Below are 41,842 nucleotides of genomic sequence, written 5' to 3' on the forward strand. Positions count from 1 at the left end.
GACCAGTGTGCGTGCGGTGCCCGCGAAACTGATGATCGACAACCGCGTGGTCATCAACAACCACCTCGCGCGTACCCGCGGCGGCAAGGTCTCCTTCACACACATCCTCGGGTTCGCGATCGTCCAGGCGATCAAGTCGTTCCCCGGCATGAACCGGCACTTCGCCGAGGTCGACGGCAAGCCGAACGTCGTCCAGCCCGCCCACACCAACCTCGGACTCGCGATCGACCTGCCCGGCAAGGACGGGTCTCGCACCCTCGTCGTCGCGGCGATCAAGCGCACCGAGACCATGAACTTCGCGCAGTTCCACGCGGCCTATGAGGACATCGTCCGACGGGCACGCGAGGGCAAGCTCACCGGCGACGACTTCGCGGGCGTGACCATCTCGCTCACCAACCCCGGAACCATCGGGACCGTCCACTCGGTACCGCGCCTGATGAAGGGGCAGGGCACCATCGTCGGCGCCGGTGCGATGGAGTACCCGGCGGAGTTCCAGGGCGCCTCCGACGAGCAGATCGCCGCGCTCGCCGTCGGCAAGCTGATGACGCTCACCTCGACCTACGATCACCGCATCATCCAGGGCGCCGAGTCCGGCGACTTCCTGCGGACCATTCACCAGCTCTTGCTGTCGGATGAGTTCTTCGATGAGATCTTCACCACCCTGCACATCCCGTACGAGCCGATCCGCTGGCGCCGCGACATCCCCGAAGGTGCCGTCGACAAGAATGCGCGCGTTCTGGAACTGATTGCGGCATATCGCAATCGAGGTCATCTGATGGCGGACATCGATCCGCTGATGATCGATTCCGACGCCCGCTCGGCACACCCCGATCTCGACGTGCTCACCTACGACCTGACGCTGTGGGATCTCGATCGCAGCTTCAACGTCGGTGGTTTCCACGGCGAGAACAAGATGAAGTTGCGCGACGTCCTGTCGATCCTGCGGGATTCCTACTGCCGGCATGTGGGTGTCGAGTACACCCACATCCTCGAGCCGGAGCAGCAGCAGTGGTTGCAGGAACGCGTCGAGATCAAGCACGTCAAGCCTCCGGTGGCCGAACAGAAGTACATTCTGTCCAAACTCAATGCCGCCGAGGCCTTCGAGACGTTCTTGCAGACCAAATACGTCGGCCAGAAGCGCTTCTCGCTCGAGGGCGCCGAGGCCGTCATCCCGATGATGGACGGCGTCATCGACCAGAGCGCCGAGTACGGACTCGACGAGGTCGTCATCGGGATGCCGCACCGCGGCCGCCTCAACGTGCTGGCGAACATCGTCGGCAAGCCGTACTCCAAGATCTTCACCGAGTTCGAGGGCAATCTGAACCCGTCGCAGGCGCACGGATCCGGCGACGTCAAGTACCACCTCGGCGCCGAGGGCAAGTACTACCAGATGTTCGGGGACAACGAGATCAACGTCTCCCTGACCGCGAACCCCTCGCATCTCGAGGCGGTCGACCCGGTACTCGAAGGGCTCGTGCGCGCCAAACAGGACCTGCGCGACCTCGGTGACGGAGCCTTCACGGTGCTGCCCCTGATGCTGCACGGCGACGCCGCATTCGCAGGTCAGGGCGTGGTTGCCGAAACCCTCAACCTCGCCATGCTGCGCGGTTACCGGACCGGCGGCACCGTGCACATCGTCGTCAACAACCAGGTCGGCTTCACCACCGCACCCGAGGCGTCTCGCTCGTCCGAGTACTGCACCGATGTGGCCAAGATGATCGGCGCCCCGATCTTCCACGTCAACGGCGACGACCCCGAGGCCTGCGTCTGGGCCGCCAAGCTGGCCGTCGACTACCGCCAGAAGTTCAACAAGGACGTCGTCATCGACCTCGTCTGCTACCGCCGTCGCGGACACAACGAAGGCGACGACCCGTCGATGACGCAGCCGGCGATGTACGACGTGATCGACACCAAGCGCAGCGTCCGCAAGAGCTACACCGAGGCCCTGATCGGTCGTGGTGACATCTCGACCAAGGAGGCCGAGGACGCTCTCCGCGACTACCAGGGTCAGCTCGAACGGGTCTTCAACGAGGTCCGCGAGCTGGAAAAGTACCAGGCCGCCCCGAGCCCCTCGGTCGAGTCGGATCAGGTTCTCCCGGTCAAACTCGAGACCAAGATCTCGAAGGAGACGATGGAGCGGATCGGCGACGCATTCGTCAACGTCCCCGATGGCTTCACCGTCCACCAGCGGGTCAAGCCGGTGCTCAAGAAGCGTTACGAGATGTCCCGGAACGGCAACGTGGACTGGGCATTCGGCGAGCTCCTGGCCTTCGGGTCACTCGTCGAAGAGGGGCGCACCGTGCGCTTGTCCGGCCAGGACTCGCGCCGCGGCACGTTCACCCAGCGTCATTCGGTGCTCATCGACCGCGAGAACGGCGACGAGTACACCCCCCTGAGGACCGTCGCAGAGACCAACCCGGACAACCCCGGCCGGTTCCTCGCGTACGACTCGGCGCTGAGCGAGTACGCCGTCGTCGGCTTCGAATACGGTTACTCCGTCGGCGACCCCGACGCCCTCGTGCTGTGGGAAGCCCAGTTCGGTGACTTCGTCAATGGCGCGCAGTCGATCATCGACGAGTTCATCTCGTCGGGTGAGGCCAAGTGGGGTCAGACCTCCGACGTGGTGCTGCTGCTCCCCCACGGCCATGAAGGTCAGGGTCCCGACCACACCTCAGGTCGCATCGAGCGATTCCTGCTGCTGTGCGCGGAGGGTTCGATGACCGTCGCACTGCCGTCGACACCGGCGAGCTATTTCCACCTGCTTCGTCGTCACGTCCTCGATGGGATCAGCCGTCCGCTCGTGGTCTTCACACCGAAGTCCATGCTGCGCAACAAGGCTGCGGTGTCCCCGGTGTCCGAATTCACCGAAGGTAAGTTCAAGTCGGTCATCGACGACCCCGCATTCGATTCCGGCGGCGACCGCGAGAAGGTGCGTCGCGTCCTGCTCGTGTCCGGCAAGTTGTACTACGAGCTGGCTGCGCGCAAGGAGAAGGACAAACGCGACGACGTCGCGATCGTCCGGGTCGAGCAGCTCTACCCGGTGCCGCACAAGCGCCTTCGCAATGCGCTCGTGCAGTACACGAACATGGAAGAGATCTTCTGGGTTCAGGAAGAGCCGGCGAACCAGGGGGCGTGGCCGTTCTTCGGCCTGAACCTTCCGGAAATGCTGCCGGAGTTCTTCCAGGGCCTGCGTCGGGTGTCGCGTCGTGCGATGTCCGCACCGTCGTCCGGCTCCTCGAAGGTCCACGCCGTCGAGCAGCAGGAGATCATCGACACCGCGTTCGGCTGATCTCAGACCCCGATCATGGGTCCTTTTGGCGAAGAAAACCCCAGGTGGGGTGCGCCAAAAGGGCCCATCATCGGAGGGTGGGGTCCGCTGCCAGCGTTGCGAGCACCGGCAGCGATCGGGCGATCAGTTCGACGATCTCGTCGCGGCTGACGCCCCCCTCGTCCTGTAGCCAGCGCACGGTCACCTGTTCGCTGAACGTCACCCATCCGTGCACTGCGAGTTCGATCAGTGGTGTCCGGTTCAGATCCAGGAGTTCGGCGAGGCCGAGCACCCGCTCCGCCATCACCGTGCGCGTGTCGTCGGCGACCTTGCGCATCGCGGGGTCCGACGCCCCCGCACCCTGCAGGATCGCAAGGTAGGCCGAGCGATTCGCCGATACGTAGTCGATGTACGCCGCGAGTGAACCCCTGGCGATGGCGATGGGGTCACCCAGGGTGAGATCGGGTTCGGTGCGTGCCAGCATCCGCCGGCTCTGCTCTGTCGTCAGTGCCACCAGGAAGTCCTGTTTGGACTCGAAATAGTGGAAGAGCAGCGCGCGCGACACCCCGGCCGCCTCGGCCACTTCTTCGACCGACACCTCATCGAGCGCGCGGTCGTCGAGCATCCGCAGACCATGGCTGATCAGCTGGTCTCGCCTGGCCTCGGGGCTCATCCTGGTTCGTCGTGCGGTCGTCACAAGACCTGATCATACTGACTAGCTGTCAATAAGCGACCGAGAACCACGCGGCGCACTATTGACAGCTCGTCAATAGGCGGTATGTTCTTACCCATGAACGTTGTAAAGATCGCCATCATCGGCGCGGGCTTCTCCGGACTGGGCGCAGCCATCAAGCTGCAGCAAAACGGCTTCGACGACTTCGTGATCCTCGATCGCGGGAGCGACTTCGGCGGCACCTGGCGCGACAACACCTACCCCGGCGCAGCCTGCGATGTCCCCTCGCACCTGTACTCGTACTCGTTCGCCCTGAACCCGTCGTGGAGCCGGTCGTTCTCGCAGCAGCCGGAGATCCACCGGTACATCAACCACGTCGCGGACAAGTACGACCTGGGGTCGAAGACGAAGTGGAACACCGAGGTCACCAACACCGCCTGGGACGAGGAATCCGGGCAGTGGATCATCGACACGTCGAACGGTCAGTTCCGTGCAGACTTCATGGTCGCCGGCGTCGGCCCACTCTGTGAACCGAAGCTGCCGGACGTGAAGGGCATCGAGGGCTTCACCGGCGAGATCTTCCACTCCGCCCGCTGGAACTCCGACTACGACCTGAAAGGCAAGCGGGTCGCCGTGATCGGCACCGGCGCCTCGGCCGTCCAGATCATTCCCGAGCTCGCCAAGACAGTGGGACAGCTCGACGTCTACCAACGGACCGCACCGTGGATCCTGCCGCGTGCGGACCGGCCGTACTCGTCCGGTGAGAACTGGGCATTCAAGAACATCCCCGGATACCAGCGAGCCACCCGGGCGACCATCTACGCGGCCCATGAGCTCGTCTCCTTCGGTCTCACCCATGCCCCGAACATGCTCGCCGCAGGCAAGATCGCCGGCAGGCGCAACATCGCCCGCGGCATCTCCGACAAGAAGCTACGCGCCGCGGTCACCCCGAACTGGAAGGTCGGCTGCAAGCGAATCCTGCTGTCCAACACGTACTATCCTGCGCTGAACCAGGACAACGTCGAATTGGTCACCGACCCCATCAAGGAGGTCACCGCCACCGGGATCGTCACCGCCGACGGTGTCGCCCGCGAAGTCGACGCGATCGTGGTCGCCACCGGATTCCACGTGACCGACTCCCCCGTGTTCGAGCACATCATCGGCAAGGACGGTCGCAGCCTCGCCGAGGTCTGGGCGAGCACCGGGATGCAGGCCTACAAAGGCACCACCGTCAACGGTTTCCCCAACATGTTCCTGATGGTCGGACCGTCGACCGGTCTCGGCCACACCTCGATGGTCTACATGATCGAGTCGCAGCTGAACTATCTCGTCGACTACTTCAGACTGCAGCGGCAGTACGACATCGCGCGGGTCGAGGTCCGCCCAGACGTCCAGCGCGACTACAACGTCGGCATCCAGGACAACCTCAAGTCGAGTGTGTGGGAGACCGGCGGTTGCGCCAGTTGGTACAAGGACGCATTCGGCAACATCACCACCCTGTGGCCCGGATTCACCTTCAACTACCGCCGCATCACCCGTAAGTTCGACCTTGCCGCCTACGACACAGCCAGTGCGCGGTCTCTGAACCCCACGGCCGGCACGATCCCTGCAGCGAAAGAAACGGTGACCTCATGAAGAACTTCACGGGCAAGGTAGCAGTGGTGACCGGAGCCGGATCGGGCATGGGTCGCGACCTCGCGCTCCAACTCGCCGGTAAGGGCGCTCTCGTCGCGATCAGCGACGTGAACCCCGCGGGCCTGGAGGAAACCGAGCGTCTCCTCAAAGCCCAGGGGGCGCAGGTTCATGCACAGCTGCTCAATGTCGCCGAACGCGAAGCGGTCCTCGAGTACGCAGACACCGTCGCCGAACATTTCGGCAAGGTCAACCTGGTGATCAACAACGCGGGCATCGCACACCACGGCGAAGTCGAGATCACCGAGTTCAAGCAGTACGAGCGTGTGATGGACATCGACTACTGGGGCGTCGTCAACGGCACCAAGGCGTTCCTGCCGTATCTCATCGCCTCGGGCGACGGCCATGTCGTGAACACCTCATCGTTGTTCGGCATCCTGGCCATGCCCGGCCAAAGTGCTTACAACGCAGCCAAGTTCGCGGTGCGCGGTTTCACCGAGTCGCTGTACCAGGAGATGAAGATCGCCGGTCATCCCGTCCAGGTGACGTGTGTGCACCCCGGTGGCATCAAGACCGCGATCGCCCGCAACGCGACCGTCTCCGATGGACATGATCAGCGGACCACCGCAGAACTCTTCGACAAGAAGCTGGCCCGGACGACGTCGGCACGCGCCGCGGAGATCATCATCTCGGCCATCGAGAAGAACCGCCCCCGAGTACTGGTCGGCGCGGACGCGAAGGTCATCGATCTGCTGGTCCGCGCAGGCGGTTCCATGTACGAGGTCGTCATCTCCAAGTTCGCCGGGCGCCTCGCCCCGAAGCCGGAAACCGTCATCCAGCATCCGTCGGAACTCCTGTGAGAGCACCCCGCCCGGCACTGTCCATCCCGGTCAGCGAGGTGCTCTTCAAGCCGTTGTTCAGGCTCTCACTGAACGCCCGGTTGTCCCCGGCGATCCAGCGAAAGCTGCTCGACGCGAGTGCCTTCGCAATTCCTGCGCTCCCCGATCAGGTGATCCGTCAGCTCACCCTCGCGGGGAGGGCGACCGAGAGGATCACGGTCGGTCCCACCCACCACGGCCGCGCGATCCTGTACCTGCATGGTGGCGCTTACACCGTCGGTTCGGCGAGATCTCATCGCGGGCTGACCACCACCCTGGCGCGGGCCGCCCAAGCCGAGGTCTACGTTCTCGACTACCGACTGGCACCGGAACATCCCTGCCCGGCGGCGGTCAACGATGCCGTGGCAGCCTTCCGCGACCTGATGAGCCGCGGATACGCCCCGGAATCCATCGCGATCGCGGGAGACTCGGCCGGTGGCGGGCTCTCGGTCGCCACCGCCCGGGTGCTGATCGACGAGCACGGGATCACACCGGCTGCCCTGGGACTGATCTCCCCCTGGGTCGACCCCGCCGTCAGGCAATCCGACGACGACACCGGCAATGGGGCCACCGACATCGTGGTCAACGGCGCGTGGTCGAGCCAGGCCGCAGACATGTACCTGGGCGATGGCGATCCTGACGATCCGCGGTATGCACCGGGCCGCGGAGACCTCACAGGACTCCCACCGACCCTGGTCCAGATCGGCAGGCCCGAAATCCTCTTCGATCAGGTCACCGAGTTCGCGGGTAAGCTGCGGGCCGCCGGTGTCGAGTCGAAGCTCAGCGACCTGGGCCGTCTGTGGCACGTCGGACATGTGGCCGCGCCACTGATGCCGGCGGCTGATGCGGCCGTCGAGGAGCTCGGCGAGTTCTTGAGTGCTCACCTCCGTACGTCAGAGGCTGTGCTCACCTAGCCAGCGCTGCGCGACCGTCGAGATGTCTGCTCCACCGTCGACCTCACGAGACATCGTGGTGAGGTCGGCGGTGGTCAGTTCTCCGGCCACCTTGTTCATCGCCTGGAACAACACCCGGCTCAGGGATGCGGTCCGGAAGACCGGCACCAGGTCTTCGGCGCGCAGCACGTCGCCCGTATCCGCCAGGCCTTGCAGACCCGAATCGTCTGCGACCACCGGAAGGGGTGGGAACAGGCCGGCGGCCCGGCCCGCCGCGACCTCGGCAACGGCCGCCTGCGCATCCAACTGGTTCGGCGGCGCGAAACCGCACCCCGCCGCACTCAATGCAGCCGCGATGTCCGGGTCCGGTTCGTCGATCGTCACCAGCGGCAGGCCTGCGGGCAGGCGTGCACACTCGGTGAGTTCATCGACGCCGGCGGAGGTGGCGAGCGATTCGGCGACGAACACCAGCGGCTTGTTGGCCACACTGGTGACATCACCCGCCGAAACACCCTGCGGCAATGCCTGATTGAGCTGGGCGTAGACGTCTTCCGACGACAGCGCGGTGGTACCCGGATCGAGTTGCCCGAGCAGTTCACCAGACCAGGCAGGCATCAGATCAAGTGACCTGTCGTCGAGTTCGTCCAGCAGCTCCGCATCGGTTCCCACCGGATGTTCCGCTGACACCACAGCCCCTGCACCTCGCAGCGCACCGGCGTAGATGACAGCGGCGACCCGGCTCGGGGTGTCCGCAGTCGAACCGGTCACCAACGCCTGCGGGGTCGGTCCCGGGTCGGCGCACCCCGCCACCAGCAAGGCACCTACCAGCGTCAACGCGGGCAGGATGCCGCGCCTGCCTCGCAATGCCGCAATCACCCCTGGCCGGCCACCCGTGCGACTGCGGCGGCGACTGCCGGCGCGACCCGGGGGTCGAGCGGGCTCGGCACGATCATGTCCGCTGCGAGGTCGTCTCCGAGAACGTCGACGATCGCGTCTGCGGCCGCCAGTTTCATCTCCTCGGTGATCCGGCGGGCACCGGCATCGAGCGCACCCCGGAACACTCCCGGGAATGCCAGCACATTGTTGATCTGGTTCGGGAAGTCGCTGCGCCCGGTCGCGACGATCGCCGCGTACTTGGCGGCGACATCCGGATGAACTTCAGGATCCGGATTGGACAGGGCAAAGATGATGGCGCCCGAGTTCATCGTCGCCAATGCCTCTTCCGGGACCTTCCCCGCGCTGACGCCGACGAACACGTCAGCGCCGACGAGCGCGTCCGACAACGATCCCGTGCGGCCGTCGGGATTGGTACGGCCCGCGACCTCCTCCTTCACGCCATTGAGGTTGTCGCGGCCGGCGTGGACGATGCCTTTGCTGTCGATGACGGTCACGTCAGAGATGCCGTCGGCCAGCAGGATGTTCGTGCAGGCCACGCCCGCGGCGCCGCAACCTGAGACCACGACCTTGAGCTCGCTGCGCGGCCGATCCTGAAGTTTGGTGGCCGCCTTGAGCGCTGCCAGCACCACGATCGCGGTACCGTGCTGATCGTCGTGCATCACCGGGCAGTCGAGCGCTTCGATGACCCGCTTCTCGATCTCGAAACACCGCGGCGCCGAGATGTCCTCGAGGTTCACCGCCCCGAAGGAATGTCGAAGCCGGACAAGAGTTTCGACGATCTCATCAGGATCGTTGGTGCTCAGCACGAGTGGGATCGAGTCGAGACCGGCGAAGTTCTTGAACAGCGCCGACTTGCCCTCCATCACCGGAAGCGAAGCGCTCGGTCCGATGTCGCCGAGCCCGAGCACCGCGCTGCCATCGCTGACGACCACGACCAACCGGCTCGTCCAGGTGTAGCGGCGCGCCAGTTCGGGCTGTTCGGCGATGGCGCGCGAGACCTCTGCCACTCCCGGCGTGTAGGCGATCGAGAGAGCGCGTTTGGTGTCGAGAGGGGCAGTGATGCCCACCGACAACTTCCCACCCTCATGTCCGGCGAAGATCTCCTCACGGGTGATCGCCCTGGCATCTGCTTCGGGTACGGGCGTTTGAACGCCGCTCACGTCAGTCACGGCGATTACGCTACTTCAACTCGAAAAGCTCTCAGGGCATTACCTGCCGATCGTGAGGAAACCGCGACCCCGGGTTGTGTTCGCCTGTTCGATCGATGCTCAACCTGCAGCGATGAACCCCTTGATCGAGTCGGCGATCAGCTGCACGGCGATCGCTGCGAGCAGCAGGCCGGCGATCTTGGCCATCAGGGTGATACCACCGATACCGAGGATCTTGATCAGGACCGTCGAGAAGCGCAGTACGAGCACCAAGATGATGTGGATGCTCACGATCGCGGCACCGATCGCCAGGTAAGCGCTGGTGGCCCCGTCCGCCTGGCCCACGTTGACGATCACGGCAGCGATCGCACCCGGTCCCGCGAGGAGCGGCGTCCCGAGTGGCACGAGTGCGACGTTGACGTCGTCGGAAACGGACTGCGGATTACCCGCGTTTCCGAGCCCGGTGAGCAACTGAAGGGCCACCAGCAGGAGCAGCAGACCTCCGGCACCCTGCAGGGCCGGGATCCCGATGTGCAGGTAGTTGAGGATGGCGTTGCCTGCGATCGCGAAGACGGTGATGACCAGAAAGCTCACCGCAGGCGCCTGCCAGGCGGCCCGGTTGCGTACAGCGGGCGGCCGGTGGCCGACCAGCGACAGGAACAGTGGCACCTGACCGGGCGGATCCATGATGACCGCCAGCGTGATCAACATGGTGAGATAGAGCGTGGTGTCGAACCCCATGGGGTTCAGTCTTTCATCCTCCGCGACTGCTGATCGGCATCTGGACTGCCCGTCGGCGGTGGGGCCGACGATCCGGGCGTAGCATCCCCAGTGGATCGAGCACCCGGCCGACCGTTCTCGCACAAGGAGGCTGCCATGCCCTCGCGGCCACATCTTCGCAGCAGCTCGGCGAGCCCGAAACCGACTGCCCGAGTGCCGGTTCCGGCATCGCGAGCCGTTGTCGACTGCGCCGTCTACGTCGAGGGCAGACGACTGCCCGGTTTGCGTACTTTTTCTCACGCGCTCTCGGAGGTCCGGTCGTCGGGCACCGGATATGTCTGGGTCGGCCTGCTCTCGCCGGACAACCGTCAGATGGAAGGCGTCGCAGAGGCTTTCGGCCTCCACGAACTCGTTGTCGAAGATGCGGTGCAGGCCCATCAGCGCCCCAAGCTCGAACAGTACGACGACATTCTGTTCCTGGTGCTCAAGACTGTGAAATATCTTGAGCACGAGACGCTTCAGGTGGCCAACGAGGTCGTCGAGACGGGCGAGATCATGGTGATGTGCGGTCCTGATTTCGTGATCACGGTCCGCCATGGCGACCACACCGGGCTCGCAGGCGTCCGAAAGCATCTCGAGGCCCGCCCCGAGCAACTCGCCCTCGGACCCAGTTCGGTGATGCACGCCGTCGCCGACCATGTTGTCGACACCTACGTGGAGGTCACCTCCAGCATCGAACACGACGTCGACGCCGTCGAGGAGAACATATTTTCGCCGGGGCGGCGCATCGAGATCGAACCGGTGTATCTGCTCAAACGCGAGGTGATGGAGCTTCGGCGCGCGGTGGATCCGCTCGACCTCGCGCTGCGCAGGATGACCTCGTCGGACAACAAATTGGTCCCGAAAGAGGTGCGCCGGTACTTCCGCGACGTGCAAGACCACCACAGCAGTGTCAACGAACGTATCGCCACCTACGACGAGGTGCTGACCTCACTCATCGACGCCGCGCTGGCCAAGGTCGGTATCCAGCAGAACACCGACATGCGCAAGATCTCGGCGTGGGTGGCGATCGCGTCCGTTCCCACGATGGTTGCCGGGATCTACGGGATGAACTTCGAGAACATCCCGGAACTGCAGTGGAAGTATGGCTACTACGCAGTGCTGCTGATCCTCGTCACGGTCTGCGTCCTGCTGTGGCGGACCTTTCGGAAGAATCACTGGCTCTAACCGATGCTCGCACCTGCCCGAACCGGATCGCGAACGTCGATACCCGCCTCGATCCACGCAGCGCGCAGCGCGTCCACGCCCTTCAGCCGTACCCACGCCGCCTCGTTGGCGGTCACCGGGACAGCCCGGAAGAACGTGACGTCCTCACGGTCGCCGGACAGCACACACGGCGGGATCGGGTCGACCTCCACTACGACGGCGCTGCACCTCGACCCCTCCCACAGCGGTTCTCCGAGGTCGATCAGCGCGTCTGCGGTCAGCACGAGCCCCTCGACGGCAGGCGCCGCCGCGAGCATGGCGACCGACCGATGCAGACCGGGCAACGGCGCCGACGCATACATTCGGATGACGATCTCTCCCCTGGGCCCGGCGTTCGGATCGACAACGATCTGATCGGGCTCGCCCATGGGGTGTCGGCTACAGCCGAGTGAGACGTACTCGACCTCCTCCTGATCAGGACTCGTGGGGTCGAAGCCGCCGGTAAATCGCAGCACGTCAATGGATTCCAGACCCAGGAAGGTCACCGACGCCCGCTGGGGTTCGATGCCTTCGAAAGCTCTCATCAGGTGCGCCGTCACCTGGTCGATCACCGACGATTCTGACTCACTCATCCTCACCCCAGTAAAACACCACCATCTCACCGAGACGGGCCCTGGGCCGCACTCGCACGCTAGGGTCGTGGTGATGGTGCGTGTGCTCTCGGTATCGGACGAAGTCGTCGACAGCCTCAATCACGGGGCGGCCGACGAGCTCGCCCCTGATCTCATCATCGGCGCAGGCGATCTCCCCTTCGACTACCTCGAAAAACTGATGGCGCGGTTCGGGGTGCCCTGCGTCTTCGTGCCGGGCAACCACGACCGCGACCTCACCGGGTACAAGCGCACCCGCAGCGGGTGGACACAGGCAGGACTGCCGGTGAAGTATCCGGGCCCAGAGGGAGCGGTGAACGCCGACGGCCGCATCGTCACCGTGGCCGGTGTGCGGGTGGCCGGGCTCGGTGGGTGTATCAGATACAACGACGGGCCGAATCAGTATCGCGAGGCGGCTCAGCGGCAGCGGGCGAACCGGCTCGCGCTTCGCCGCTTCCGACATCGGGTGATGCCCGGACAGGGAGCGGTGGACATCCTGCTCACCCACAGTCCGGCTCGCGGCATCGGCGATGCCGAGGACGGGCCCCACCGCGGCTTCAAGTGCTTCCTGCCACTGATCTATCGTCTGCGCCCACAGGTGTTGCTACACGGGCACATTCATCCGCATGGCCAGACTCCGATGGATCACACGATCCTGCTGAAGAAACGAATCCCCGGACAGACCCTGCGACGCAGCACAATGTCGATCAACACCGTCGGTTACTGCCTGTTCGACATCGAGCCGGGTGGGTCCGGGGTCGAGGTGCACCGGAGACGCCATGGCGCGTGATACGGGATTTCCCGGCGCGGACGCCGAGAACGATTTCAGCAGGCAGCGCCGACGTGCTGAACTGGCCCGGCTCTCCGCCTGGCTGACCCGGCAGCCCGCCGACGTCAACACCGTGTTGCCCTTCGACGAAGTGGTTGCGGCCCTGGGAAAGACCGGCGAAACCTTCCTCGGTCTCGTGGTCGTGGACGTGTCCTCGATCGTCGGCAGCGTCGACCGCACCCGGGACTTCGATCGCTACTTCCGGCCGACATCGGCCCGGATCAGGGAACGCTGGCAGCGGCTGGCCACCGCGCAACGGCGCGGCGAATCGGTACCGCCCGTACAGCTGTACCGGATCGGGACGATGCACTTCGTGATCGACGGTCACCACCGGGTGTCCATTGCCATCGCCCGTCGGTTCGGCAAGATCGACGCCTACGTCACCGAGATCCACACCCGGATCTCGCCGGAAGGGATCAACGCGCGTTCCGACCTGATCATGAAGGATCACCGGCGCCTGTTCGCCTCCCGGGTTCCACTGGAAGGCAAACAGCGAGAGGCGATCTGGTTCGACGATCCTTTCGACTACGCCGAACTCGCCGAGAACGTCGAAGCCTGGGGTTTCCGGCTCGGCCAGGAGACCGGCACGTTCATGGGTCGGGCGGAGGTGGCGCGCCGCTGGTTCGGGGAGGAGTTCCTGCCGGTCGTGCGCATGGCGCGGCGAGCGGACATCCTGCCGGAGATCACCAGCGATGCAGAGCTGTACATCTGGCTGGCGTGCGAACGCTACCGGATGGTGCGCAGGCACATCTGGGACGAGGACATCATCGACGAACTCCGGATCCGCTCACGGCGCCGCGGCAAACTTCCCTGAATCGACCACCTCGACCCGGCCGTACCGTCCGTCGACCGGGGCCTCACCGGTCAACGGACGGCAATGGGGTTGCTCAGAGACTCAGGTTGGCACCACTCTGCTGATCGAAAACCGAGACCTTCGAGGTGTCATAGAACAATTCGGCATTCTGGCCCTTGGACACCGTGGACTCCGGCGACAGCCGGGCGATCAATTGTCCGCTGCCCATCGGCTGACCCGCGTCCGCGGCGATGTCGGCGAGCGCCTGTGCGGACGCATCGCCACCTTCTACCGAGAAGTACGCGTAGTTGTCCGACCCCATCGACTCGAGAACGCTGACCTTCGCCGTGAAGGTCGCTCCCCTCGACTTCGTCAAGGTCTCGACGAGACTCGCATCTTCGAAATGCTCGGGGCGGATACCGATCAGCACTTCGCCGTTGCTCCGCACCGATTTGGCGTTGTCGATCACCCGGCCCATGTCGGGTGGCGTGACCTCGCCGAGCGCGGTCTCTATCCCGTTCTGGGTCAAGCGTCCCGGCAGAAAGTTCATCGCAGGCGATCCGATGAAACCGGCGACGAACAGATTCGACGGCTTGTTGTACAGCTCAGCCGGTGAACCGATCTGCTGCACGAGTCCCGACCGCAGCACCACGACCCGGTCGCCGAGCGTCATGGCCTCGGTCTGATCGTGTGTGACGTAGACGGTGGTGGTCCCGAGTCGCTGTTGGAGTTGGGCGATCTCGGTGCGGGTCTGCACGCGTAGTTTCGCGTCAAGGTTCGACAGCGGCTCGTCCATCAGGAACGCCTTCGGCGAACGGACGATCGCACGACCCATGGCGACACGCTGCCGCTGGCCACCCGACAGGTTCGCCGGCTTGCGATCGAGGTATTGCCCCAGATCGAGGATCCTGGCGGCCTCGTCGACCTTGGACGTGATCTCCTGCTTCGACATCTTCGCAAGGGTCAGCGGGAACGCGATGTTGTCGCGCACCGTCATGTGGGGATACAGCGCATACGACTGGAACACCATCGCGATGTCACGGTCCTTCGGCGCCTTCTCGTTCACCCGCTCCCCTGCGATACGCAGTTCGCCCGAAGAGATGTCCTCCAGGCCCGCGATCATGTTGAGAGTCGTGGACTTTCCGCATCCGGAGGGACCGACCAGGATGATGAACTCACCGTCGGCGATGGTGATGTCCACGTCGCTGACGGCCAGCGAACCGTCAGGGTACTTCTTGGTCACCTGGTCCAGAACGATCTCGGCCATTGGTTATCCCTTCACAGCGCCGGAGGTCAGACCGGCAACGATTCGACGTTGGAACAGCAGGACAAAGATGATGATCGGGATCGTGATGACCACGGCTGCCGCCGCGATCGAACCCGTTGGTTCCTCGAATTGGCTACTGCCGGTGAAGTTCGCGATCGCCACCGGCGCGGTGATCGATCTCTCGGTCGACGTCAGCGAGATCGCCAGCAGCAGATCGTTCCACGCGAAGATGAAGACGAGGATCGCCGCGGTGACGATACCCGGGGCAGCCAGGGGTGCGATGACCTTGCGGAAGGCCTGCGCCGGCGTGGCCCCGTCCATCTTCGCGGCCTTCTCCAGCTCCCAGGGGATCTCCCGGAAGAACGCCGACAGCGTGTAGATCGCGAGCGGCAGGGCGAACGTGATGTACGGCAGGATCAAACCCGCCCACGTGTCGAACAGGCCCAGCCGTCGTTCGATGTTGAACAGTGGGGTCACCAGCGAGATCTGCGGGAACATCGCAATCAGCAGTGCGGCGCCCACCAGGGCTTTCTTGCCCGGGAAGTCAAGGCGAGCAATGGCATAGGCCGCCATCGTGCCGAGAGCGACCGCGATCACGGTGGTGATCAACCCGATACCGATCGAGTTGCGCAGAGCGGAGGTGAACGCACTGGTCTCGAAGATGCTGGAGTAGTTGTCCAGAGTCCATTCCTTCGGAATGAAGCTACCGTCCTTCACACTGCCGGGCGGCTTGAACGACAAGCTGACAATCCACACCACCGGGATCAATGCGTAGAGCAGGACCAGCAGGTTGACGACCGACCAGCTGATGCGTTTTCCCATCAAGGTATTCATCGGTACGGTTACCGCCCCTCGTTGTCAGAGCCGGGTGCCGAGGCCCCGAACAACTTGATGAAGATGAACGCGATGATCGCGACACACACGAAGATGAGCACGCTGATCGCGGATCCAACGCCCAGGTTGAAAGCCTTGAACAGGTTGTCGTAGCCCAGCATCGACACTGAGTAGGTGTTGTTGCTGCCTCGGGTCAGGATGTAGATGTTGTCGAACACCCGGAAGGCGTCGAGGGTGCGGAACAGCAGCGCCACCAGGATCGCGGGCTTCATGAGCGGCAGTATGATCCGCCACAGGCGAGTCCAGGCACCCGCGCCATCCATCTGCGCAGCCTTGAGAAGGTCATCGGGCACCAGCGCCAGGCCGGCGAGGAGCAGCAGCGCCATGAACGGCGTCGTCTTCCAGACCTCCGCCAGGATGATGATCGCCAGCGACGGCCACTGCTCGGTGAGCGGCGCGCTACCGTCCGGGAGCAGGTTCGCGAGGTAACCGGTGCCGGGAGTCCAGGCGTAGTACCAGGAGAACGCTGCGACCACCGTGACGATGCCGTACGGGATCAGGACCACCGTGCGGATCGCGCCCTTGGCGAACAGGGTTCGGTGCATCACCAGGGCGATGGCCATACCCAGCACCAGCTCGATGATCACCGACACCACCGTGATGAACAGCGTCACGCTCAATGCCGTCCACCAGTAGCTGTCGGTCAGAACGGTGCCGTAGTTGCTGAACCAGATGAACTCGTTCTCGCCGGGGGCAGACAGGCTCGCCTTCTGCAAGCTCAGCCAGAACGCGTACACGATCGGGTAGCCGGTGACGAGGATCATCATGATCACCGCCGGGGTGATCAACCACAACCCCAACCGACGCTCAGCCCGTTTGCCCTCGCTGAGCTGTGCCTTCTTCTTGCTCGGCGCAGCTTCCTTGTCCAGCGTTGCGGTCATGGGATCAGTCCCTCCCCTTCGATGGCCTTGGTGACCTGCTCCGCGAGAATGTCGACCATCTGCTCCGGATCCCACGATCCGACCGGACTGAGCTTCGCGGTGATCAGGGTCGAGATTGCCTGATAGTCAGGAGAAGCCGGTCGCAATGCCGCCGAACCTGTCTCGAGCTGCGCCTTGATCGCGTCACCCATCGGGTATGCGTCCTGGAACTCGGGGTCGTCGTAGATCGACGCGATCGTCGGGGGCGTGCCACCACTGATCGAGTAGAGCTTCTGCGATTGCTCGTTGGTCAAGCACGCCGCGGCCTTGAAGGCGAGATCCTTCTGTTGCGAGGTATCGGCAACCGCGATGTTCACGCCGCCGAGCGTGACCTTCGACTGTTCGTCCGGGAGCACACCCGGATAGCGGGAGAAGTCGAACGCGGTCTGTACCGCGGCGTTGACCGGCGCCAACTCGGCGTCGGCGGGTGGGTTGTCGGGATCGGCGAACAGCGGACCGAACTCTGCCTTGACATCCGAGAGGAACGCGACGTCGCCGGCTGCGGCATTCGATCGCATGGACGGGAACACGAACGGCCAGTTGACCTCGAACGTTGCCTGCCCACTTTCCATCCCGAGCCGAGCCGAGGACTCATCGCTGTTGGTGATCGAGGGATCGGCACCCGGGGCGGTCGCGACGGCCTTGAGCGTCTGCAGCGCCTTCAGCGTGGCGGCACGATGCTCGGGGGTGTCGTTCAGTGTCTGCTTGTTCGGGTCGTCCGGGTCGAGTACCTGGCCGCCGGCGCTCGCGAGAACGGAGTTGAACCACACCATGAGGCCCTCGTATTGCTTGCCTTGCACCATGATGTAGCTCGGTCCACCGGCCTTGCGGATCTCCTCGTTCTCCGCCAGCATCTGGTCCCACGTCGCCGGCGGGGTCGGCCGGTTCAGGTACTGCTCGATGACATCCTTGCGGTACCAGAGCAGCTGGGTGTTGGTCCAGGTCGGAATCGCGTAGAGACGTTTTTCGTTGTCATCGTTGGTTTTCCAGAGAGCCGTCTCGTAAGGTCCCCCGAGGGTCGTCGCCTTGATCTCCGCGGCCATCTCGTCGGGCACCGGTTCGATCCAGCCGGCGTCGGCGAACTCTGCCGTCCACACGACGTCCATGCCCATCAGATCGAGGCCCTTGTCGTTGCCCGCCAGTCGACGCGCCAACTGCAGGCGCTGATCGTCCGCAGCCTTCGGCAACGCAAACGTCTTGATCTCGTACTCGCCGTTGGACTCCGCGGTACAGGTGTTGCCGGCTTCCTCGATGAACGACGCGCCGTCCGCGGGCGCATAGACGTTGATCGTCCCAGTCGTGTAACCGGAGCTGCACGCACTGAGCACCGGAAGTGTCACAGCAACTGCCGCACAAGACAATCCGAGCTTTTTCAAACCGCCGTACTTCTTGGGTCCTGCTGATCGACCGTCATTCCCGGCCGAATCATCTTTGCACCGCACGCAGCCTCCTCGATGAGTCCGAAAGGTGCGCCGATCGCTACGGACGCACCCCTCCATGCCTGCAAGTTAACTTATAGGCGTCTGAGAGTGACGCGCAACACAATCGGCATGATCGTGCCAACCTGACATCAAATCGTTCCCCCCGGTCACGGACCGGTCTCATCGGAACGAGGCCCGTACGCTGCATCTTCGCCGGCCCGGGACCGGGCAGCGCACACCCCCGCCGGCGGTATTAGGGAGTGAGACGGCTGAGCATGTCCCGGGCGCGTTCGGCGCTCTTGGGGTCGCAGAGAACGTCGTAACGACCGGCGACCAGCTGCATGGTCGAGGAGAAATCACGCTGACCGCGCGTCGCGGCATACGGGATGGAGGTCGACACGACGCCGAACACGATGCCGCCGACCAGACCAAACAGCAACGGCACCAAAGGATTCGTGTCGACGACGATTCCGACGAGCAGCCCGAAGAAGAGGCCGAGCCAAGCACCGGACACGATGCCACCGCCGATCACCTTCCCCCAGGTCAGACGGCCCAGGACGCGTTCGACCTGCATCAGGTCGACTCCCACGATGGTCACGTCCTGGACGGGGAAGTTCTCGTCGGACAAGAAATCCACCGCGCGTTGCGCTTCGGCGTAGGTCGTGTACGAGCCGATCGGCCACCCCTTGGGTGGGGTCGGCAGTCCGGGGCGTGGCGTCGGGCGTATCGGGTTGCTCATGGTCTTCGCTCCTCCTGATGATGCCGGGTCGGCCTGAATCCGCCATCTGCAATTGTCTGCGACGATCAGGCCCTACATGGAGATCATCTCAGAATCGCGATCGGGGCTGCCATCGTCGCGAGGCCCATCACCACCGGCCACCCGCGATCACAGCGTGTGCCGCGGGACTGCAGCGGTCACGGTGCATCCAGGCGAGAGAGGCCACCGCGCAGAGTGATACACGCCTGTGTCTGTCAAATACAGTTCGGTCCAGTGCGTTTCACACAGAGCAACTCAGGGGTGCATCCTCCCCCGACACCCGGAATTCACCCGGGGTGGCACCGCTGACAGGCGGCGGCAGTTGAGAACCGTCACCGCAAAAGACGCGCTCGGACGCGCCCCACTACCCTTACCCCCATGGCAGCGGTGAGCAAGGCATTCGTGGCCAGGCTTGCCGGTCTGGCCGTCATCGGACCCGACGGCGAATCGATCGGGCGGGTGAGAGACGTGGTGGTCTCCATCCGGTTCGGCACAGGCCAGCCGAGAGTCCTCGGGCTGGCTGTCGAACTGACGACCCGTCGACGGATCTTCGTCCCGATGTTGCGGGTGACCGCCATCGAGCCGAACTCGGTCACCCTGAGCACCGGAACCGTGAGTCTGCGACGACTGATCCTGCGTCCGGGAGAGGCCCTCGTTCTCGGACAGATCGTGGAGTCGCGCGTGCGTGTCGACGACCCGGACCTCGAACACCTCGCCGACGAGGACCTGGCCGTGGTCGACGTCGCCATCGAACGGCGACGCACCCGCGACTGGGTGATCTCACGCGTCGCCGTCCGGGGAGCACGTACCCGTCTCGGTCGACGCGGGGAAACCCATGTGGTCGAGTGGAACCACGTCCTCGGGCTGACGCAGAGCGCCCTGGCCCTGCCCGGTCAGGGGGTGGCCCAGATCTTGTCGCAGTTCGACGGCATGCGGGCTGCCGACGTGGCACACGCGCTGCGTGAACTGCCATCGAAGCGGCGCCAGGAGATCGCCTCGGCGCTCGACGACGAACGGCTCGCCGACGTCGTTCAGGAGCTCCCGACCGACGATCAGACCGACCTACTCGGCCATATGGCCGTCGAGCGGGCCGCCGACGTCCTCGAGGCGATGGACCCGGACGATGCGGCCGACCTTCTCGGTGAGCTACCCGGCGCGGAGGCAGAGGCACTACTGCAGCTGATGGATCCTCAGGAGTCCGAGCCGGTCCGCCGGCTGATGCTGCACTCCCCGGACACCGCCGGTGGTCTGATGACCACCGAACCACTGGTCGTCACGCCGTCGACCACGATCGCCGAGGCCCTCGCGCGCGCCCGGAACCCCGACCTGACGCCGGCGTCCGCATCGCTGACGTTCGTCGTGCGGCCGCCGACCGCCACCCCGACCGGCAAGTACCTCGGTTGCGTCCACATCCAGGCGCTCCTGCGGGAACCACCCGCCAACCTCGTCGGCGGGATCATCGACGATCGGCTTCCCAACCTCGGGCCGAACGACTCCCTGGAGAAGGTCACCCGTTACTTCGCCACCTACAACCTCGTCTGCGGACCCGTCATCGACGATGACGGACACCTGATCGGCGCGGTGACGGTCGACGACCTTCTCGATCACCTGCTGCCCGAGGATTGGCGCGAGACCGAAGGCGACGACGATCTTGCCGAAGGGTTGCGCTGATGAGCCCCAGCGACCGCGACAACCGGTCGACCCCCAGGACAGAGCGGCAGAATGCCCGTTCCGTCCGGCGGCTCGACACACCCGGCCAGAACCGGCGCTGGAAACTGAATCTCGACTCCGACGTCGTCGGGGTCTACAGCGAGCGCGTCGCACGGTTCCTCGGCACGGGCCGGTATCTCGCCATCCAGACGATCATCGTCATCATCTGGATCTTCCTCAATCTCGTGGTCATCAGCCTCCGATGGGATCCATACCCGTTCATCCTGCTGAACCTCGCCTTTTCGACGCAGGCCGCCTATGCGGCGCCGCTGATCCTGCTGGCCCAGAATCGCCAGGAGAACCGCGACAAGGTCTCGCTCGAAGAGGACCGGATGCGCGCCGAACAGACGAAGGCCGATACCGAGTTCCTGGCCCGCGAACTCGCGGCCGTGCGGCTCGCGGTCGGTGACACCGTGACCCGCGACTATCTACGACGCGAGCTGGACGACCTCCTCACAGAACTCTCCGATCGGCTGCTGGGCGACCAAGCGAAGCGAGAAGAGCAGGCGAAACGAGAAGAGCAGGCCAAACGAGAAGAGCAGGCCAGGCGAGACGACCACGAGCGCGAGGAGCGCACGCGGTCCGGCGGCGTGCTCGACGACTGATCGTCCGCATTTTTTCGGCGCACGAACCGGTCGGCCGGCCGCAGCCCACTGCGACAAACATCGGTTTGCCCGCGCACGCAATCAGCAAATATGTATCGTGGGTCACATTCGCCGTGGGACATGGCGGGCCGGGGAGATCAACACAGGAGTTGCGGGACGTGCGGTGGGGTCGAGTGCAATTGCTGACCGGGTGTGCGGTCATCGGTATCGGCCTGATGGCCGCCGCGGGATCGAGCGCTCACAGTGGGCCCGCACCCACTCTCACCGTCGCGGGCACCGAACGCCCGGCGACACCCGCCGCCGAGATCCTCCCGGTCGCGGCCCGCCCGCAACTCGACTTCCTCCCGCCCGCGGCTGCGCCCGCTGATGACCTCCCGCAGGTCGTCGATCCCCTGTCGATACCGCGGATCCGGGCAGATGCACTGCCGTCGGGCCCGCTGGGAATTCCGGGAATCGTGTTGCAGGCGTACAAATTGGCTGAACAGCGCGTCGCTGCGGAGTCACCTCAGTGCAAACTCCCCTGGTTCTTGCTCGCGGGGATCGGCCGGATCGAATCCGGACACGCCGGCGGCGGCAACGTCGACAGTTCCGGTACCACCCTCACCCCGATCGCAGGCCCGCTGCTCAACGGCCAGCTGTCCGGCAACGCGGTGATCACCGACACCGACGGCGGCCGGATCGACGGAGACCCGGGCCACGATCGAGCAATGGGACCGATGCAGTTCATACCCTCCACCTGGGCCTCGTGGGGCAGCGACGCCAACGGCGACGGGAAATCCGACCCCAACAACATCTTTGATGCCACCTACTCCGCCGGCCGATACCTGTGCTCCGGTGTCACCAACATCATGGGAGAAAAGACGAAGGTCAGCGCCGTCCTCCGCTACAACAACTCGATGGAATACGTCTCGAACGTCCTGTCCTGGGCGGCGGGGTACGCGACCGGTGCGGCGCCGACCGATACCGGACCGCTGCCCGCTCCGACGTCATCGAGTTCGTCCAGCAGCAGTTCCTCGACGCCACCCTCATCGAGCCCGAGTTCGCCGTCCGCGCCACCGTCCACCACCAAGACCACAGAGCCCTGTGTGATCATCTGCTTGCCTCCTGAGGTCCAGTCGCTGCTGCCGCCACCGCCCCCCGCACCCGCACCAGCTCGCTGACCGCGCGGATTGCGCGTACCGCAGCGGGGCGGATCAGGCCGCGGGCGTAAACTCGCGCCTGATGACACAAGCAACGTTGCCAACGGAATCCGCCATTCGTGCGGCACTGGCCAAAGTGGAAGACCCCGAGATCGGGAAACCGATCACCGACCTCGGGATGGTCAAGTCGATCGCTGTCGCCGACGACGCCAGCGTCTCCATCGAGATCTACCTGACGACGTCGGGGTGTCCGCTGAAGACCGAGATCACCCAGCGCGTCACCACGGCCGCGGCCGACGTCGCCGGGGTCGGGCGAGTCTCGGTGGAACTCGACGTGATGAACGACGAGCAACGCACAGAACTTCGTAAGAGCCTGCGCGGAGACCGCGCAGAACCTGTGATCCCGTTCGCCCAGCCTGGCTCGCTCACGCGCGTCTACGCGGTGGCCTCGGGCAAGGGCGGTGTCGGAAAGTCCAGTGTCACCGTGAATCTCGCTGCGGCACTGGCCGATCGAGGCCTCAAGGTCGGCGTCCTCGACGCCGATATCTACGGCCACTCGGTGCCCCGGATGCTCGGAAACGACGCCAAGCCCACCCAGGTGGAGAAGATGATCCTGCCGCCGATGAGCCACGGCGTGAAGTTCATCTCGATCGCACAGTTCACCAGCGGCAACACACCGGTCGTCTGGCGCGGCCCCATGCTGCACCGGGCTCTGCAGCAGTTCCTGGCCGACGTCTTCTGGGGGGACCTCGACATCCTCTTGCTCGACCTTCCCCCGGGTACCGGTGACGTGGCGATCTCGGTGGCGCAGCTGATCCCCGGTGCCGAGATCTTGGTGGTCACGACCCCACAGCAGGCCGCGGCCGAGGTTGCCGAACGCGCGGGCGCCATTGCACTGCAGACCCGCCAGAAAATCATGGGTGTGGTCGAGAACATGTCCTGGATGGAACTGCCGGACGGTAGTCGAATCGAACCGTTCGGGTCGGGTGGCGGCGCGCGTGTGTCGGAGCGCCTGACCGTCGCCGTGGGCGCGGAAGTTCCGTTGCTCGGGCAGATCCCACTCGATCCCGCGCTGCGGGAAGGCGGAGACGAGGGCGTACCCCTGGTGCTCTCTGCGCCTGACTCGACCGCCGGCGCCGCCCTGCGGCAGGTCGCCGAACGCCTTGCCGTTCGCAAACGCGGCCTGGCGGGCATGAATCTGGGCATCGACACCACCCGGAGTGCCGGCCCGAAGAGCTGATCGCACCAACGCATCCGGCATGCCGGCTCAGCGACGCAGGAGCGCCTCGATCCGCTTGGACAATCCCCTCACGCCCGTTGCGATGCGCCGCGCCCATGTTTGAACTTGTGCGTGGCGCACTGTGGTGGGCGTGATCCCTGGACACCGATCGGCGCAATCGACATTGTGAGAGTCGGGCCGCTGAGATCAGGTGGCGTCCCAGCGATCAACCGAGTTCGCCGCGGAGGTCGCGGGCTCGGTTGCCTCGCCCGCCTTGCTCAGATCGGGACTCTTGCCCGGCCCGGTGTTCTTCTCCAGCCCAGCGCTCTTGCTCGCCTCGGTGCCCTTGCCGAGCGACACCACCGTGGAGTTCTCATCCGTGGTCGGCAGGGGCTGGGATACCGGTTTTATCTTCGACTGACCTGAATCGAACTTGCCCGTGAAGATCGAATCGTCGCCGTCGAGCAGATGTTTGGTGATCACCGAACGCGGGCTCATACCGCGCAGCTCGTTGAGTTCGGCGAGCGGTTTGCGGAGATCTTCGAAGTCCGCCCCGAGATCGTCCTTGAGAGCGCTGGTGGCACCGGTCGCGTAGTCGCGAACCTGCCGGACCGACTTCATGGTCCACGAGATGGCACTGGGGAGACGTTCGGGACCGAGGATGACCAGGCCGGCGATCATCAAGACCGCTATCTCACCCCAACCGATGCTGCTGAACACCGCTCCAGGTTACTGTGCCACGGCGAACTGTCGAGTCGAACGGGTGTCAGTCGGCGGCGGGGGTGATGGTCGCGTCGAAGGTGCGCCCGTCACGCCAGTACTCGAATGGCACGTCCGCACCGATTTCGGAGGTCCGCACGGCCACGGTGAGCTCGTCAGCGTCCTCGATGACCCGGTCGCCGAACTTCGTGATCACGTCGCCTTCGCGGATACCAGCTCGGGCGGCCGGCGATCCCTCGACCACATTGCGGACCTGCGCGCCGAGCACGCGGTCGTTCCGCACCGAACTCGCGTTGACGCCGATCTGGGCGTGCACCACCCGACCGTCCTTGATCAGAGCCTGGGCGATCGGGAGGAATTCGTTGACGGGGATGGCGAAACCGAGGCCGATGGAGCCACCGCCAGGTGCCAGTCCGGCGGTGTTGATCCCGATGACCCGCCCCTCGTCGTCCACGAGCGGACCACCGGAGTTACCGGGGTTGATCGCCGCATCGGTCTGGATGGCGTCGATCACAGCGTCGGTGTCGGATGTCTCATCGGGTCGCAGCGGGACCGCCCGGCCCTCGGCGCTGACAATCCCGCTGGTGACCGTCTGGTCCAGGCCGAGGGGCGCGCCGAACGCGACGACCTCTTCGCCGATCTGGATCTTGCTGGAGTCACCGAGCTTCGCGACCGTGAGGTTTTCGACGCCGTCGACCTTGAGGACCGCGAGGTCGGTGCGGATGTCTCGACCCACGATGCGCGCCGGGACCCGGGTGCGATCGGAGAAGACGACCTCCAGCTTGGCGCTGCGATCGTTCGCTGCCATGGAGATGACGTGATTGTTGGTGACGATGTATCCCTCTTTGTCGATCACCACACCTGAACCGGTGCCGCCGCCGTCCGCGAGGCGGACATCGATCATCACGACCGACTTCTCGACCGCCTGCGCGACCCTGGCGACCTGGCTGCGAGGTTCGTCTTCGTTGTCGTCGTCGCTGCCGGAGAGGGAGACGGTGTCGGAATGCAGGGGCGAGGAGACCTCGGCCGTCAAACGTCCGATCAAACCGCCTGCGAGCCCGATCACCACGGCGATGACGCTCAGCACAGCGAGCGCCTTCCAGCTGACCTTGCGGTCGAAGAGGACTTCGGTGACGCCGAGTTTCGGTCCGGGAGCCGTCGGCGCAGGCGGGATGGGAGTGTCGACTGCCGGTGCGCTCAGGGACGCGGCCGCATCAGGATCCCGCCACGGGTCCGCAGCGCTCGGTGTCGTTTCTTTCTCACCGAATCGGGAGTCGGGATCTCGCTGGAGGGTGTCCGCACCCTCAGGACGGGAGAACGCCTCTTGCAAGACCGGGTCGGGGTCGGCGACCACCGGTTGCGCAGGACGCGTGCGGGCCACCTCGGGCGGCGCAAATGCTCCGTCGACGCCATCGGGCCTGCCGAAGACTGCGGTGGTCTGTTCCGGCACGGCCGGGTGGGAATTGGGGCGGGGTCCCAGTCGCGGCGCCTGATCAACCGAACCTCGCGCGGGATCGCCGTCCGGCCGCTGCGGAGATGGCTGCGAACCGTTGTTGTCAGGGTCTGTCACTGGCCCGCCCGAATCACCGGTCTCATCAAGAACTCGAACCCCTCGCTCGCAGCTGGTCGCCTGGACATCACCGGACTCGCCGGGTGATCCTCACCGAGGCTACCCGGCGCCGGTACTAGCGATTGCGCCGCCGCTGACCGCGGTGGACAGGGAACCCTGGGGCGTCCAGCGGCGATTCCTCGCCGACACGCCGGTCGTCACGGGCGCCGCCGTCGGCCATCCGGATATCGATCTCGCGGGTCGGGATCTGGCTCAATTCGCCGAGCAGGCCGGCGGGCATGTTGACCTCACCCGACCGGCGGAGCGCGGCGCGCGCGGCGCTCTGCGCCTCAACCTCGGCCCGGCACTGCGAGCACGCCTGGAGGTGCTGGGACGCCCGCATGTAGGCATTCATCCTGAGTTCGCCGTCGACGTAGGCAGCAACCGCCTCGGTTGCAAGATGCTCGGTCGAGAGGAACTTCCGTCCCCCTGCGCTGCCGGGTGCGCGGTAGCTCTTGTTCTGGGACAACATCGACGAAGCCGGTAACCAGCCGAGCACCCGACGGCGATTCCGCAGGCCCTTCGCGTTGTCATGCCCGGAATCCTCGGTGCGCGAATCGTCGGGAGTGCGCTCGGCCATCGTCTTCACCCCTTCGCATCGGTGTCGCACCTGCGACGTCAGAGTCCGACTGTACGTAAAACCGGCGCGGATCGCCGGTTGTCGTCGTCATCCAACGAAACAACGTCCGCGACGTCCCGCGAGTTCCGCAGGCAGCGCCGAATCCGGAGTCGGCGCGCTCAGAAGTCCTGCGCGAGCACGGAGCGGCCCGAATGGTGACCACTCGTCGCGAGATGATCCCGGATGGCCTGCCGGCCGCGGTGGATGCGGCTACGCACCGTACCCAGCTTGACGCCGAGGGTGGTGGCGATCTCTTCGTACGACAGTCCCTCGATGTCGCAGAGCACCACCGCAGCGCGGAACTCGGGAGCCAGGGAGTCGAGGGCGCTCTGCAGGTCCGGGTCGAGGTTGGCGTCATGGAAGATCTGCTCGGGATCGGGCTCGTTGCCGGGCACCCGCTCATAATCTTCGGGCAGAGCCTCCATCCGAATCTTGTTGCGGCGCCGCACCATATCGAGGAAGAGGTTCGTGGTGATGCGATGCAGCCACCCCTCGAACGTTCCCGCCTTGTAGCTCGACAGCGAACGGAACACCCGGATGAACGTCTCCTGCGTCAGGTCTTCGGCATCGTGCTGGTTTCCCGACAGGCGGTAGGCCAGCCGGTAGACGCGGTCGGCATGCTCACGAACCAGCTCGTCCCAGGCGGGCATCAGAGTGGAGTCGCCGGTGGCATCGAACCGTGCGGTGCCACCTTCAGGAATCGGATCACCGGTCGTCTCGAGCACGCCTGTCACACCATCGGAGTGGCCTTCGCCCACCGCAATACCGGTCCTGTCGATTTCGGTGTTGGCATCGATCACGATCAACTCCACATTTCTCCCCAGGACCAACTACTCGCGTCGGTCGTATTGCGCACCCTCAAAGATGGGATCTGGATGTATTGATACCCAGTCGGTCCAACATCGAAGCCTGCCTGCTTTGTTCCCCTATGACCTTGTCCGACCGGGGTGTGCACGCACTATGAGAGGGCTGAGTGTTGCCTGAGAGTCACAACCAGTTTCTCGCAGTTCAGCGGGCCATTCAACCCCGATCCGGACGCCGGGCAGCTCAGCGCGCCTAGTCCGTGATGGGCGGCGGCGGCGCTAACCTCTTATCCGTGTCAGATCACAGCGTCCCCGACAACTCCGATGCGACGGGATCAGCCACCATCGATCCGACGGTGCTGAGCCGCTACGCCGAAGCTGCGATCGTCGAGGACGAGGCGCTGCGGCTGGCGCGAGAGCGTTCGGATGAACTCGGCGCGCCGGCCATCACGCCGGCGGTCGGGGCGACGTTGTCGTTGCTGGCCCGTCTGGTGAACGCCAAGGCGGTTGTCGAGGTCGGGACCGGCGTAGGAATCAGCGGATTGTGGTTGCTCAACGGTATGCGCACCGAAGGCGTGCTCACCACGATCGACTCCGAGGCCGAACATCATCGAGCCGCGAAACTCGCGTTCAGCACCGCCGGGATCGGCCCGTCGCGCACCCGGCTGATCAACGGCCGAGCCGCCGAGGTCCTCCCCCGGCTCTCGGACGCCGGATATGACCTCGTGTTCATCGACGGCGCCGTGACCGATCAGCCCAGATTCGTCGCCGAGGGTCTGCGCCTGCTGCGCGAAGGCGGTGTACTGGTGGTCCACAACGCCTCCGCCGACGGGACCGTCGCCGACCCCGCCAGCACCGACCCGGCCGCGCTCGCCGCGCGCGAGGCGGCGCTGCTCATCGCCGACGACGACTCTCTCCTACCCGTGGTCATCCCACTGGGCCGAGGACTGCTCGCCGCCGCAAAAGCACAGATCGAACCCGAGACGGCGTGATCTGGCCGCGACCTCCGGGCACCGCCGGTTCCGGATTCGCGTCAGTCAGCTCTCGCTCGGCGCCATTGCGGTCAGCTCGGGATATTTCGGCCGGATGGTGTCGCCCGTAGACACGCCCCGCAGCCGCCTGCCCACCCAGGGAATGGCGTACTCCACAGTCCACTGACGACTGTCGCGTCGCCGCTGCGTAGGTGAAACCCGCTGTGCCGGGCCCAGTTCCACCGGCATCAGATCGTTGTCGATGCCGAGTGCCCGGAGCACCTCGATTGCCATGTAGACATGGCCCGCGGTGGACATGTGCAGCCGGTCGAATTCCCACATGCGCGGTTCGGAGTACACCCGCATCCGCCAGAAGTCGACCAGGGTCACCTCGCGGCGTTCGATGACCTCTCTGAGCAATTCGTTGTAGACCGCAAACCGTCCACGCAACGCCCCGAAGACGGACTTGCCGCCGGTGTCATAGGCGGTGAAGGTGACGACCGTGGCCCCGTTCGCCTGCAGTCGCCCGATCGCCTCGTCATAGGCCTCGATCAGGGCGTCGATATCGGCGCTCGGCCGGAGAAGATCGTTGGCACCCGCGCAGATGGCCACCAGATCAGGATTCATCGCCAGCGCGGGTTCCAACTGCTCACCGAGCACCGCAGACAGGACCCGGCCCCGGATACCCAGGTTCGCGTACCGGAACTCGGGATCCGCGCGCGCCATCACCTCGGCCACCCGATCAGCCCAGCCCCGCACGCCGTTGGGGCAGCGCGGCTCCACATCGCCAACCCCTTCCACGAAAGAATCACCAAGGGCGACAAAGCGTTTGAACGTCGGCGGGACACTCACCTCAGACATCGGTCGAGAACCTGATTCCACCGTCGGGGATCTTCACGCCGGGCCACACCCGGGCCCCACGCAGGAGCTCGCACCGGGCCCCGATGTCTGCGCCGTCACCGATCACGCCGTCGCGAATCAAGGCCCGCGGGCCGATTCGCGCACCGAACCCGACAATGGTCCGCTCGATCACCGCGCCTGCCTCGACCACCGCACCGTCGAAGATCACCGCACCGTCGAGGCGGGCTCCGGCGCCGATCTCGGCGCCGCGCCCCACCACGGTGCCGCCGATCAGCAGGGCGCCTGGGCCCACCGACGCGCCGTCGTGCACGAGGAACTCTCCGCGGTGTCCGTGCAGCGCGGGAGAAGGCGCGATACCGCGCACCAGGTCCGCGGAGCCGCGGACGAAGTCTTCCGGGGTTCCCATGTCGCGCCAGTACCCGGAGTCGACGTGCCCCTGGACGTGGCGGCCCTCCGCGAGCAGACCCGGGAAGACCTCACGTTCGACCGAGACCGGCCGACCCTCCGGGATGGTCTCGATCACCGAACGATTGAAGACGTAGCAGCCGGCGTTGATCTGGTCGGTCGGCGGATCCTGGGTCTTCTCGAGGAACGCGGTGACGCGCCCCTCGGAATCGGTGGGGACGCAACCGAAAGCACGTGGATCGGTGACCCGCACGAGGTGCAGGGTGACCTCTGCGCCCGAGGTCTGATGGGTGTCGACGATCGAGCGCACGTCGGTGCCGCACAGGACGTCACCGTTGAACACCAGGACGGTCTCCGCAGTGAGTTCCGGCAGCACGTTCCGGATCCCGCCGCCGGTCCCGAGAGGCTCCGATTCGTGCACGTAGGTGATCGACAACCCCATCTTGGAGCCATCGCCGAAATGCTGCTCGAACACCTTGGACTGGAACGAGGTACCCAACACGATGCGGGTGATACCTGCCGCGCTGATACGTGCGAGCAGGTGGGTCAGGAACGGCAGACCCGCCGTCGGCAACATCGGTTTCGGCGCCGACAGTGTCAGCGGCCGAAGGCGAGTGCCCTTACCGCCCACGAGGATCACCGCCTGCACATCGTCGACCGGGGTCGTCTGCGAGGTCTCACTCGAGGTCATGGTCGCACCTTTCACTTCAGCCGCCCGAGAGCGTCGGCACCGTTCAGAGAATTGTCGCGACTTTCGGCCCGCTTGGCCGAGCGGACGACGACCGCGGACCGTGCCGCGAGGCCGACGCGCAACGCCAGCCGTAGCGGCGCCTGCCACCAGTGTGGGTGACGATCGGCCTGGAACCGGTAGGCGCTGCGATGGTGAGCCGGCAGCATCGCGCCCGGATCGCGGCCGGCGGCATGGCCTTTCGCGTGCAGGATCTGCGCCCCCGGAACGTAGACGTTGAGCCATCCGGCCTTGCCCAGCCGGTCACCGAGATCCACGTCCTCCATGTACATGAAGTAGCGCGAGTCGAAGCCGTCGATCGAATCGAACGCGGCGCGGCGCAACAGCAGACACGAGCCCGACAACCAGCCAACCGGTCGCTCGGAGAGGTCTTCGTCCTGTTGGCGGTAGGCCGCCGTCCACGGATTCGACTTCCAGACCGTGCCCAGCACTGCATGGCCGGTGCCAGACACGAGGTCGGGAACGCGGCGGGCCGAGGGGTAGACGGTGCCGTCGGGTTCGTGGATGAGCGGCCCCAGCGAGCCTGCCCGTGGCCAGCGCTCCGCCGCCTCGAAGAGCTGGTCGATCGAGCCGGGACCCCACTCCACATCAGGGTTGGCGACCACCACGAACTCCGCAGTCGGATCGACCTCGGCGACTGCCCGGTTGATCGCGCCGCCGTAGCCGATGTTGCCACCGGTGCGCAGCAAAGAGACGTTGTCGTACTTCTCCGCCGCCGCCTCGGGGGCGCCGTCGATCGATCCGTTGTCGGCCAGGATCACCGTCACGCTCGCCGTGGTCGCGTGTTCCAGCGTCTGGATGAACCTCGTCAGGTACTCCCCAGGGGAATACGTCACCGTCACCACCGCCACACGCTTCGGGACCAGACTTTTCGGGGTGGGCTCAGCAGTCACGGGCTCAGGGTAACCGGCCCCCGCGGCTCGGCCGGACAGGACAGCGTCCGCGCCTGTCACCCCGACAGACGGGTCACTCACCGCCATGCACCGCTGCCGTCAAGGCCGCGCGCCAGTCCCGCAACGGCGTGAGCTCGGCGACCTGCCACGCCCGTCCGGAGAGAACGGAGTACGCCGGGCGCGGGGCCGGCCGAGGGAATTCCGCTGACGTCGTGGGCAGGACCCGCGACGGATCGGCGCCGACCTCGACGAACACCGCTTGGGCGAGGTCGAACCAACTGCAGCTGCCTGCGTTGGTCGCGTGCAGGATCTGCCCGGCCGCCACCGAGTCCGGACCGCTCACCTGCCCGGCCAGCTCGAGCAGCCCGTCGGCGAGATCACCTGAATACGTCGGCGACCCCACCTGATCGGTGACGACCGACACCGTGTCGCGCTCGCGTTCGAGCCGCCGCATGGTCCCCACGAAATCGGCCGAGTTCGCGGCACCGGTGTACACCCATGCCGTCCGGACGATGGTCGCCGACGGATCGCCGGCGCGGACAGCCTGTTCGCCCGCGAGCTTCGTCGCTCCGTACACCGAGTCGGGCCCCGTCGGATCCCCCGGTTCCAAGGGACGCGACGACGAACCGGGGAACACATAGTCGGTGGAGATGTGGATCAGACTCGCCCCGGTCCGCGCGGTGTGCTCAGCCAGGTAGCCCGGGCCCTCGGCATTCACGGCAGCGGCCGTACTGCGGTCCGATTCGGCGTTGTCGACAGCGGTGTACGCCGCGCAGTTGATCACCACATCACCGGGCCCCAGCTTCCCCAGTGCCTCGTAGACCGACACCGGATCGGTGATGTCGAGCTGAGCAGAGGTCAGCCCCCGGACCCGCGAACCCCCACGGACACGCAGTTGCGTGCCCAGTTGCCCGGCCACGCCGGTCACGACAATCGACCCCGATCCAGCCGAACCCCGCTCCGCTCCGTCTCCGCTGATGGTCGAGCTCCGCTCCGCTCCGTCTCCGCCAAGGGTCGAGCTCCGCTCCGCTCCGTCTCCGCTGATGGTCTGCATGCGCACAATCATGTCCGCTTTTACTTCGTCTTGGCCACTCGGACGCCCGATGCCCATCGCTTGACGATGTGAGGGACACGGGGCATCCGGCTGCATCAGGTGGCGAAGTTTCGCAAGTAGCATTGCGGTCAGTTCGACGACGGGCGCGCCCAGCGCGGTGTGCGACGTCGACGAGCGAAAACGCTGACGCGTACAGCCGGAGTAGACCGCACAGAGAAGGAGCGCACCCCGCAGTGGATCGTCCATCGTCGGATCGACCGCCGGACGAGCGCCGTACGGGATCTTCGGGGCAGCGCCGCGCCGGCGGTGGCCGCCACCAGCGTTCCGGCAGCGACGAACCACAGCGCCCGCAGGCAGCTCGCCGCCGCGAGCGAGAGCAGCCCACCGAGCCACCACCCCGCCGGACGACGTCCCCGAGAACCCGCAGACCACTGCCGGGCGACGGCTCCGCCACGCAGCGCCCTGCCCGGGCAACGAGCGAGCGTGCGGGTCGGCGTGATCGTGGCACTCGCCCTCAGGACGCGGAAGCCCCGCGCCGGCGCGGCGGCCGCGGTGATCGAGCTCAGTCGGGCCGCAAAGCACCACCGCCTCCACCGACGACTCAGCCACCCACCGGTGAGTCCGCCCCGGGAGGCCGGTCGGGGCGCTCGCTGACCCGAGCCGCCGTCGCGCTGGTGTCGGTGGCGGTACTGGTCGCAACCGGCTTCGCCTGGAACCAGATGACCCGGCTGGAGAACAGCATCACCAAGCTCGACGGGCTCTCGCTCGGTTCCGGCAAGGACGGCGCGGTCGACATACTCATGGTGGGGACCGACTCCCGCACCGACGCCCAGGGCAATCCACTGTCCGAAAAAGAACTGGCGCAACTCCACTCGGGCGACGACGTCGGCACCAACACCGACACCATCCTGCTGATCCGCATCCCGAACGACGGGTCCTCTGCCACCGCCATCTCGATCCCCCGCGATTCCTACGTCGACGTCCCGGGCATCGGGAAGACGAAGATCAACTCGGCGTACGGATCGTCCAAAGAAGAACGTCGCGAACAACTCGTGAACGACGGCATGGATCTCGAACAGGCCGACAAAGAGTCGGTGCAGGCGGGACGCGACGCGCTGATCACCACGGTCGCGAACTTGACCGGAGTCGAGGTGGACCACTACGCGGAGGTGGGCTTGCTCGGATTCGTGCTGCTGACCAATGCCGTCGGCGGTGTCGAGGTCTGCCTCAAAGAACCCGTGTCAGAGCCGTATTCGGGTGCCGACTTCCCGGCGGGACGGCAGACGCTCGACGGGGCCGAGGCGCTGAGCTTCGTGCGCCAGCGCCACGACCTCCCGCGAGGCGATCTGGACCGCATCGTCCGCCAGCAGGTCTTCATGGCCTCCCTTGCGCAGAAGGTGCTCTCAGCAGGAACCCTCTCGAGCCCGGGCAAGCTCGGTGATCTCGAGAATGCGGTGTCGCGGTCCGTGGTGATCGACCAGAGCTGGGACATCCTCAATTTCGTGGAGCAACTCAAGGACTTGTCCGGCGGCCGAGTGCAGTTCGCCACGATTCCCGTCGTCACCGAACAGGGATGGAGCGACGACGGCACCCAGAGCGTGGTCGAAATCGATCCGGAGGCGGTCAAAGCGTTCACCGCAGGTCTACTCGGAGAGAAGGACGCTTCCGGCCAGACCAAGTTCCGCGCCGGCGACTACACCGTCGACGTCGTCAACACCGGCACCGTCGACGGGCTCGCCACCAACGTGTCCAAGGTCGTCTCCACCAAGGGCTATCTGACCGGCCGGACCGGCAACGAGACCAACTCCACCACGGACAGTCAGGTGCAGACCGCGAGCACCGACAACCCCGGAGCCAAGGCTGTCGCCGAGCAACTCGGCGGTCTGCCCATCACAGAGGACAAGACGTTGGCCCCCAACACCATCAGAGTGGTACTCACCGACAGTTACCAGGGTCCGGGTTCGATCGACGACCAGGGCCCGCAGGACAGCCAGGACGCGCCGACCTCGGAACCGGCGGCCCCGCCGGCCAAGACCATCACCGCCGGTGGCACCGGACCGGAGTGTGTGAATTGACCACGGTGACCGATGCCGCGCTGAACCCGGCGCTGGGAACCGACGGATCGCAACCGCTGCTGACCTACTACGACGACGCCACCGGTGAACGAACCGAGCTGTCCGGGCTCACCACGGCCAACTGGGCCGCCAAGACGGCCAACATGATCCGCGACGAGTTCGGCCTCATGGCCGGCGATGTCGTGTCGGTGGACCTGCCCACCCATTGGCAGAGTGCAGCGGTCCTGCTCGGCGCGTGGTGGGCGGGAGTGCATGTCCGCCTCGGATATTCCGACGACGCCGCACTGGCCTTCTGTTCGATGGCAACCCTGGAACGGGTCGACGCCGCGCCGGAGATCGCAGTCGTATCCCTCGACCCATTCGGCATGCCCATGCGCGACCTGCCGGTCGGGCTCACCGATTACGCCGCATCGGTGCGCGTCCACGGCGACCAGTTCCGACCGACCGGGCCGGGGGGTCCGGCCCTCGACGACCGAACGGTTGACGAAGTCATCGCGGAGGCAAGGGAATTCGCAGCCGAGGCGGGGATCGTCGCCGGCTCGCGAATCATGACCACCCGCCCGTGGGACGACCCCGGAAATCTGATCGCGAATCTGCTCGCCACGCTCGTCAGCGGCGGCTCATTGGTGCAGGTGGCCAACCCGGACATCGCAAAGCTACCTTCGAGGGCCGCATCCGAAAAGGTCACCGCGACCTTGACCTGAGCGCTCCGGGCTAGAAGAGCGTCTGCTGAACGGGTGGTTGCGCTGTGGGGACCTCGTTCCGCGGCACATGGATCTCGTCGTAACCCATCCCGGTGAGTCCGTGCTTTTCCAGCAGTGGGGTGATGCGCTCGCGCAGCCAGTGCCGATACTCCGGCGCGGGGTGCGAACCCCGTCCGTAGATCCGCCGGTAGGTACGCAGCAATGCGGGGTGGTTGTCGCCGAGCCAGGTGAGATACCAATTACGGGTCGCTCCCCGCAAGAACAACTCCGAGGCAGTGACCGAGGTGGCACCTGCTGCGGCCAGGGCGCCGAACAGTTCATCGAGTTCGGCTCGGGAATCCTTGAGCGCAGGCAAGATCGGTGAAGCCATCACGTGGCAATCGAAACCCGCCTCACGCACAGCGGTGATCAGATCGAGGCGAGCCCTGGCCGAGGGAGCGCCCGGCTCGACCTGCCGACGCAGGTCCTCGTCCAACAGCGCCAACGAGATCCCGATGCTCACCGGGACCGATTGTGCTGCCACCGACAGCAACGGCAGATCGCGACGCAGCAGGGTCCCCTTTGTCAGGATCGACATCGGGGTCCCGTGGTCGGCGAGGGCGCCGATGATGCCCGGCATCAACCTGTACCGGCCCTCCGCGCGATGATAGGGATCGGTGTTGGTGCCCAGCGCCACGGTTTCGCGCTTCCAGCTCCTGCGTCCGAGTTCTTTCCGCAGGACTGCCGCGATGTTCACCTTCACCACGATCTGGGTGTCGAAGTCACGGCCCGCATCGAGGTCGAGGTATTCGTGGCTTCCCCGGGCGAAGCAGTAGACGCACTGGTGCAGGCAACCCCTGGTCGGATTGATGGTCCAGCGCATCGGTACCCGCGAGCCGTCCGGAACCTTGTTCAGAGCGCTCTTGCAGAGCACCTCATGAAAGGTCACCCCAGAGAATTCCGGGGTCTGCACAGACCGGACCAAGCCGGCTCGCTCCAATCCTGGAAGAGCCGGCCTGGCGAAGTCCTCTCCCGAATCCTTCTCGGACTCGAGCAACTGTGCGTCCCATCGCATGATGCCCAGTCGAACATCAGTTCTATTCCCTGTCAAGTCTACGACAGCGTCACTCCGAAACTCACAGCGCGGCAGCAGGATCTGCCTGCAGCGCCCGACGAGCCGGCATGGCCGAGCTGAGCAATCCTGCCATCCCCCCGACCACGACGATCCCGGCCAGCGCGACAAGTGGGAGATCCGGCAGCGACACCCGATCGACACCGACCACGGCTGCGGCTCCCGCAATCCCGTATCCGGTCCCGAGCAGTACACCGACGACGGATCCGACCACCGCTATCAGGGTCGCTTCTGCCAACAGCATCCCCTGCACACCGCGCGAACTCAGTCCGATCACCCGCAGCATCGCGTTCTCGCGAGATCGATCGATGACCGAGAGCGCCATCGTGTTGCCCACCCCGATCAGCGCGACGACCACGGCAACGGCCAGCAGTGCCAGCACGATTCGCAAGATCAGCGTGAGGATCTGATCGAGTTGCTGAGCTATCTCGACACCGCCCCCGACGGTGGCGTCGGGGGCCGAGTTCGCCACGAGCTCCCGGATCTCGGTCACCACCCCCGAACTCCCGGCGCCGCCCGCCTCCAGCCGGACCACGAGACCGGTGGGTGTAGGTGCCGCCGACACGAGGCCGCGATCGACAAACGAACCCGAGGCTCCGTCGACGACGGTCACGGTACGAACCGCGCCCCCGGAGACCATTCGCACTCGCTCACCCGGTCCGACCCCCGCGAGGATCTGATCGTCTGGCGCAAGGGCGATCTCATCGGCGTCGGGTGCGCGGCCTGATCGCATCACCTGCGGCAGACGAGCGGTGTCGAGGGCACCCACACTCAGCGGCTTCCCGTTCACCGACACCTCGGTACGCGTGATGGGTATCGACGCCTTTACCCCCGCGGTACTGCTCACCGCGTCGACGAGCGAAGGATCGAGCGGTGCACTCGACGAGATGACCACATCGATCGGGTGCATCTCACCGATGACCCCCGAGACGCTCGACCGCACGACCTGCGCCCCCACCACCATCATCGTCGTCAGGGTGATGCCGATGATGAGCGCCGATGCCGTCGCCGCAGTGCGTCGCGGGTGGCGTGTCGCGTTTGCTGCGGCCAGTTCGGCGACGGGCCCGGCCGCAGTCCCCCGCAACAGGCGTGCGGCGCCGACCCCGATCACCCTGACCAACGGGGGCACCAGCACGGCAGCGGCGAGCATGAAGCCGAGGAAGCTCAGCGCCCCGCCGAACCCGGCCGCGGGCACAGACTTCCCACCCATCCCGACGATCATCACGACGGTCCCTCCGACCGCAAGTGCCCCGGCGACAGCCAGTCGGGCGACCCCGCGGCGTCCGGTGGACGCCGGAACGACCGCACGGAACGCCGCCAGCGGAGATACAGCGGTCGCGAGTCGGGCAGGAACGGTCGCCGCGATCAGCGTCATCACCACGCCGAGCACCAGGGCGACCACCGGTGCGACGAGTGGCACCGTCAGTTCGGTCAGCGGAACGTTCGCACCCACCCCGCGCACCACCGCCGACGCCGCTGCCACGGCGCCGATCCCGAACACCACTCCGACGACCGACGCCACCACACCCAAGACCAGCGCCTCCAGTCGCATCCCCGATCGCACCTGTCTCTTGTCGGCCCCGATACACCGGAGCAGTGCGAGTTCCTGCGTTCGTGAGGCGATCAGGACGGCGAACGTGTTCGCGATCACGAGGCATGACACCAAGGCGGTGATGGCTGCGAAGACGAGCAATACGGTGGCCAGCACGTCGGTTTCACCGACATACCGGCTCATCGCCTCGTCGGTGGCCTGGCCACCGGTCATGGCCTGGCCACCGGGCACCGACGTGACGAGTCCCGTGATCGCCGACATGACCGTGGCCGGGTCAGCGCCCGGGGCGAACGCCATCCGGATGACGACGCTCTCGGCCTGATCGACCGCTCGTCCCGGCCCGATGGCGGCAACACCCGCGTTGGTGCCGAACAACTGGGGCGCGCTGGTGGTCATCGAGCCGCGATCCAGCAGCCCCACCACGGTCATCTCCCGGGCCACCCTGTCGGTGGCGGTGTCGACGTCTGGACGGACGTAGAAGTGCTGGCCGACAACGAAATTCGATCCTGCGAAGGCTGCGACCTCGTTCTCTGCCCGGGGCAGCCGTCCCACCGACAGGGTCTGCCATCGCAACGATTCGTCGGGAGCCATCGCGGTCAGCTGTACCTGACCGTACGACTTCTTCCCGCTCGTCACACTCACCCACCGGGTGGTGTCGATCGCTGTCGCAGCAACCCCCGGCACGTCGGAGAGGGCCGCACCAGTCCGTTCAGCGAACTCGCCGGGCACGAAGGCGGCGGCGTCCATGGTCGCGAACTGCCCTGCCACCGATGTGCGCATCGATGCGCTCGAGGTCGCGGACAGGGTGAGTGTGGCGGCGACAAACGCGACGGCGATGGCGACTGCCAATCCCGATGCCAGGTAGCGTCCCTTGTGAGCCCGGAGCTGGGCAAGCGCAACACTTCTCATCGGACGGCCCCCGCCGCACCAGCGACCGATCCATGGCGCAACACTGCCGCCGCGACCGAATCTGTTGTCGGTGAGTCGATCTGGTCCACCAGGAGTCCATCGGCCATCACCATCACCTGATCGCAGTAACTGGCCGCCACCGGGTCGTGAGTCACCATCACGATGGTCTGGCCCGCCCGGCGACTACTCGCCTGCAGCAGGGAGAGCACCTGCGCTCCCGCGCGGCTGTCGAGATTGCCGGTTGGTTCGTCGGCGAGGATCAGACGTGGCCGAGGGAGCAGCGCACGCGCTATCGCGACACGCTGTTGTTGACCACCCGACAGCTCGGAGGGTTTGTGGTCGAGGCGATCTGCGATACCCAGCACGTCTGCCAACTCGTCGAACCATGCCCCGTCTGGGCGTCGGCGATCCAGCGTGAGCGGCAGCAGGATGTTCGCTCTCGCCGAGAGCACGGGCAGCAGATTGAACGACTGGAAGACGAATCCCAGTTCACGTCGCCTGATCCGGGTCCGCTGCGTGTCATCGCACCGGGACAGATCGGTGTCCCCGATCATCACGGTCCCGGCAGTGGGAGTGTCCAGCCCGGCGAGGCAGTGCATGAGTGTCGACTTCCCCGAACCGGACGGCCCCATGATCGCGGTGAACCTGCCCGACGGGATCGCCAGACTCACGTTGCGTAACGCGTGAACCTCGGCGTCTTTTTCCCCGTAGGTCTTCTGTACACCGATGGCCCGAGCCGCCACTGTGCCACCGGAAGCGTGGCTCGGCCGCACCCCACCCGCGCCGGCGGTGCCTGCAGCATTCCCCTGGGTCCTCGTAGTCGACATCGCTGTCCTCCCTTGTCCACATCAATGAATGTCATTGCTGGACAAGCGTATTTTCAGAAGATGTCGCTTTTCGTCGGAGCACGGGAGGATCATTCGATGCACCCGATGTCCACCCGGGCGGTGACCGGGGGTACGACCGCGGTACTACTCGTGGCGGCCGAGAATGTCGTCCACCGCCACCATTCCGGTCCGGAACGCGAACAGCACCAACTGGACTCGGTCCCGTGAACCGGTCTTGGTCAGGACGCGGCCGACGTGCGTCTTGACGGTTGCGGTCGACAGGTGAAAGCTCGCCGCGATCTCACCGTTGGTCATCCCGACCGCGATGGCTCGCAACACCTCGCTCTCGCGGGGTGTCAGGGGGTCGATCAGGCCGACCGCCTCCGGGGTAGGTGTGACGTGGTCCACGCCCACCCCCGCTGCCACGTGGGTCAGCAGCCGACGGGTGGACCGTGGCGCGATCACCGCATCCCCGTCGAAGACAGTACGGATGGCCGCCAAGAGTTCTTCGGGACGTGCGTCCTTGAGGAGAAAGCCGCTCGCACCGGCCGAGATGGCCGCGAGTAGATACTCGTCGGTGTCGAAGGTGGTGAGCACCACGATCTTCGGCGCATCTGCCTGGCCCGCCAGTAGTCTGCGCGTGGCTTCGATCCCGTCCAGGCGTGGCATCTGGACATCCATCAGGACCACATCGACCTGCGTGTTCCGGATCTGCTCGAGGGCCTCGCCACCGTCGCCGCCTTCGAGGACCACTTCCATGTCGGGCTGGGAGTTGATCACCATTCCGAATCCGGCCCGCACGAGCGCTTGATCGTCGACGAGACCGACCCGAATCACCTCGCTCACAACGCTTCCCCCGTCGGTAACATGGCTTCCACCTGATATCCGCGGCGACCCTGGCGCGGTCCTGCGGTCAGCGTCCCACCGTGCAGTTCTGCCCGTTCGCGCATGCCCAACACCCCTTTACCGCCCCCGGGAGCGACCCAGCCGAGCTCGCCCGTGTCGGCGCGTCCGTCGTCGATGATCGTGATGCGCAACTCCTCCGGACCCCAACACAATCGGACCTCGGCGTCCGCTTCGGGTCCCGCATGTTTCAGTACGTTCGTCAGCGATTCCTGGATGATCCGGTACGTGGTGAGTCCACACCCGGCGGAGACCGCCCGCTCGGGGCCGGAGGACGTGTACGTCACCGGCAGACCGCCTGCCCGCACCACGGCCAACAGGTTCGGCACGTCGGCGATGCCGGGCACCGCACGCACCTCCCGCGGTCCATCCTCGCGCAACACCCCGAGCAGGGAACGCATGTCGGCCAAGGCTTGTCGCCCGTTGTCGGCAATGGTTTCGAGCGCACGTGCTGCCGCGCCCGGATCCTGCTCCGCGGCATATCGGCCACCGTCGGCCTGTGCGATCACCACCGTCAGGGTGTGGGCGATGATGTCGTGCATCTCGCGGGCGATGCGGGTGCGTTCGCCGATCGCGGCGAGCTCGGACTCCTGCGCGCGTTCGAGTTCGAGCAATCGGGCCCGTTCGCGCAGCGATGAGACCTCGCGCATACGCGATCGCCGCAGCATCCCGGTGGCCCAGATACCGACCGTGAGGGCCGCGAGGAAGGAAGCGCCGATGGCGTTGTACTCGAACGATCGCGACTGCGGAGCCTCCGAGTAGAAGCGACCGGACGATCCGACCCCACCGATTACGCCCAGCACCAGGGCCGCCCGGGTTCCCCAGGTCGAGCCGTAGGCCGCCATCGAGTAGAGCCCGATCACCGCGGTGATGGTCACTGCCGGACTGAGCTGCTCGTCGACGACGATGTGCACAAACGCGGCCGACGCGATCACCGCACCGGCAAGGTCGGGTCTGGTCCGGCGATATGCCAGCGCGACACAGCAGGTCGTGCCCAGCAGCATTCGCCACCAGACGTTCGGTCCCATCTGCTCCCACAGCTCCGGCAGGACCGTCACCGTGGCGATGGCGAGCGAGAGCAGAGCATCGAGCAGCAGCTGGCGGGGCTCGGCGAATCGGTTCCAGCGCTCGAGGATCCGCTGGGTGTTCATTGCACCCAATCTATCGGCACCCAGCGCAGCCCACATCAGACCTGAGGTGGATTTCCACCTCCGATTTGGTGGGTTGTGGCGACGCCGACCTGGACGAATGCTCGCCAGAACCCACCAAGATCGGGTCAGCGCAGGAGTGCTCGGGACATCACGACGCGCTGGATCTGGTTGGTGCCCTCGTAGATCTGGGTGATCTTGGCATCACGCATCATCCGCTCGACCGGGAAATCGCGGGTGTAGCCGGCGCCACCGAACAGCTGCACCGCGTCGGTGGTCACCTCCATCGCCACATCCGAGGCAAAACACTTCGCCGCCGCCGAGATGAACCCGAGGTTCTTCTCCCCACGCTCGGCACGCGCGGCGGAGGTGTAGACCATCAGCCGGGCGGCCTCGATCTTCATCGCCATG

Annotated in this window: 38 protein-coding genes (1 of these 38 running past the window's edge); 14 read left to right on the plus strand and 24 right to left on the minus strand. The window is 65.6% G+C overall.

What is annotated here, in order from left to right; all coding sequences use genetic code 11:
- Positions 1–3,289, plus strand: the 3' portion of a protein-coding gene (locus BH683_RS04780) for a multifunctional oxoglutarate decarboxylase/oxoglutarate dehydrogenase thiamine pyrophosphate-binding subunit/dihydrolipoyllysine-residue succinyltransferase subunit (RefSeq protein WP_084835130.1). The gene continues 581 nt to the left of window position 1, outside the view; 3,289 of the gene's 3,870 nt are visible here — the last part of the coding sequence; the start codon falls outside the window, past its left edge; its stop codon occupies positions 3,287–3,289.
- A gap of 67 nt (positions 3,290–3,356) precedes the next feature.
- Here the strand turns inward: BH683_RS04780 and BH683_RS04785 are convergent, their stop codons facing one another.
- On the minus strand, positions 3,357–3,965 hold the full coding sequence (locus BH683_RS04785; RefSeq protein WP_246833189.1) for a TetR/AcrR family transcriptional regulator: 609 nt from the start codon (positions 3,963–3,965) through the stop codon (positions 3,357–3,359).
- A 93-nt stretch (positions 3,966–4,058) separates the two neighbouring features.
- Between BH683_RS04785 and BH683_RS04790 the strand changes: the two genes are divergently transcribed.
- From BH683_RS04790 to BH683_RS04800, 3 genes are read left to right on the plus strand one after another with little or no spacing between them, the layout of a single operon-like run.
- A complete protein-coding gene (locus tag BH683_RS04790; protein WP_084835132.1) occupies positions 4,059–5,576 on the plus strand; it encodes an NAD(P)/FAD-dependent oxidoreductase in 1,518 nt (505 codons plus the stop codon).
- Entirely contained in the window at positions 5,573–6,433 is an 861-nt protein-coding gene (locus BH683_RS04795) for an SDR family NAD(P)-dependent oxidoreductase (protein ID WP_084835133.1), read from the plus strand. Before BH683_RS04790 ends, BH683_RS04795 begins: the two co-directional genes overlap by 4 nt.
- Positions 6,430–7,365 carry an alpha/beta hydrolase gene (locus BH683_RS04800; protein ID WP_084835134.1) on the plus strand — a complete coding sequence of 312 codons (936 nt, stop codon included), beginning with the start codon at positions 6,430–6,432 and terminating at the stop codon, positions 7,363–7,365. Before BH683_RS04795 ends, BH683_RS04800 begins: the two co-directional genes overlap by 4 nt.
- Here BH683_RS04800 and BH683_RS04805 read toward each other — a convergent pair.
- The 3 genes from BH683_RS04805 to BH683_RS04815 all read right to left on the minus strand — a co-directional run bounded on the left by BH683_RS04805 (position 7,345) and on the right by BH683_RS04815 (position 10,130).
- Complete coding sequence (locus tag BH683_RS04805; RefSeq protein WP_084835135.1) at positions 7,345–8,220, minus strand: glycine betaine ABC transporter substrate-binding protein; 876 nt, start codon at positions 8,218–8,220, stop codon at positions 7,345–7,347. The genes BH683_RS04800 and BH683_RS04805 overlap by 21 nt on opposite strands.
- On the minus strand, positions 8,217–9,410 hold the full coding sequence (locus tag BH683_RS04810; RefSeq protein WP_084835136.1) for an NADP-dependent malic enzyme: 1,194 nt from the start codon (positions 9,408–9,410) through the stop codon (positions 8,217–8,219). The genes BH683_RS04805 and BH683_RS04810 overlap by 4 nt, the downstream gene beginning before the upstream one ends.
- A 99-nt stretch (positions 9,411–9,509) precedes the next feature.
- Positions 9,510–10,130, minus strand: a complete 621-nt coding sequence (locus BH683_RS04815) for a MarC family protein (RefSeq protein ID WP_084835137.1) — start codon at positions 10,128–10,130, stop codon at positions 9,510–9,512.
- Between the two features lie 135 nt (positions 10,131–10,265).
- Here BH683_RS04815 and corA point away from each other — a divergent pair, with 135 nt between their 5' ends.
- Complete coding sequence (gene corA, locus BH683_RS04820; protein ID WP_084835167.1) at positions 10,266–11,336, plus strand: magnesium/cobalt transporter CorA; 1,071 nt, start codon at positions 10,266–10,268, stop codon at positions 11,334–11,336.
- On the opposite strand, the gene BH683_RS04825 is transcribed toward corA, so the two are convergent.
- Positions 11,333–11,947, minus strand: a complete 615-nt coding sequence (locus BH683_RS04825) for a suppressor of fused domain protein (protein WP_084835138.1) — start codon at positions 11,945–11,947, stop codon at positions 11,333–11,335. The genes corA and BH683_RS04825 overlap by 4 nt on opposite strands.
- 73 nt (positions 11,948–12,020) lie before the next feature.
- Here BH683_RS04825 and BH683_RS04830 point away from each other — a divergent pair, with 73 nt between their 5' ends.
- Together BH683_RS04830 and BH683_RS04835 are read left to right on the plus strand one after the other, a co-directional pair.
- Complete coding sequence (locus BH683_RS04830) at positions 12,021–12,755, plus strand: metallophosphoesterase (RefSeq protein WP_084835168.1); 735 nt, start codon at positions 12,021–12,023, stop codon at positions 12,753–12,755.
- On the plus strand, positions 12,745–13,608 hold the full coding sequence (locus tag BH683_RS04835; RefSeq protein ID WP_084835139.1) for a chromosome partitioning protein ParB: 864 nt from the start codon (positions 12,745–12,747) through the stop codon (positions 13,606–13,608). The genes BH683_RS04830 and BH683_RS04835 overlap by 11 nt, the downstream gene beginning before the upstream one ends.
- A 73-nt stretch (positions 13,609–13,681) precedes the next feature.
- Here BH683_RS04835 and ugpC read toward each other — a convergent pair whose 3' ends face one another.
- The 5 genes from ugpC to BH683_RS04860 form a co-directional block, all read right to left on the minus strand.
- Complete coding sequence (ugpC, locus tag BH683_RS04840) at positions 13,682–14,854, minus strand: sn-glycerol-3-phosphate ABC transporter ATP-binding protein UgpC (RefSeq protein ID WP_084835140.1); 1,173 nt, start codon at positions 14,852–14,854, stop codon at positions 13,682–13,684.
- Between the two features lie 3 nt (positions 14,855–14,857).
- On the minus strand, positions 14,858–15,688 hold the full coding sequence (locus tag BH683_RS04845) for a carbohydrate ABC transporter permease (protein ID WP_084835141.1): 831 nt from the start codon (positions 15,686–15,688) through the stop codon (positions 14,858–14,860).
- A gap of 8 nt (positions 15,689–15,696) precedes the next feature.
- A complete protein-coding gene (locus BH683_RS04850) occupies positions 15,697–16,629 on the minus strand; it encodes a sugar ABC transporter permease (protein WP_084835142.1) in 933 nt (310 codons plus the stop codon).
- Positions 16,626–18,044: an extracellular solute-binding protein gene (locus BH683_RS04855; RefSeq protein ID WP_246833194.1), complete on the minus strand. Its 1,419-nt coding sequence runs from the start codon at positions 18,042–18,044 to the stop codon at positions 16,626–16,628. Before BH683_RS04855 ends, BH683_RS04850 begins: the two co-directional genes overlap by 4 nt.
- Before the next feature lie 298 nt (positions 18,045–18,342).
- The gene (locus BH683_RS04860; protein ID WP_084835144.1) at positions 18,343–18,828 is read right to left on the minus strand and encodes a general stress protein; all 486 of its coding nucleotides are present in this window, start codon (positions 18,826–18,828) and stop codon (positions 18,343–18,345) included.
- Between the two features lie 396 nt (positions 18,829–19,224).
- On the opposite strand from BH683_RS04860, the gene BH683_RS04865 reads away from it, so the two are divergent.
- The 4 genes from BH683_RS04865 to BH683_RS04880 all read left to right on the plus strand — a co-directional run bounded on the left by BH683_RS04865 (position 19,225) and on the right by BH683_RS04880 (position 23,540).
- Positions 19,225–20,517 carry a CBS domain-containing protein gene (locus BH683_RS04865; RefSeq protein ID WP_084835145.1) on the plus strand — a complete coding sequence of 431 codons (1,293 nt, stop codon included), beginning with the start codon at positions 19,225–19,227 and terminating at the stop codon, positions 20,515–20,517.
- Positions 20,517–21,161, plus strand: a complete 645-nt coding sequence (locus tag BH683_RS04870) for a DUF1003 domain-containing protein (protein ID WP_084835146.1) — start codon at positions 20,517–20,519, stop codon at positions 21,159–21,161. The genes BH683_RS04865 and BH683_RS04870 overlap by 1 nt, the downstream gene beginning before the upstream one ends.
- 215 nt (positions 21,162–21,376) lie before the next feature.
- Positions 21,377–22,321 carry a lytic murein transglycosylase gene (locus BH683_RS04875; RefSeq protein WP_143695976.1) on the plus strand — a complete coding sequence of 315 codons (945 nt, stop codon included), beginning with the start codon at positions 21,377–21,379 and terminating at the stop codon, positions 22,319–22,321.
- 61 nt (positions 22,322–22,382) lie between these two features.
- Positions 22,383–23,540, plus strand: a complete 1,158-nt coding sequence (locus BH683_RS04880; protein WP_084835147.1) for an Mrp/NBP35 family ATP-binding protein — start codon at positions 22,383–22,385, stop codon at positions 23,538–23,540.
- Between the two features lie 186 nt (positions 23,541–23,726).
- On the opposite strand, the gene tatB is transcribed toward BH683_RS04880, so the two are convergent.
- The 4 genes from tatB to sigE form a co-directional block, all read right to left on the minus strand.
- A complete protein-coding gene (gene tatB / locus BH683_RS04885; protein ID WP_084835148.1) occupies positions 23,727–24,239 on the minus strand; it encodes a Sec-independent protein translocase protein TatB in 513 nt (170 codons plus the stop codon).
- Positions 24,240–24,285: 46 nt separating this feature from the next.
- On the minus strand, positions 24,286–25,719 hold the full coding sequence (locus tag BH683_RS04890) for a trypsin-like peptidase domain-containing protein (protein ID WP_246833195.1): 1,434 nt from the start codon (positions 25,717–25,719) through the stop codon (positions 24,286–24,288).
- A 205-nt stretch (positions 25,720–25,924) separates the two neighbouring features.
- Entirely contained in the window at positions 25,925–26,428 is a 504-nt protein-coding gene (locus BH683_RS04895) for a hypothetical protein (protein ID WP_084835150.1), read from the minus strand.
- Between the two features lie 158 nt (positions 26,429–26,586).
- Positions 26,587–27,201, minus strand: a complete 615-nt coding sequence (gene sigE, locus BH683_RS04900) for an RNA polymerase sigma factor SigE (RefSeq protein ID WP_246833196.1) — start codon at positions 27,199–27,201, stop codon at positions 26,587–26,589.
- 413 nt (positions 27,202–27,614) lie between these two features.
- Here sigE and BH683_RS04905 point away from each other — a divergent pair, with 413 nt between their 5' ends.
- Positions 27,615–28,262: an O-methyltransferase gene (locus BH683_RS04905; protein ID WP_246833197.1), complete on the plus strand. Its 648-nt coding sequence runs from the start codon at positions 27,615–27,617 to the stop codon at positions 28,260–28,262.
- 45 nt (positions 28,263–28,307) lie between these two features.
- On the opposite strand, the gene BH683_RS04910 is transcribed toward BH683_RS04905, so the two are convergent.
- The 4 genes from BH683_RS04910 to rfbD all read right to left on the minus strand — a co-directional run bounded on the left by BH683_RS04910 (position 28,308) and on the right by rfbD (position 32,076).
- Positions 28,308–29,102 (minus strand): SGNH/GDSL hydrolase family protein, encoded by a 795-nt coding sequence (locus BH683_RS04910; protein ID WP_084835153.1) that lies wholly within the window; start codon positions 29,100–29,102, stop codon positions 28,308–28,310.
- The gene (locus BH683_RS04915; RefSeq protein WP_084835170.1) at positions 29,095–30,198 is read right to left on the minus strand and encodes an NDP-sugar synthase; all 1,104 of its coding nucleotides are present in this window, start codon (positions 30,196–30,198) and stop codon (positions 29,095–29,097) included. The genes BH683_RS04910 and BH683_RS04915 overlap by 8 nt, the downstream gene beginning before the upstream one ends.
- 11 nt (positions 30,199–30,209) lie before the next feature.
- The gene (locus tag BH683_RS04920; protein WP_246833190.1) at positions 30,210–31,148 is read right to left on the minus strand and encodes a glycosyltransferase family 2 protein; all 939 of its coding nucleotides are present in this window, start codon (positions 31,146–31,148) and stop codon (positions 30,210–30,212) included.
- Positions 31,149–31,221: 73 nt separating this feature from the next.
- Positions 31,222–32,076, minus strand: coding sequence for a dTDP-4-dehydrorhamnose reductase (gene rfbD, locus BH683_RS04925; protein ID WP_281492288.1), 855 nt, complete (start codon positions 32,074–32,076; stop codon positions 31,222–31,224).
- Positions 32,077–32,882: 806 nt separating this feature from the next.
- Between rfbD and BH683_RS04930 the strand changes: the two genes are divergently transcribed.
- Both BH683_RS04930 and BH683_RS04935 read left to right on the plus strand, forming a co-directional pair.
- The gene (locus BH683_RS04930; protein ID WP_348639212.1) at positions 32,883–34,277 is read left to right on the plus strand and encodes an LCP family protein; all 1,395 of its coding nucleotides are present in this window, start codon (positions 32,883–32,885) and stop codon (positions 34,275–34,277) included.
- Positions 34,274–34,981, plus strand: coding sequence for a TIGR03089 family protein (locus tag BH683_RS04935; RefSeq protein WP_084835156.1), 708 nt, complete (start codon positions 34,274–34,276; stop codon positions 34,979–34,981). The genes BH683_RS04930 and BH683_RS04935 overlap by 4 nt, the downstream gene beginning before the upstream one ends.
- Positions 34,982–34,991: 10 nt before the next feature.
- Here BH683_RS04935 and BH683_RS04940 read toward each other — a convergent pair whose 3' ends face one another.
- The 6 genes from BH683_RS04940 to BH683_RS04965 form a co-directional block, all read right to left on the minus strand.
- Positions 34,992–36,035, minus strand: coding sequence for an Rv2578c family radical SAM protein (locus tag BH683_RS04940; RefSeq protein WP_084835157.1), 1,044 nt, complete (start codon positions 36,033–36,035; stop codon positions 34,992–34,994).
- A gap of 61 nt (positions 36,036–36,096) precedes the next feature.
- Positions 36,097–38,553, minus strand: coding sequence for an ABC transporter permease (locus BH683_RS04945; protein WP_084835158.1), 2,457 nt, complete (start codon positions 38,551–38,553; stop codon positions 36,097–36,099).
- Positions 38,550–39,380 (minus strand): ABC transporter ATP-binding protein, encoded by an 831-nt coding sequence (locus BH683_RS04950; protein WP_084835159.1) that lies wholly within the window; start codon positions 39,378–39,380, stop codon positions 38,550–38,552. The genes BH683_RS04945 and BH683_RS04950 overlap by 4 nt, the downstream gene beginning before the upstream one ends.
- A 144-nt stretch (positions 39,381–39,524) precedes the next feature.
- A complete protein-coding gene (locus BH683_RS04955) occupies positions 39,525–40,217 on the minus strand; it encodes a response regulator transcription factor (protein WP_084835172.1) in 693 nt (230 codons plus the stop codon).
- A gap of 5 nt (positions 40,218–40,222) precedes the next feature.
- Positions 40,223–41,434 carry a histidine kinase gene (locus BH683_RS04960; RefSeq protein ID WP_084835160.1) on the minus strand — a complete coding sequence of 404 codons (1,212 nt, stop codon included), beginning with the start codon at positions 41,432–41,434 and terminating at the stop codon, positions 40,223–40,225.
- A gap of 125 nt (positions 41,435–41,559) precedes the next feature.
- Positions 41,560–41,842, minus strand: a 283-nt coding sequence (locus BH683_RS04965) for an acyl-CoA dehydrogenase family protein (protein ID WP_281492286.1), incomplete at its 5' end; no start/stop codon positions are given.

The organism is Williamsia sp. 1138 (assembly GCF_002095435.2).
Lineage (GTDB): Bacteria > Actinomycetota > Actinomycetes > Mycobacteriales > Mycobacteriaceae > Williamsia.

Bases quoted from the DNA above. Each gene is read 5' to 3' on its own strand.
- BH683_RS04815 (WP_084835137.1), bottom strand. From the start codon at position 10,130: ATGGGGTTCGACACCACGCTCTATCTCACCATGTTGATCACGCTGGCG.
- BH683_RS04895 (WP_084835150.1), bottom strand. From the start codon at position 26,428: ATGGCCGAGCGCACTCCCGACGATTCGCGCACCGAGGATTCCGGGCAT.
- BH683_RS04960 (WP_084835160.1), bottom strand. From the start codon at position 41,434: ATGAACACCCAGCGGATCCTCGAGCGCTGGAACCGATTCGCCGAGCCC.
- BH683_RS04880 (WP_084835147.1), top strand. From the start codon at position 22,383: ATGACACAAGCAACGTTGCCAACGGAATCCGCCATTCGTGCGGCACTG.
- BH683_RS04870 (WP_084835146.1), top strand. From the start codon at position 20,517: ATGAGCCCCAGCGACCGCGACAACCGGTCGACCCCCAGGACAGAGCGG.
- BH683_RS04830 (WP_084835168.1), top strand. From the start codon at position 12,021: ATGGTGCGTGTGCTCTCGGTATCGGACGAAGTCGTCGACAGCCTCAAT.
- BH683_RS04790 (WP_084835132.1), top strand. From the start codon at position 4,059: ATGAACGTTGTAAAGATCGCCATCATCGGCGCGGGCTTCTCCGGACTG.
- BH683_RS04950 (WP_084835159.1), bottom strand. From the start codon at position 39,380: ATGTCGACTACGAGGACCCAGGGGAATGCTGCAGGCACCGCCGGCGCG.
- ugpC (WP_084835140.1), bottom strand. From the start codon at position 14,854: ATGGCCGAGATCGTTCTGGACCAGGTGACCAAGAAGTACCCTGACGGT.
- BH683_RS04835 (WP_084835139.1), top strand. From the start codon at position 12,745: ATGGCGCGTGATACGGGATTTCCCGGCGCGGACGCCGAGAACGATTTC.
- BH683_RS04875 (WP_143695976.1), top strand. From the start codon at position 21,377: ATGGCCGCCGCGGGATCGAGCGCTCACAGTGGGCCCGCACCCACTCTC.
- BH683_RS04860 (WP_084835144.1), bottom strand. From the start codon at position 18,828: ATGAGCAACCCGATACGCCCGACGCCACGCCCCGGACTGCCGACCCCA.
- corA (WP_084835167.1), top strand. From the start codon at position 10,266: ATGCCCTCGCGGCCACATCTTCGCAGCAGCTCGGCGAGCCCGAAACCG.
- BH683_RS04845 (WP_084835141.1), bottom strand. From the start codon at position 15,688: ATGAATACCTTGATGGGAAAACGCATCAGCTGGTCGGTCGTCAACCTG.
- BH683_RS04825 (WP_084835138.1), bottom strand. From the start codon at position 11,947: ATGAGTGAGTCAGAATCGTCGGTGATCGACCAGGTGACGGCGCACCTG.
- BH683_RS04850 (WP_084835142.1), bottom strand. From the start codon at position 16,629: ATGACCGCAACGCTGGACAAGGAAGCTGCGCCGAGCAAGAAGAAGGCA.
- BH683_RS04945 (WP_084835158.1), bottom strand. From the start codon at position 38,553: ATGAGAAGTGTTGCGCTTGCCCAGCTCCGGGCTCACAAGGGACGCTAC.
- BH683_RS04865 (WP_084835145.1), top strand. From the start codon at position 19,225: ATGGCAGCGGTGAGCAAGGCATTCGTGGCCAGGCTTGCCGGTCTGGCC.
- BH683_RS04915 (WP_084835170.1), bottom strand. From the start codon at position 30,198: ATGACCTCGAGTGAGACCTCGCAGACGACCCCGGTCGACGATGTGCAG.
- BH683_RS04910 (WP_084835153.1), bottom strand. From the start codon at position 29,102: ATGTCTGAGGTGAGTGTCCCGCCGACGTTCAAACGCTTTGTCGCCCTT.
- BH683_RS04940 (WP_084835157.1), bottom strand. From the start codon at position 36,035: ATGCGATGGGACGCACAGTTGCTCGAGTCCGAGAAGGATTCGGGAGAG.
- BH683_RS04795 (WP_084835133.1), top strand. From the start codon at position 5,573: ATGAAGAACTTCACGGGCAAGGTAGCAGTGGTGACCGGAGCCGGATCG.